Annotated in this window: 38 protein-coding genes; 20 read left to right on the plus strand and 18 right to left on the minus strand. The window is 64.0% G+C overall.

From position 1 onward, the window contains the following. Positions 1–44: 44 nt before the first annotated feature. A complete protein-coding gene (locus LB536_RS20500; protein WP_224595778.1) occupies positions 45–1,643 on the minus strand; it encodes a DUF2778 domain-containing protein in 1,599 nt (532 codons plus the stop codon). Positions 1,644–2,170: 527 nt separating this feature from the next. Between LB536_RS20500 and LB536_RS20505 the strand changes: the two genes are divergently transcribed. From LB536_RS20505 to LB536_RS20520, 4 genes are all read left to right on the plus strand, one after another. Continuing rightward, a complete protein-coding gene (locus LB536_RS20505) occupies positions 2,171–3,040 on the plus strand; it encodes a protein-L-isoaspartate O-methyltransferase family protein (protein ID WP_224595781.1) in 870 nt (289 codons plus the stop codon). A 51-nt stretch (positions 3,041–3,091) separates the two neighbouring features. Further along, the gene (locus LB536_RS20510; RefSeq protein WP_224595785.1) at positions 3,092–5,794 is read left to right on the plus strand and encodes a hypothetical protein; all 2,703 of its coding nucleotides are present in this window, start codon (positions 3,092–3,094) and stop codon (positions 5,792–5,794) included. Beyond that, a complete protein-coding gene (locus tag LB536_RS20515; protein WP_224595788.1) occupies positions 5,794–6,726 on the plus strand; it encodes a hypothetical protein in 933 nt (310 codons plus the stop codon). Before LB536_RS20510 ends, LB536_RS20515 begins: the two co-directional genes overlap by 1 nt. Positions 6,727–6,810: 84 nt before the next feature. After that, complete coding sequence (locus tag LB536_RS20520; RefSeq protein ID WP_140759403.1) at positions 6,811–7,089, plus strand: hypothetical protein; 279 nt, start codon at positions 6,811–6,813, stop codon at positions 7,087–7,089. 70 nt (positions 7,090–7,159) lie between these two features. Here LB536_RS20520 and LB536_RS20525 read toward each other — a convergent pair whose 3' ends face one another. Further along, positions 7,160–8,416: a hypothetical protein gene (locus tag LB536_RS20525; protein ID WP_224595790.1), complete on the minus strand. Its 1,257-nt coding sequence runs from the start codon at positions 8,414–8,416 to the stop codon at positions 7,160–7,162. Positions 8,417–8,563: 147 nt separating this feature from the next. Here LB536_RS20525 and LB536_RS20530 point away from each other — a divergent pair, with 147 nt between their 5' ends. Continuing rightward, on the plus strand, positions 8,564–9,634 hold the full coding sequence (locus tag LB536_RS20530) for a CapA family protein (RefSeq protein ID WP_224595792.1): 1,071 nt from the start codon (positions 8,564–8,566) through the stop codon (positions 9,632–9,634). Between the two features lie 230 nt (positions 9,635–9,864). Beyond that, positions 9,865–10,836: a hypothetical protein gene (locus LB536_RS20535; protein WP_224595794.1), complete on the plus strand. Its 972-nt coding sequence runs from the start codon at positions 9,865–9,867 to the stop codon at positions 10,834–10,836. Positions 10,837–10,851: 15 nt separating this feature from the next. Here LB536_RS20535 and LB536_RS20540 read toward each other — a convergent pair whose 3' ends face one another. Beyond that, on the minus strand, positions 10,852–11,346 hold the full coding sequence (locus LB536_RS20540; protein WP_140759411.1) for a YegJ family protein: 495 nt from the start codon (positions 11,344–11,346) through the stop codon (positions 10,852–10,854). 435 nt (positions 11,347–11,781) lie between these two features. On the opposite strand from LB536_RS20540, the gene LB536_RS20545 reads away from it, so the two are divergent. From LB536_RS20545 to LB536_RS20555, 3 genes are all read left to right on the plus strand, one after another. Further along, a complete protein-coding gene (locus tag LB536_RS20545) occupies positions 11,782–12,024 on the plus strand; it encodes a DUF1344 domain-containing protein (RefSeq protein WP_015316128.1) in 243 nt (80 codons plus the stop codon). Between the two features lie 181 nt (positions 12,025–12,205). Further along, the gene (locus tag LB536_RS20550) at positions 12,206–13,828 is read left to right on the plus strand and encodes an FAD-binding oxidoreductase (RefSeq protein ID WP_224595796.1); all 1,623 of its coding nucleotides are present in this window, start codon (positions 12,206–12,208) and stop codon (positions 13,826–13,828) included. Between the two features lie 18 nt (positions 13,829–13,846). Continuing rightward, a complete protein-coding gene (locus tag LB536_RS20555; RefSeq protein ID WP_224595800.1) occupies positions 13,847–14,473 on the plus strand; it encodes a hypothetical protein in 627 nt (208 codons plus the stop codon). A 7-nt stretch (positions 14,474–14,480) separates the two neighbouring features. On the opposite strand, the gene LB536_RS20560 is transcribed toward LB536_RS20555, so the two are convergent. From LB536_RS20560 to LB536_RS20570, 3 genes are all read right to left on the minus strand, one after another. Then, complete coding sequence (locus tag LB536_RS20560) at positions 14,481–15,002, minus strand: hypothetical protein (RefSeq protein ID WP_224595802.1); 522 nt, start codon at positions 15,000–15,002, stop codon at positions 14,481–14,483. Positions 15,003–15,162: 160 nt separating this feature from the next. Beyond that, positions 15,163–16,293 carry a hypothetical protein gene (locus LB536_RS20565; protein ID WP_224595804.1) on the minus strand — a complete coding sequence of 377 codons (1,131 nt, stop codon included), beginning with the start codon at positions 16,291–16,293 and terminating at the stop codon, positions 15,163–15,165. Positions 16,294–16,299: 6 nt separating this feature from the next. Then, positions 16,300–16,734 (minus strand): DUF4383 domain-containing protein, encoded by a 435-nt coding sequence (locus tag LB536_RS20570; RefSeq protein ID WP_140810348.1) that lies wholly within the window; start codon positions 16,732–16,734, stop codon positions 16,300–16,302. Between the two features lie 718 nt (positions 16,735–17,452). Between LB536_RS20570 and LB536_RS20575 the strand changes: the two genes are divergently transcribed. Then, positions 17,453–18,391: a diacylglycerol/lipid kinase family protein gene (locus tag LB536_RS20575; RefSeq protein WP_224595807.1), complete on the plus strand. Its 939-nt coding sequence runs from the start codon at positions 17,453–17,455 to the stop codon at positions 18,389–18,391. A gap of 330 nt (positions 18,392–18,721) precedes the next feature. On the opposite strand, the gene LB536_RS20580 is transcribed toward LB536_RS20575, so the two are convergent. From LB536_RS20580 to LB536_RS20590, 3 genes are read right to left on the minus strand one after another with little or no spacing between them, the layout of a single operon-like run. Beyond that, on the minus strand, positions 18,722–19,639 hold the full coding sequence (locus LB536_RS20580; protein ID WP_224595809.1) for an NAD(P)-dependent oxidoreductase: 918 nt from the start codon (positions 19,637–19,639) through the stop codon (positions 18,722–18,724). Then, the gene (locus LB536_RS20585) at positions 19,636–20,850 is read right to left on the minus strand and encodes a mandelate racemase/muconate lactonizing enzyme family protein (protein WP_140810344.1); all 1,215 of its coding nucleotides are present in this window, start codon (positions 20,848–20,850) and stop codon (positions 19,636–19,638) included. Before LB536_RS20585 ends, LB536_RS20580 begins: the two co-directional genes overlap by 4 nt. Further along, complete coding sequence (locus tag LB536_RS20590; protein WP_224595811.1) at positions 20,847–22,463, minus strand: GMC family oxidoreductase; 1,617 nt, start codon at positions 22,461–22,463, stop codon at positions 20,847–20,849. The genes LB536_RS20585 and LB536_RS20590 overlap by 4 nt, the downstream gene beginning before the upstream one ends. A gap of 204 nt (positions 22,464–22,667) precedes the next feature. On the opposite strand from LB536_RS20590, the gene LB536_RS20595 reads away from it, so the two are divergent. Together LB536_RS20595 and LB536_RS20600 are read left to right on the plus strand one after the other, a co-directional pair. Further along, positions 22,668–23,609: a phosphoribosylaminoimidazolesuccinocarboxamide synthase gene (locus tag LB536_RS20595; RefSeq protein WP_224595814.1), complete on the plus strand. Its 942-nt coding sequence runs from the start codon at positions 22,668–22,670 to the stop codon at positions 23,607–23,609. Between the two features lie 351 nt (positions 23,610–23,960). Then, complete coding sequence (locus tag LB536_RS20600) at positions 23,961–24,356, plus strand: acyl-CoA thioesterase (protein WP_027143305.1); 396 nt, start codon at positions 23,961–23,963, stop codon at positions 24,354–24,356. A gap of 480 nt (positions 24,357–24,836) precedes the next feature. Here the strand turns inward: LB536_RS20600 and LB536_RS20605 are convergent, their stop codons facing one another. Next, a complete protein-coding gene (locus LB536_RS20605) occupies positions 24,837–25,205 on the minus strand; it encodes a winged helix-turn-helix transcriptional regulator (RefSeq protein WP_224595817.1) in 369 nt (122 codons plus the stop codon). A 90-nt stretch (positions 25,206–25,295) separates the two neighbouring features. On the opposite strand from LB536_RS20605, the gene LB536_RS20610 reads away from it, so the two are divergent. After that, positions 25,296–25,901: an NADPH-dependent FMN reductase gene (locus tag LB536_RS20610; RefSeq protein ID WP_224595820.1), complete on the plus strand. Its 606-nt coding sequence runs from the start codon at positions 25,296–25,298 to the stop codon at positions 25,899–25,901. 153 nt (positions 25,902–26,054) lie between these two features. Here the strand turns inward: LB536_RS20610 and LB536_RS20615 are convergent, their stop codons facing one another. Both LB536_RS20615 and LB536_RS20620 read right to left on the minus strand, forming a co-directional pair. Next, entirely contained in the window at positions 26,055–27,314 is a 1,260-nt protein-coding gene (locus LB536_RS20615; protein ID WP_224595823.1) for an RNA polymerase sigma factor, read from the minus strand. Next, positions 27,311–27,715 carry a YciI family protein gene (locus LB536_RS20620; RefSeq protein WP_140759451.1) on the minus strand — a complete coding sequence of 135 codons (405 nt, stop codon included), beginning with the start codon at positions 27,713–27,715 and terminating at the stop codon, positions 27,311–27,313. The genes LB536_RS20615 and LB536_RS20620 overlap by 4 nt, the downstream gene beginning before the upstream one ends. A gap of 226 nt (positions 27,716–27,941) precedes the next feature. Here LB536_RS20620 and LB536_RS20625 point away from each other — a divergent pair, with 226 nt between their 5' ends. The 4 genes from LB536_RS20625 (at position 27,942) to LB536_RS20640 (ending at position 33,831) form a co-directional block, all read left to right on the plus strand. Beyond that, entirely contained in the window at positions 27,942–28,820 is an 879-nt protein-coding gene (locus LB536_RS20625; RefSeq protein WP_224595840.1) for a DMT family transporter, read from the plus strand. A gap of 438 nt (positions 28,821–29,258) precedes the next feature. Continuing rightward, positions 29,259–30,740, plus strand: coding sequence for a family 16 glycosylhydrolase (locus tag LB536_RS20630; protein WP_224595826.1), 1,482 nt, complete (start codon positions 29,259–29,261; stop codon positions 30,738–30,740). Between the two features lie 35 nt (positions 30,741–30,775). After that, positions 30,776–32,509, plus strand: coding sequence for a type I secretion system permease/ATPase (locus LB536_RS20635; RefSeq protein ID WP_224595829.1), 1,734 nt, complete (start codon positions 30,776–30,778; stop codon positions 32,507–32,509). A gap of 2 nt (positions 32,510–32,511) precedes the next feature. Continuing rightward, positions 32,512–33,831, plus strand: coding sequence for an HlyD family type I secretion periplasmic adaptor subunit (locus LB536_RS20640; RefSeq protein WP_224595831.1), 1,320 nt, complete (start codon positions 32,512–32,514; stop codon positions 33,829–33,831). A gap of 22 nt (positions 33,832–33,853) precedes the next feature. On the opposite strand, the gene LB536_RS20645 is transcribed toward LB536_RS20640, so the two are convergent. Both LB536_RS20645 and LB536_RS20650 read right to left on the minus strand, forming a co-directional pair. Then, the gene (locus LB536_RS20645) at positions 33,854–35,164 is read right to left on the minus strand and encodes a hemolysin family protein (protein ID WP_140759465.1); all 1,311 of its coding nucleotides are present in this window, start codon (positions 35,162–35,164) and stop codon (positions 33,854–33,856) included. Positions 35,165–35,244: 80 nt separating this feature from the next. Then, positions 35,245–36,159 (minus strand): LysR family transcriptional regulator, encoded by a 915-nt coding sequence (locus LB536_RS20650; protein WP_224595833.1) that lies wholly within the window; start codon positions 36,157–36,159, stop codon positions 35,245–35,247. 125 nt (positions 36,160–36,284) lie between these two features. On the opposite strand from LB536_RS20650, the gene LB536_RS20655 reads away from it, so the two are divergent. Beyond that, complete coding sequence (locus LB536_RS20655) at positions 36,285–37,307, plus strand: zinc-dependent alcohol dehydrogenase family protein (RefSeq protein ID WP_224595835.1); 1,023 nt, start codon at positions 36,285–36,287, stop codon at positions 37,305–37,307. A gap of 7 nt (positions 37,308–37,314) precedes the next feature. Here the strand turns inward: LB536_RS20655 and LB536_RS20660 are convergent, their stop codons facing one another. From LB536_RS20660 to LB536_RS20675, 4 genes are all read right to left on the minus strand, one after another. Continuing rightward, positions 37,315–38,022 (minus strand): LssY C-terminal domain-containing protein, encoded by a 708-nt coding sequence (locus tag LB536_RS20660; RefSeq protein ID WP_224595836.1) that lies wholly within the window; start codon positions 38,020–38,022, stop codon positions 37,315–37,317. 153 nt (positions 38,023–38,175) lie between these two features. Beyond that, positions 38,176–38,982 (minus strand): extensin family protein, encoded by an 807-nt coding sequence (locus tag LB536_RS20665; protein ID WP_224595837.1) that lies wholly within the window; start codon positions 38,980–38,982, stop codon positions 38,176–38,178. 192 nt (positions 38,983–39,174) lie between these two features. Next, positions 39,175–40,200, minus strand: a complete 1,026-nt coding sequence (locus LB536_RS20670) for an extensin family protein (RefSeq protein ID WP_224595841.1) — start codon at positions 40,198–40,200, stop codon at positions 39,175–39,177. Positions 40,201–40,403: 203 nt separating this feature from the next. After that, positions 40,404–40,829 carry a DUF3775 domain-containing protein gene (locus tag LB536_RS20675; protein WP_140759477.1) on the minus strand — a complete coding sequence of 142 codons (426 nt, stop codon included), beginning with the start codon at positions 40,827–40,829 and terminating at the stop codon, positions 40,404–40,406. A 151-nt stretch (positions 40,830–40,980) separates the two neighbouring features. On the opposite strand from LB536_RS20675, the gene LB536_RS20680 reads away from it, so the two are divergent. Together LB536_RS20680 and greA are read left to right on the plus strand one after the other, a co-directional pair. Next, positions 40,981–41,517 (plus strand): tetratricopeptide repeat protein, encoded by a 537-nt coding sequence (locus LB536_RS20680; protein WP_224595838.1) that lies wholly within the window; start codon positions 40,981–40,983, stop codon positions 41,515–41,517. A gap of 259 nt (positions 41,518–41,776) precedes the next feature. Beyond that, positions 41,777–42,250 carry a transcription elongation factor GreA gene (greA, locus tag LB536_RS20685; RefSeq protein ID WP_023671981.1) on the plus strand — a complete coding sequence of 158 codons (474 nt, stop codon included), beginning with the start codon at positions 41,777–41,779 and terminating at the stop codon, positions 42,248–42,250. Positions 42,251–42,404: the final 154 nt, after the last annotated feature.

Genomic DNA, 42,404 nt, shown 5'->3' on the forward strand with positions numbered 1-42,404 from the left:
CAGGCTGTCAGGAGCCGGTACCGCGCGCTTCCCGCTCGCAGGGCTCAGGCGCCGCGCGCGTTGTCGGCCACGCGGGTCGGCGATCCGTTCAGGCGCGGCACCACGACGAGGCGGGTGACCTTGCCCTTCTTGAAGGCGGCGAGGAAGCGGGAATAATCCCTGAAGACGACACAGCCATTGGATTCGGCGCGGCCGCCGCGCAGCATGTAGGTATGCGCGAGCAGGCCGGTGCGGTTGTATTTGTTGCCGCCGCTCGTCGGTGTCAGGCGGATGGCCTCGACGCCGTGGAAGCGCGATTCACGTAGCGACAGATTGTAGGTGTTGGGTGGTGTCGGGCCGCGATCCTTCACATCGACATAGCGCGGCTGGTCGACCATGGCGCCGAGGCCGGAATGCGCCTCGAGCCGCTGGCCGTCGGGCATGTAGACGGTCTTGGCGCTGATGTCGTAGACGGCGACGCCATGGCCGGCGCCGCTTCCGGCGCTCGGCCCGTTGAACAGATTCCTGAACGCCTGGCCGAGGCCGCCCGAAGGCGTGTCCGGCTTGGCATAGGCCAGCACGTCGCCACCATCGCGGGTCCGGCCTTGCCGGGCCGGCTGCCTGGCTTGCTGGACGGGCTTCGGCTGAGGCGCCGGCTTCTCCTGCAAAGTCTTGGGCTGTGCGGCCGGCTTGTCCTCTTCCACGACGCTGCGCTGCTGCGGCGCGTCATATTGCGGGCGGCGGGTCGGCAGTGGGACATCGTCGGTGAGCGCATCCGGCAGCGAGGCGGCGTCGCCGGGCTTTTCCTGCTGGGTCTCGACCGGCGCAACCGCGACATCGGGCGAGGATTCGGTCATCGGCAGCGGCGAGGCGAAGGCTTCGTCCTCGATAGGCATCGACTCGACCAGGGCAAGCGCCAGCTGCGCGTTATCGGGCGTTTCCGGCTGGGCAAAGCCCATCGGCGCCGGTGCGGTCTGCACGACCGAACCCATATCGGCGCGGGCGAAGCGTTCCGCCGCCGGAGCCGGCATGTCGTTGGACAGGCTGGCCATGACCTGGACGGACGGCACGAGAGACGCCTCGGTGACCTGGGGCGCGGCGCTGGAAATCACGGGACGGGTGCTGGCGGCGGTCGCCGGCTTTCCCGCGCCGGCAAAGGCAGCGGCGAGCTTTGTCGGCGACAGCGACGCTTCCATCAGTTCGAAGCGCTGCTGCGATTTCGACTTCGCCGGCGTTGGCTTGGTCTGTGCCACCAGGCGCCCGGATTTCTCCGCCTTGGAGGTTACCGCCGCCAGCCTGAAGCAACTGGCGCCGCACTGTACGGCATGGTCGTGCAGCGCTTGCGCGCCGCCATGGGCATTGGCCATGACGAAGGGCGCGGAAGAGCTGAGGAAATGCTGTTTCAGCGGATCGGCGAGAGCGAGCGTGCCCGGCATCGACAGCGTCTGCGGCAGGCCGATCGACGTCGCCGAGAGCGAGGCGCCGACGGAGGTGAGGCCGGCGATGGTGCCGATCAGCCATAGGCCGACGGCAGCGCTGACGCCCGGCACCGCGATCCAGCGGACAACCCGTTCAGGGGTGAAGGATGAGGCGCGTGGCGCTTCGACAGCGGTCTCGCCGCTCCAACGCCTGTCCCCGACAATTTTACGACTCAAAAACGCCATGCAACCAATCTTGCTCCAATCGGCTCCCACGTCCGCGGCTGTGATAGCCGCGACGACCATTCTGTGAGTGATCCCAGGTGGTCCCCGACGCGTTTGCCGCGCCTGTCGTTAGTTGCCGATTGCTTCAAAATATGGACAAAGTTGGTTAACCAATCCCTCTCAAAACCAATGGAGAGACGTGGACTTTGTGCCGAAAAAGGCTCGTCCACGACCATGCACGCGGTATTGCAGCCCTTCCAAGGCTGTTTTGCTGCCTGTTTTTGCCTGCCGAGTCAAGCAAAACAGCCTTTGCTAATCTTCGCAAAAAGACGCCTAAGCGCTTCCCGCGGCAATGAGGCACGCCAATGCGCGTCGGCCGCGCCGCTGCGAACGCCACCGGGTGCCTGCAAATACTGTTGCCGTCCTGCCACAATTCTTCGGCCTGAAGGATCGCCTCCCGGCGGCCGGTTGACTCGTTTTGGGAGGCGGTGCACTCCGGTCAAGTGCTTGGTTTTAAGGTGGCAAAAGCCACTTTTGGAGGCTTTTCCATGAAGCGTCGGGACTTCTTGGCGCTGTCGGCGGGAGCTACGGCGTTTTCCATTCTCCCGGCCGCCGTCAAGGCCGCCGTGCCGGTTCCCTATGACCGCAATGCAGAGGTGCCGTTCAAGGACAAGAAATCGTTCATCGACTGGATGGTGGCCAATCGCGGCGAGGATCCGAAGTTGCTGGCGGAACGGTTCGACCGCTTCCAGATCATGGTCTACAACAAGGACGTGCTGGACGACCGCAACAAGCGCGCCTTCCTACTGACGCCGCGCGAGGAGTTCGTGCTGCCGCAGAATCTGGGCCGCGCCTATGATCATGCCTTCCTCGACATCGGTTATGGCGTGACGATTTCAGGCCCGCATCTGGTTGGGCGCATGACGACCTCCATCGACGTGCAGTTCGGCGAAACCGTGCTCGAGATCGGCACCGGATCGGGCTACCAGTCGGCCTACCTCGCCAACCTCACCGACAAGGTGCACACGATCGAGATCATCAATCCTCTGGCGCAGCGCACCCGCCGCACCTATGACGGGCTGATCGATCGCGGCTACAGCGAATTCGGCTCGGTCACCAGCCGCAATGCCGATGGCTATTATGGCTGGGAGAGCGTCGGCCCGTTCGACAAGATCATCGTCACCTGCGGCATCGACCATATTCCGCCATCGCTGCTGCAGCAGCTCAAGCCCAATGGCGTGATGGTCATTCCGGTCGGTCCGCCGGGGGCTCAGCATGTGCTCAAGGTGATCAAGCAGCAGCTTGCGGATGGCACGTTCAACATCGTCCGCTCCGACATCTACAACGGCAAGGTGGTGCCTTTCGTGCCCTTCACCAAGCTGGAAGGCGACCAGATCGTCGGTACGCATAACGGCTGAGTTGCCGCGCGGCGGCACCGGCCTTGCTGAATTTCGCATCAAGGGGCCTGAATGGCAGCCGTCGCATCGATCTCTCGACCAGGCATCGCGCCGCTGGAGGCGCCACGGCTTGCGCACTATCTCGCGGTCGGGCTGATCGCCGGCGCCATCATCGCCCTGCAGATCGCCGTCATGCGCGTGTTCGCCGTGGGCAGCTGGTCGCATTTCGGCTCGCTGGTGGTGAGCCTCGCCATGCTTGGTTTCTCCTTGTCCAGCGTCGTGATCTTCGCCGGCAAGGATTGGTTCGACCGCCACTGGCAAGGCGCGGCGACGGTGGCCCTGCTGCTGATCGGCCCGCTCGCCGTCGGCGCCAACCTCGCCGCCCAGACGGTGCCGTTCAATGCCATCTTCCTGGTCTCCGACCCCCAGCAGAAGTGGCGGCTGCTCGCCAATTTCCTGCTCTATCTCCTGCCGTTCCTGGCCGGCGCCTTCTTCCTCGGCATCGTCTTCCTGAAGAGCCGCACCGCCTTCGGCCGCGTCTATTTCGCCGACCTGACCGGCTCGGGACTTGCCGGCCTCGTCGTGCTGGTGTCGCTGTATCTGTTCGCGCCTGAAACCATCATCGTCGTGCCGCTGCTTTTGTGGGCCGCCGGCTCGCTCTTGTGGTTCGCTGCGTTCGGCGCCTGGAAGAGTTTTGTCGCGGGCGTGGCCGTCGCGGCGCTGTCGATATCAGGCTACCTCATGCTGCCCGGGCTCACGGGCATACCCGACATCGCCGTCTCGCAATACAAGGGCGTCGCCTATGCCCGCAACTTCCCGGACGGCGAGCGCATCTACCGCAGCGTCTCGCCGTTCGGCGACCTGCAGGTCTATGCCAGCTCCTACATGCACTTCGCGCCGGGCCTGAGCGACAACGCCGCCTTCGGCATGCCGGAGGTTCCAGTCAACACCTATGTCGGCATGTATCGCGACGGCGATGGTCCGGAAGGCATCATGCGCAACCTGGCGCCGGCCGAGCAGGTCTATTTCCGCTATCTGCCGATGCACTACCCCTATGTCATCAAGGAGAAGCCCAAGACGTTCGTCGTGCAGTTCGGCGGCGGCATCTCCACGCAGGCCGCGCTCAATGCCGGTTCGACGTCGGTGACGGTCGCCGAGAGCAACCCGATGACGTTGCGGGCCTTCCGCGATCCGATCCTCAGGGATGTGACCGGCGACATACTGGCCGAGCCGCGGCTCAAGGTGATCGATTATGACGGGCGCCTGTTCCTCGCCAACACGGCCGAGCGCTACGACGTCATCGATCTCAGCCTCGCCGACAGCGTCGGCCTGTCCAATCCCGGCGGCTTCGCCATTTCGGAGAAATATGCCTACACGCGCGAGGCAATGCTGAGCTATATGCGCGCGCTTGCCGATGGCGGCGTGCTGTCGATCACCTTGTGGAACAAGGAAGAGCCGCCGAAATCGGTGCTCAAGCTTTATTCGACCGTCGCCGAAGCGGCGAAAACATTCGACCGCGAAGGTGCGGCCAACGACATCTTCGCGGTGTCGAGCTATCTCTCCACCACGACCGTGCTGTTCAAGCGCGGCGGCTTCACCGAGGCCGAAACCAAGACGCTGCGCGGCTACACCAAATCGATGTCCTGGGAAGAGGTCTATTATCCAGGAATAGTATATGACGGCTCGGGGGCGCAAAAAGTACTCGATGATTACCGCGCCTCGATCTTCGGCAGCGGAGAGGACGCGACGCTGACTCAGCCCGCCGATGCGTCGGCGCCAGCCGACCCCATCGCGCCTGCAAATCCTGACTGCGACCCGACGGCGCCGGCCGATCCGACGCTCGACGCCTGCGCCGGTGTTGGCGGCGATGCCGGCCCGCAGGTGTTGCCGGCGACGGAACTGCAGCGCATGACCTGGCACGCGCTTCTGACCGGCGGCTGGGAAAAGCTCGCCAGCGATTATGTCTTCGACGCGCGTGCACTGAGCAACGACCAACCCTATTTCGCGGCCTATGTGAAGGTCGCCGACCTGCCGCGCACGCTCGACCGGCTCGACCTGTTCCAGGACGACTGGGGCTATCTCCTGATCTGGGCGACGCTCGGCATCGCCTGCATCACGGCGGCGTCGCTGGTGCTGCTGCCGGTGATCTTCGGCTGGCGCATCGTGTTCTCGCGCTCGCGCGGCAAGCTCGGCACCATCCTCTATTTCGCCTGTCTCGGCCTCGGCTACATCATGGTCGAGGTCGGGCTGATCAGCCGCTTCACCGTGGCGCTGGCCAATCCGACCGTTTCGGCCTCGGTGCTGATCTCCTCGATGCTGGTGTTCTCCGGTCTCGGCAGCCTGTTCGCCGAGCGCATCTTCGACCGCGCCAGGACGCTGCTGCCGGTAGTGCTGCTGGCGGTCTGCGTGCTGCTGCTGGTCTACGGATTCTATCTGTCGCCGGTGCTCGACCGGATCGGCGCCTATCCCTATGCCGTGCGGCTGCTGCTGTGCTTTCTGCTGGTGTCGCCGCCGGCCTTCCTGATGGGCATGCCGATGGCCACTGCCATGACCTGGCTGGCGCGGCTCGGCAAGGAGCATCTGTTCGTCTGGGCCTGGGGCATCAATGGCTGTTTCTCGGTGATCGGCTCCGCCGCCGTGCCGATCGTCGCCACCAGCTTCGGGCTCAGCGCCGTGCTGCAATGGTCGGCAATCGCCTATCTCATCGCCATTCCGGCGTTCTTTGCCGTGCTCCTGCCATCGAAGGCGCCGGCTCTCCGAGTGGTGGCCGCCTGATGCCGGACCGGCGCGCCATCGTCGCCGGACTGCTGGCCACGGCGGCGTTTCCGGTGGCAAGTCAGGGCGCGCGCTTGCACAAGACTATCTCGACCATCGTGCCGTTCAAGGCGTCGCCCTTTCCGTATCGGGGCAAGCTGCCCGACGGCTCCGCGGCGTTTCTCGACGTCGACGCGAACGGCCGCCACGGCCACACGTCGCCGCGCGGGGGAATCTATTGGGAAGACGAGACCTATTGTGACCGCTCGACGCTGCTCGCGATTCCCAAAGGGTTCGATGCCGCCAAGCCCGCTGTCATCGTGGTGTTCTTCCACGGCAATGGCGCGACCTTGCAGCGCGACGTGGTCGGGCGCCAGCGGGTCGTCGCGCAGGTCGAGGCTTCAGGCCTCGACGCTGTGCTGGTGGCGCCGCAGTTTGCCCGCGATGCGCAGGATTCCAGCGCCGGCAATTTCTGGACGCCGGGCTATTTTGCCAAGTTCATGGCCGAGGCGGCGCAAGGCCTGGCCAGGCTGACCGGCGCCAAGGCGGCAAAATTCGAGGCCATGCCGGTGGTGTTGGTCGCCTACAGCGGCGGCTATAATCCGGCCGCTTCCGTGCTCAAGAACGGCGACATTGGCGGACGCCTACTCGGCGTCGTCCTGCTCGACGCCGTTTTCGATGAAGCCGACATCTTCGCCGACTGGATCGCGCATCACAGGAAGAGTTTCTTCGTCAGCGCCTATGGCAAATCATCGGCCTCCGGCAATGCCGAGATAAGCCAGGCGCTGGCAGACAAGGGCATCAACGCTAGCGCCGACCCGCCGCGGCGGCTGGAAGCCGGCACTGTCGCCCTGCTCGCCTCGGACGCCGCCCACGACAGGTTCGTCACCAAGGCATTCGTGAACAATCCGCTGCAATGGCTGCTGGCCCGGCTGCACGGGTTCGCGCGTTAGGACCTGTCGATGTCAGGCCCGCCCCGCGCTGATTCCGTGAGCTTGGCCCTTGAAAGGTCTGGTTTTGAAGCTTAGTGCCCGGCCATGCTTCTGACTGTTATCGTCATTGCCCAGATACTGGACCCGCTCAGGATCGTGCTGGTCGCGATCGCCTACTTCCTCAGCCGGTTGGCCGGTCGGCCGGGCGCGGGTTGGCTTGGATTGGTGGCGGCGATTGTCGTGATCGCTATCGGCTATCCCTCGGCGATCCTTGGCCAGTCCGGCGATATCGCCTGGATGAGTGGTGCGGTCGGCGTGATATCGAACGCGCTCATAGCAGCAGTCATGGCCGGGCTCCTGCGGCTCCAACGCCGGTTCTTCTGATCGTCGGCGCTAGGATCTGCGCCTCGTCGCTTCGCTCCTTGCTACGCCCTGGGATGGCGACGGCGCGGTCTCAGTTGAACCACAGCGCGAACGTCAAAAACCCGCCGCCGCCGAACTCGCGCTGGATCTGATCGAAATCCTCGCTGGTCAGGATCTTGCCGGTTTCGAGGTAAGGCGCGATGCCGGGGCCGGTGATCGACAGCACGAGGTCGAAGGGCTTTGGCTCGTCGAAGAAGCGCTTCATGTTGATGCCCTTGCCGGTGATGCGGAAGTGCGGCAGCAGCGCCCGGCCTTCCAGGAGGTCCTCGGCCATGGTCAGGGTGGCGAGCCATGCCTGGACCTGCTCCTCGCCGACTTCGAGGCCGGTGAGCGGGTTTTCGCCCTTCTGCTGCGGACCGGGCAGCCATTCGCGGTCATTGTCGGTCTCGGCGCGGATCGCCTTCCAGTCCTCGCGCGACAGCCGGATCATTTCGAGCAGCTCCTGGCGCGCCGCCTTGCGGCGCTCCGGCTCGACCACCGGCCAGTTGATGAGGTGCACCATCGAGATGAAATCGGCGATGCGCCATTCCGAGGAGAAGATGCTCGAGCCCATCTCGCTTGGCGGCGGCACGAGGATGTCCTGCAATGGCAGCTTGGCGCGCGGAAAAAGCATGTGGAACGAGCCGTCGAACGTGCCTTTGAAATCATGCGCAAGCCAGAAATCGGCCTGCGCCATCAGGAAGTCGGCATAGCCCTGCAGCCAATAGCCGTCGGCGCGGTCGAAGCGGAAGGTGAGCGCGGGCGCGGTGCCGTCCGGCGCCATGCCGCCGCGCGACAGCGCGGCCATGATCGCCGCCATGCTTTCATCCGGCGCGATCGTGCCGTCCTCGTTGAGGTCGATGCCAACATGGGTGAGGTCGATGACCATGCCGATATCGGCATCGGCAGGCACCGAACCCAGTGTCGCGGCGGATTTTCCCAGCCGGTCGCGGAAGGCGACCAGTATGGCGCGGAACTCTTCGTAGGTCAGCGGCTCGGGTTTGGGATTGGGCGGCACCGGCAGCTGCATCAGCGGCAGCATGAAGGATTGCGGGCTCTCGAAACCATGGCGGTGCAGGCCGCCGGCCAGCAATTCCAGCGCGGTGAAGAATTCGCCGGCGCCGGCGGCATAGGCGGACGCCGGATCTTTCGGCGCGGCTGCTTCCAGTGTCGACAGGGCGCTGTCGCGCGCGGCCACGGTCTTTGCCTCGAACAAAGCGGTTGCCGCTTCCGGCATGGCGGCCGATGCGGACGACAGTGGGACGAGCAGAATGAAAGCCGATGCCAGCAGGCTTGCTATTCGCGTCATCTTTTGCCTCCCATTTGTTGGCAGCGACCATACACGGATTTACGACGTCGCGCCTGCCAGCGCCGAAGCGCTCTCCACATCGCTGATTGCCGGCGGCTTCAACCTGCCCGCTGGACAGTCTAAACAAGGCAAACGATTGGGCGTGCCGTGTCGAACTATCCGCTCTCCTACAAGCTGTCCTGGCTGCCGCGCTTCCTCAAACCGTCGCTCGCCGGTGATGCAACAGGGTTTGCGCCGGCATCGGGGACGCTGATGGATACGCCACCAGGACAGACGGTGCGGCTGGCCTTCATCGGCGACATCTCGGCGGTGGCCAACCGGAGCGCGCCCGACTGCGATCCGGCGATCAAGGCGCTGCTGGGCACGGCCGATCTGGTGATCGGCAATTGTGAAAGCCCTGTTGTCGGCAGGCCGAGCGCCGTCCTGGGAACCAAGCTCGGCACGCATCATGCGATGAGCGAACGCTTTCTGGCGGAGGCGCTGGCGGCGGTCGGGATACGGCGCGAAAAACTGGTGCTGTCACTGGCCAACAATCATGTGCTCGACCAGGGCGTCGCCGGTTTTGACGCGACGGTGGCGGCGCTGAAGCGGCTCGATATCGGCACCATCGGCCTGGCCGACAATGGTCCGGTCGAACGCTTCGCGGCCGGGCCGCTCGCCATCGGCTTCGCCGCTTTCACGCTCTGGCGCAACGCCGACGAAAGCCTGTTTGCCGGGCGCGTCTCGATGGACAGCGATCCGACGGACTGGCCGCGCGAGGCGAGTGCTGGGGTCGACCTGCTTTGTGCCGTGCCACATTGGGATTGGGAATTCCGCCATTTTCCGCGCGCCGGAACACGGGCGCTGGCTCAGCGGCTGGCCGGGCAGGGCGTTCGGCTGATCGCCGGCCACCATGCCCATGTCGTGCAGCCGGTGGAGCGGATTGGGGGGACAGTCGTCGCCTATGGTCTCGGCGATTTCCTCGGCACCGCTTTCGCCCGCCAGCCATGGCCGGGGCGGATCGGCGGGATATTCGTGGTCGATGTGAGTGCAGATGCCGATACGCGGGGAGCTGTTGCGTCTTACCGGTTCTGTCCGTTTGTCCGCCTGCGTGCGGGAGACCACGAGCGCCTGGTGCCGGTGGAAGCATTGGACGTGTCGATGCGGCAAAAAATCGAGGGCCGGCTGGGAGCGGTTTTCCCTTCTCCCCTTGTGGGAGAAGGTGGATCGGCGCGATAGCGCCGAGACGGATGAGGGGTGCGTGACGGAATGAGACGTTGGCGATCTTTCCACTAGGCAGGCAAAATCGGAAATCGGGTGTTGCCAAGCTGGAACACCCCTCAACCGTCTCGGCGCTATCGCGCCGATCCACCTTCTCCCACAAGGGGAGAAGGAGGTCGCGCTTGCTGTCTCCGGCTAGCGTCATTCCGACAAAACTGGCTATCATGCGGCAACACTGGCGGCGGGGGATGGCGATGGAAAATTTCATGCCGGGCGCGGATGCCGTCGCAGCCATCAAGAAGGACATCGAGACCTACGAAGCGACAAGGGCCTCGGTGGCACGCGGGGTCAAGTGGCGCGTGCCGTTGTTCGTTGGCCTTGTGGTCGTGTTCGTCGCTCTCATTGCCTGGCTGTTCAACAAGGTCGCCGATCCCAACGAGCAATGGTTCTCGACGCCGCACGTATTTCTCTATGTCATCGGTTTTGTGGTGGCGATCGTGCTCTATTTCAGGGCAATCAGGCCGGCGGCGAGGCTGCGGCAATCGTTTCGCCAGACGCTGATGCCGATCATCTTCGGCTTCATTGGAGATATGCGCTACCAGCACGACGTGACGCCGCATTCCTTCGACCGATTGCCGCGCGAGACGGTCGGCGGTTTCACTATGAGCCGCTTCGACGACATCATCTCCGGACACTATGACGGATTTGCCTTCGAACTCTACGAAGCCGATCTTTGGGACGGAGGCGCCACCAAGAACAAGGCCACCACGTTCAAGGGTGTCGTCGTCGCTTTCGAGGCCATCGAGCCGTTTCCTGGAATATTGGTGGCGGCGCGACGTGCCAGTGGCGTCATCGGCTTTTTCCGCGGCATGTTCGCGGCCAAGATGCAGGAACTGCCGTCCGGCGTGCCTGAGCTTGACGCCGCCTACGAGTTCCGCACCGACAATGTCGAGGCGGCACGGCCGCTGGTGACCGGCCGGCTGGCGCAGGCGCTGAAATGGCTCGGCGAAACCTGGCCGGACGAGCCGGCGCGTGTCGCGCTCAACGGCGGCGACGGTTTTCTGCTCCTGCCGCAACCGAAGAACTTCTTCGAACTGCCTGATATTTCGGTGCCGCTGGACTACCAGACCCATGTCGCGCCGATGATCTCGGACATGGGCGCCATGCTGGCGACGGCGGCCTTGGTGAGGAAGATCGGCGCGAGGGATGGGGCGATTTGACAGGCCGAAGCAGGCTCAGCAGTCGAAGCCGTATTTGCCACGCATATAGTCCGCCTCTTCCTTGGACGTTCTCTTGAACATCACACAGACGGTGAAGCTGCCGACCTGGTGGCCGTCCCTGGTGTACCCCCAGTCGGAAATATCGTCGCGCGTGAATTCGATATTCTGGCCGAGCACGACGTTGTGCACTTCCTCCGGTTCGTTCGCCAATATGCCGACAAATCCTGTCTCCGTGCGACGGAAGGGAATGACCCAGAAGTGTTCGGTGACGTTGCCGTCCCGCACCTTGACCTTCAGCTTGAACCTGTCCGTGCCGGACGGAGGTGTTTCGGACAAGGCCAGGAATTCATCCAGGCTGGCGAGCGCCCGCGCGGTCGCCGCCGCCATGTCGGGATCATCAGGAGCAAAGATCATCGTCTTGTCGTCACCCGGATCGGCGCCTTGCGCGCCAGCCAGGCCGGGCAAAAACGCCAGCATCAGGGATAGTGTGGTCCGGACGGCGATTCTCATGAAGTCCCCCCTTACTACAAGGCGACACCATCCGGCATTCGCTTCGATTTTGCAACCTGAGCGCGAAATTCATCTCTGCGGCTGGCAGGCTAGAGCCGGCGCACGACATAAAACGTGTATCGATGAAAAAATCGAAGTCCTGTTTCGTGATACGGCCGGGAAGGGATTGCGGCGGCCGCGTGATCGCCGACGGCGCGAGCCGCAATCCGTCAAACGACTCATTTCGCGCGCAGAAAGCCTTACATGAGGGTAGGGCAAGCGGTCGCTATCGGGGGCTTAGAGGCTATTATGTCGGAATTAAGCCGATGATTTCCTTTGCGAAAATACACCCAACGTGATTTGCGGCCAGTGCGCTTTCCGCCCCAGTCTCGGGCCGTTCGGTGCTGCTCTCTCCCAAGCGGTACCGGAAAACCGAAACAGCACGGAGTGCTATCCATGAAGAAGACCCTCGCAACCACCGCCGCTCTGCTCGCCTTTCTCGGCACGGCCTATGCCGCGACCGTTCAGGGCACCATCCAGGCGGTTGATCCGACAACCAAGTCGGTCACACTCGACGACGGCAAGATCTACCAGCTGTCGCCCGATGCGTCGGTCGGGAAACTGAAGGTCGGCGCCAAGGTGGCGGTGACGGTCGACGACAAGACCGGCATGGTGACGTCGATCAAGAAGGCCTCGTAGAGACCGCCGACCGGACTTTTGAGACCCTGCTCCAATCTGGCCGGTTCCTTCGGGGATCGGCCATTTTCATTAGCTTGGACACTCCCCGTCAGGCGACGACGGTGGCGAAACGCCGTTCCGGCAGCGTCGCCATGGTTTTTGCCAAAAGGCCGCGCTATTCCTTGGCTGACCGGGGATCCGCATGGCCGAGGAACAAAAGGGGTTTCGCCTGTCGCGGCGGCTGCTGCTGGGCGCGGCTGTCTTCGGCGGAGCCGTGCTCTGGGGCGGCACCACCGTGGCGCGGCTGGCGCGAGGCCCGTCAGGGCCGAAGAACACCGGGCGCATCGCCGATATAGACGGCATCGCACTGCCGATGAAGCCGATCGCCAGCCCGCCGGCCTTCGATCCGTCGCTGCCCTGGCTGGCAAAAGGCGGCGACATCAACGATGCCAGCGGCCTGTCGAGGACGCCGGTCTATGGCGTGGTCGAGGTCAGCGAGGAAGAGCACATCGCCAGGGCGCTGGCTTTCGCGCGCGCCACCGGGCTGAAAGTGTCGCTGGCGGCGATCCGCCATTCGATGGGCGGGCATGCCTTCGACGACAATGCGCTGGTTCTCGACCTCAGAAAGTTCAACAAGATCACGGTCGACGCCGCGGCCAAGACAATGACCTTGCAGCCGGGCGCGTGCTGGCACGACATCCAGAACATGCTGCACCCGCGTTTCGCGGTGAAGGCGATGCAATCAACCGACATTTTTTCGGTCGGCGGTTCGCTGTCGGTGAACGCGCATGGCATGGACCATCAGGCGGGCTCGGTGGCCGGCTCGATCCGCTCCATGCGCGTGATGCTGGCCGACGGGTCGGTGACCACCTGCTCGCCAGCCGACAATAGCGAGCTGTTCCGCCATGTCGTCGGCGGCTACGGCCTGTTCGGCGTGGTGCTGGAGGCGACGCTCGATATCGTCGACAATGCCGTCTACCGCACCTCGCGCGAGATCATCAAATCCGACGATTTCCCGAAATTCTTTGCCGGGGTGCTGGAGCCGAACAAGGACATCGGCCTGTTCTACGGCCATCTGTCGACGGCGCCGGGCAATTTCCTCGAGGACATGATCGTCTACCGCTACGACAAGGTCGCCGAACAGCCGCCGGCCGACCAGCCGGCGCTCGGTGAACCCGATGGCGTCGGCCTGAAGCGGGTGATCATGAACATGGCCAAATGGGGCAGCGCGTTCCAGGAACTGAAATGGTTCACCGAAAAGACGCTGGAGCCGAAATTCGAGAGCTGTACGGTGCCGCGTACCTCGGCGCTGGCCGAAGGCGAGGCCTGTCTCGTCACCCGCAACAACCCGATGCACGATTCGGTGCCGTATCTGTTCAACGACCTCATGAACGAGACCGACATACTGCACGAATATTTTATTCCTCGCGCCGCCTATGTCGAGTTCATCGCCGAAGCGCGCGAGATCCTGCGCAACCAGGATCTGCCGGTGCTCAACGCTTCGGTGCGCATCGTCCACAAGGAGGACGTGGCGCTGACCTACGCGCCGGAGCCGGCCTATTCGCTGGTGCTCTATATCAACCAGCCGGCCGATGCCGATGGCAACGCCGGGATGCGGGCGCTGACCCGGGCGCTGATCGACGCGACGATCAAGCATGGCGGCCGCTTCTTCCTGCCCTACCAGCTGCACTACACGGCCAAGGAGTTGCTGGCATCCTATCCTGAACTGCCTGCCTTCCTGGCGGCAAAGCGGCGCTATGACCCGACGGAACTGTTTTCCTCGACCTTCTACCGTGCCATCAAGGCGCTGAGCGGGACGGCTTAGCAGTTGGAGGATAATTCGATGCGGATGGGATCAGCGGCGGCGGTGCTCGCCTTCGTCGCACTTTGCCCCGGACCGGCCGGCGCCGAAGACCTGAAAGCCTTCAAGCTGACGATCGACGGCAAGGCGGTCGACATCGACGCCGGCGAGAGCGCCCATGTGACGTTGCCGGACGGCAAACAGGTCGAAGTGAAGCTCGACAAGAACGATTTCGCGACCTTTTCCGGCGGCAGTTTCTCCTTCAACCATCCGAGCGGCATTTCGGTGACCAAGACCGATCTCGGCGAGAACATCACGCAATATCTGATGGCCTCGGCGCTGGGCACGATCGTCGTGGTGCAGGAATACGGCAAGATGAACCCGGTGTCGCTGAACCAGCTGATGCTGCAGGAGATGACCAAGGAATCGGTCAAGGCGGGTGCCGAGCTGACGCAGCAGCCGACAACGCGCAAGCTCGCGGACGGCAAGGCGCTGACCGGCATCACCGCCGAGGTGAAGACCCGCACCGACACTGCTTATTTCGAGATCGTCGGCTACGGTCGCGCCGACCAGGGGCTGCTGTTCATCACGCGCGTCGCGGGCGAGGATGCGGCGAACGAGAAGCCGCTGATCGACAAGTTCTGGCAGAGCCTGAAGCTGAAGATGTAGACGAGACCTACAGCTTGCTCGGCACCAGGCCGGCCAGCCAGTTCACCGAGCGCTTTGCCGCGTCGGCGGTTGCCGAGACGGCGCGGCCGAGATCGGTCTTGACGACGGCGTAGCCGTTCTTCGTGCGATAGAGCACGCCGGTGCCGCCATCCACCACCTGTTCATAGGCGACGGGCCGGGCAGCGGCCGCGTCCAGGGCCGTCGTCGGCGATCCGACCGGGACGCTCGGCCGATGGCTGAGTTCAGGCGGCAGCGGGCTTTCCGTTCTGACGGTTCGGCTGGCGGGCTTCAGTTCCGGACCCGACGCGATCGCGGCCAGGTGCGAGGAGGACGCCGAGCCCTTCGCGCGGCAGATGCCGGACACGAGCGGATAATTGAAGTTGCGCTCGTGCAGGATCTGGCTTTTCATCGCCGCTTCGCAATCGGCGATGGTCGACCACTTGGCCGGTGTCTCGCCGATATATTCGCAGAGCTTGGCGTCGCAGTCGCAGCCGACGATGGTCATGGCGACAAGGGCGGTCTTGATCACGGTCTCGTCCCTTCGAGATGCCCCCCGGCAGCCCAGTCAGGCGCATGTCGCGCTTAGGCGACATGCAATTCTCCATTGCGTGTGAACAAGGCGGGAATTTGGCTTCGACCATGGAATGTGCGTGGCGGCGCGTGTTTCCTCCGGGCGTGACCGAAATGCCTCAATAATCGTAGACATGTTCGAGCCTGGCGCCGGCCTTCATCAGCGACGGCAGCACCAGATGCAGCTTGCGCACGGCCACGACCATTCCGGTGCGGCGCGTCGAGGGATCCGCGGGGAGCGGATAGCTGAACAGGATGCGCATGCCCTCGGGGACGGCGATCGAATCGGTCGACAGCACCGTGACCATGATCTCGTCATTGCCGCCGATCTCGACGAAGGAGACGCCCTTGTCGATCAGGCGCGGGATCATGTCGGTGAAGACCTGGTAGCGCTTCGTGACGAAGACGGTGCCGTCAGTGCCGTAGTCGCGTTCCAGCAAGGTATCGGGCTCGTTGCGGGTGGCCTCGCCGACCGGCCCCTTGGCCCAGACATGGACATCGAGGAAGGCGGGGTCGGAGGTCGCGGCAAGCGCCTTTTTGATCAGGTCCGCATAGCCTTGCTTGATGGTGTCGGCGAGACCGAAGGCGAGCTTGCGTTCGCTGGTGCGGACGGAGCTGTCACCAGGCGCCGGCTGCACGGCAAACAGCCCGGCGCGCTTTTGCGCATAGGGGAACTGATACCACGGCACCTGGTCGAGGAAGCCGGCATAATCCGCCGCCACCTTGGCCTGGTAGATGTCGGCGGCGGTGCGCTTGCCCGATGCCGCCTCGGTGATGCGGCCGACCGTGTTTTCATAGGCCCATTGCAATATATGCTCGATCGAATGGCTGGTGCCGATGATGACCAGCATCTGGTGGTTGGCATAGTTGAACTTGTAGGCGGAACTGGCGCGGATCACCGTGGCGTAATCCTGCCAGAAGCGGCCGACATAGGACCAATAGGGGAAGCCGCTCGGCTGGTCCTTGGCGACGAAACCGGCATATTCGCGCGCGGCGTAGACGATCGCCCATTCCGGATAGGTGAGGAAGGTCGATTCCTCCGGCCGCTGGTAGCCGGGGATCTCGGCGCGCACCTTGTCGGCCAGCGCCTTGGGCGGCGCGCCGTCGGCAATGCCGGGCAAAGGCGACTTGTCGAGCGACGGCGTGGTCAGGAAGCCATAGGCGAGCCCGGCGATCGGGATCAGGATGACGATGACGATCAGCCAGAGGATCGCCTTGATGATGCGCTTTATCAAGCGGAACAGGAACATGGCCGCTCAGGCCGTGGCGAAGTGGTCGTATATGCGCTTCGACAGCCAGAACCCGATATAGACGGCGATGCCGCCGATGACGATGTGCGGCAGGTTGGCGAAGAATCGGGTGGGGAATTCGATGTCGCTGAGAGAGCGGAAGCCGTTGATGAAGATGCCGGCATCGAGACAGCCGGAGCCGGTGATCAGCCCGAGCACGCCGTCGAACAGATAGACCGAGCCGAACAGCTTGAAATAGAACACCGCCTGGCGATGCGAGATGAAGGCTGCGGCCAGCGCCCAGACGCCGGAAAAGGCATGCAGCAGGTCGTCATACCATTGCAGCGAGAACAGGCCGAACAGATTGCCGTCGGCATCGTTGAAGGCCGGAATGTAGCCGATGGCGACGACCGCGAAGAACAGGAACGCATAAGCGACGGCAAGCTTCTGGATCAGCGTCATGAAGTATCCCCCTTCAATTGACGCCGAACGTTAGCTGATTTTGCCGCCGGTTGCAGCCCTAACCAGAAACACCGTAACAATTGTGTTGGAGAGCCCAAAGACAGTCGGCGCCGGGATTTCTCCCAGCGCCTCCCTGTCAGATCAGGACACGGTCGCGGCAGCAACTTCCGTAAAGTCGTCGCGCCATGCCGGCCTTGATTTTGACGGTCCTGCCAGAGGCCGCCCGAAGGCAGCATCCGTTCCAGACCACGCCGGTCTTGGCCCTTGCGGGCTTTGCCCTGCGCGCCATCGAAGGTTTTTGCCGTCCTTCATGGCAGCATCGGTCCGCCGTCGGCGTTGGCACGCTTTCCGCGGCCCCGTAGGTCTCGGCTTCCGTCCCTCGAACAGGCAAGCCTGCTTTCGCTCCGGGCCGTACGGGCCTCAGGAAATCCGCCTTTCACTTCGCCTTTCGGCTTGATGATCGGTAGCCGCCTGAGATGGGTTGAACTTACGCCGGGTAAGGGGTTTGGTGAATGGCCGCGCCCCTGTGGATAGCGGGATTATCGGGGACCGATGCCAGAAGCCAAGGAAATTCAGGCGCGAACGCGTTACACAGCCTGCCCCGCTTTTTCGGCGAACGAACCGACGGTGCCCCTTGCCCTGCCGATAGGCGCGGGTTTCAATACCGGCAAAAGATTTGGGCGCGGCATGTCCGGCGCCTTCCGGGGGAGGATGCATAGTGAAGGTCGGGGTGGTGCTCAATCCGATTGCCGGTGGCGGCCGGCTGAAACGGCATTGGCCCGATGTCGCCGCAGCGCTGAAAAAGCACTTCGGCGATTTCGAACTGCGCGAGACACAGGCCGAGGGCGACGCCGAGCGGCTGGCGCTCGATCTCGCGGCAAACGGTTTCGACCTGGTGATCGCGGCCGGTGGCGACGGCACGGCGAGCGAAGTGGCCGACGGCTTGCTGCAGGCTCGCGAGGAGGGCGGCAGGACGACCGAACTCGGCCTGCTGCCTTGCGGCGCCGGCATCGATTTCGCGCGCGGCCTCGGCCTGCCGACGGCGATCGACGCGACGCTGAAACGGATGGCCGAAGCCAAGGCAAGGGCGGTCGATGCCGGCCGTATCTGCTACATCGACGAGCATGGCGCGCTGGCCAGCCGCCACTTCATCAATATCGCCAGCCTTGGCCTGTCGGGCGCCACCGACCGCGCCGTCAATGCCGACAAGCGCAAGGGCAGGATGTCGGCCAAGGCGCTGTTCCTGTGGCGCACCGTGGTCGAGTTCATCCGCTACCGGTTCCAGCACGTGCGGATCACCGTCGACGACGGCGACCCGGTCGAGGCGCGCATGGCGCTGGTGGCGGTGGCCAACGGCAAATTCTTCGGCGGCGGCATGATGATCGCGCCCGATGCGGAACTGACCGACGGACAGTTCGACATCGTCATCCTGCGCGCGGCCGGCAAGCTGAAGCTGATCTGGGATATCAGGCTGCTCTATGGCGGCAGGCACCGCGACCATCCCGCCATCACCATCCTGCGCGGCAGGAAAGTGGTGGTCGAACCGCTCGGCGATGTGGAGAAGAACGGCGCGCTGGTCGACATAGACGGCGAGTCGCCGGGACGCATACCGGCGACCTTCGAGATCCTGCCCGGGGCATTGACGCTGAGATATTGAAGCGAGATGTTGCCGGGGACAGCGTCCCACAACGTCGTCATCCCTGCGCGAAGCAGGAGCGAAGCTCCGTCGCGCAGACCCTGGGATCCATGCCGCGACCTTGGCCGGAACAGCACCATTGCAACGCCTTGATGTTACGGCATGGATCCTCGAGTCAAGCCCGAGGATGACGAAGGGAAGGGTGTTTCCGTCAATCGCCGAGGTATGCGATCCGATCGAAACTCTCGTTCAGGAAACCAGTCGTGATGTTGCAGCTCTGATTCAAGTTATTGCGGCTATGAGTCTAGATTCTTGCCCAACGCGTTGATTTCATGTGCTGGCTCATGATGCTCAGATTTCCAACTTGGCCGGAAAGCCCGGCGCGCGCAGATCGGTGCCGACTGTATCCTCCAGCAGCTTGACGATCTGGGTCGACCAGGCGCCGCCGCCATACGCGGCCTTGCCCTGCTCGAAGATAGCGTTGACGCGCGATGCCAGATCGAGCGGGACGCCGGATTGTTCGGCCATGGCGAGTGCGAAGCCTAGGTCCTTCAATGCCAGGTCCATGGTGAAGCCGATGTCGTAGGAGCCGTTCAGCACCAACTGGCTTTCGGTCTCGTGGACGAAGCTGTTGCCGGAAGAAGCAACGATGGCGTGGTAGCTCTGCGCAAGGTCGAGGCCACCTTGCTTGGCCAGCATCAGCGCCTCGCCGGCGGCGACGAGATGGATGAAGGCCAACATGTTGGTGATGACCTTGATCACCGCCGCCGAGCCGATCGGACCCATCAGGAACGACTTCGCGCACATCGCGTCGATCGCCGGGCGGTGGCGCTCGTAGAGGGCCGCATCGCCGCCGACCAACGCGGTGATTTTGCCAACCGCCGCCAGATGCACGCCGCCGGTGACCGGGCATTCCAATGTCTCGATGCCTTGGACCGAGGCGAGGGCGGCAAGCCGCAAAATCTCGTCGCGGCCGTTGGTCGACATCTCGATCCAGGTGCCGCCCTTGGAGAGACCTTCCAGCAGCCCGCCCGGGCCAGCCAGCACCGCTTCGCTGACTTTTGGTGAGGGCAGGCAGCTTATGGCATTGCCGGCGCGGGCGGCTGCCTCGGCCGGGCTGTTGGCGGCCGTGGCGCCGAGCGCGACGAGGCGCTCGACGGCGGCGGGGTCGCGGTCGACAACGGTGACGGCAAAGCCGTTGCGGATCAGGCTGGCGGCAAGGTTGCCGCCGAGATGGCCAAGGCCGATGAAGGCGTAGCTTTCGCTCACGGCATCAGCGGCGTCTGCATCATTTGCAGATGCAGGTCCTTGCCGGTGTAGGGGTGCGCGTCGCAGACAGCCTCGTTGAGCTCGACGCCGAGACCCGGCTCCTTCGACGGGATGACATTGCCGTCCTGCCATTCGATCTTCTTCTTCAGGAGCGTGGCGTGGAAACCGTCCCACTGCTTCAGCGATTCCAGGATGAGGAAGTTCGGCAGCGTCACCGCGAGCTGGATATTGGCGGCACCGACGATCGGCCCGCAATAGCAATGCGGCGCGACCTGGATGTGATAGGCCTCGGCCATGGCGGCGATCTTCTTGGTCTCCAGAATGCCGCCGGAGCGGCCGAGGTCCGGCTGCAGTATGGTCGCGGCGCGGTTCTCGATGACGCGGGCGAATTCGGATTTCGTCGTCAGCCGCTCTCCGGTGGCGATCGGGATCGAAGTCGCACGCGCCACCTGCGCCATCACTTCGGGCATGTCAGGCGGCACCGGCTCCTCGAACCACAGGGGATCATAGGGTTCGATGGCGCGCGCCAGGCGCAGCGCGCCCGATGCGGTGAACTGGCCGTGCGTGCCGAAGAGGATGTCGGCGCGGGTGCCGACCGCCTCGCGGATTGCCTTGATCATGCGGGTCGAGACATCGATGTCGACGAGGCGGGGCTGGTGGCCGTCGAAGGCGGTGTAGGGGCCGGCCGGGTCGAGCTTGACGGCGTTGAACCCCTGCTCGACATATTCGAGCGCGCAGGCCGCGGCCATCTCCGGATCGTTGTAGACGTTCCTTCCGTCCGGCGCGTCCTCCGAATGGACACTGCCGGTGTGCGGATAAAGATAGGTGTAGGAGCGCAGCGTCTCGTGCACCTGGCCGCCGAGCAGTTTGTAGACCGGCTTGTTGGCCTCCTTGCCGACGATGTCCCAGCAGGCCATTTCGAGTGCGGAAAAACAACCCATGCCGGAAACGTCGGGGCGCTGGGTGAAGCCGGAAGAATAGGCGCGGCGGAAGAAATTTTCGATGTCATGCGGATCGCGGCCGACGAGGTATCGCTCGGCCATGTCCTCGATCATCTTCGCCGTGATGTGGGCGGAGAAGGTAGCGTTGTAGGCCTCGCCATAACCGACCACACCGCCATCGGTGGTGAGCTTGACGAAGATGAAATACTTGCCGCCGATGCCGGGCGGCGGATTGCCGACAACCCAGGTCTTGACGTCGGTGATCTTCATTTATGGTCCTCCAGAACCAGTTCGGCGCCCTTCCACCCGGTCATGACCGAGGCGGCGTTGGTGTTGCCGGTGATGTTGTCGGGAAAGATCGAGGCGTCGATGACGCGCAAGCCTTCGAGCCCGTGGACCTTGAGACGCGGATCGACGACGGAACGCGAGGGATCGGGGCCCATGCGGCAGGTCGAAACCGGGTGATAGACGGTACCGGAGCGCTTCCTGAAATCGGTGATCAGGTCGGCGTCGGATTGGATCGACGGGCCAGGCAACACCTCTTCGGCGATGATCTCGGCCATGGCCGGCATCGAGGCGATCTTGCGCACGAATTTCACCGCCGCCAGCATCTCGTCGACATCGGCGTTGGTCGAGTAGGCGTTGGCGACGATCTTGGGATAATCCAGCGGATTGCTGGAGCGGATCATGATCTCGCCGCGGCTCGATGGCCGGCAGTTGGAGAGGCCGATGGAGAAACCGGGCCACGGATCCGGCGTCAGGATCGGACGCTCGCCATTCTTCGGGATGAGGGTCGAGAAGGCCTGGAAATAAAGCTGCATGTTGGGCCGCGAGAAGGCCGGGTCGGTGCGGAAGAAGCCGCCTCCATGGTTCATCGACAGCGACAGCGGGCCGGAGCGGGTCAGGATATACTGCATGCCGACCAAAAGCTTGCCCCACCACGGGCGCAGGATCTGGTTGAGCGTCGGCAGCTTGCCCTTGAAGGTGTAGTTGATGCCGACGTGGTCCTGCAGATTGGCGCCGACATTCTCGTTGGCATGAGCCACCGGGATGCCCAATCCTTTGAGCAATGCAGCAGGGCCGACGCCGGAGAGCTGCATGAGCTGCGGCGAGTTGATCGAGCCCGAGGACAGGATCACCTCGCGGCCGGCGCGGGCCGTTTTCGTCTGACCGTTCTGCAGATACTCGACGCCGACCGCGCGCTTGCCTTCGAACAGGATGCGGCTGGCCAGCGCGTTGGTCTCGACGCGGACATTGGCGCGCTTCATCGCCGGGCGCAGGAAGGCGCGTGCCGTCGACATGCGACGGCCGTTTTTGGTCGAGATCTGGTAGATGCCGACGCCCTGCTGGGCAGCGCCGTTGAAATCGGGATTGAGCGGCAGCCCGGCCTGCTGGCCGGCGGCGAGATAGCGTTTGGTCAGCGGGTGGACTGCATCAGTTGTGTCGCTGATGTGCAGCGGGCCGCCGGTGCCGCGCCATTGGTCGGCGCCGGCCTCATTATCCTCGAGTGCCTTGAAGGCCGGCAGCAGGTCGTCATAGCCCCAGCCGGGATTGCCGGCGGCGCGCCAGTCGTCGAAATCCTCGCGCGCGCCTCTGATCCAGACCATGGCGTTGATCGAACTCGACCCGCCGAGCAGCTTGCCGCGCGGCCAGTGGTCGACATTGCCGCCGAGGCCGGGGTCCGGCTCGGTCTTGTAGTTCCAATTGACGGTGGGATCGAAGAAGGTCTTGCCGTAGCCGAGCGGCATCTGCACGTAAAAGCGGCGGTCGCTGCCCCCTGCCTCCAGCACCAGGACCGAGAAGCGGCCCGAGGCCGACAATTTGTCGGCCAGAACCGAGCCGGCCGAGCCGGAGCCGACAATGATGAAATCGTAGGTCTGCATGGTGGACGTCGGTGGCTCCTGAATGTGGCACCAACCTAGGCGCGGCGGGCCCGCCGCGTCGCCGCGCCTTCCGGCATCGGTTGTGAAAAAAGCGACTGGTATATCCAGCTACGTCGCGGGGAATACCGACAATCGCGCTTGATATGCATGGGGTCGACGGACTATGCGAGGGCATCGCCACTCTGCGCAAAGGCAGGAGAGCCCATGCGTGTCCTGTCGGATGCTTTCATTCCCGAACTGCCGGGCTATTACAAAGGCAAGGTCCGCGAGAATTACGACCTGGCCGACGGCAGGCGCATCATCATCGCGACCGACCGTCTCAGCGCCTTCGACATCATCTTGACCTCGATCCCGTTCAAGGGAGAAATCCTGACCCAGACGGCGCGGTACTGGTTCGAGGAAACGGCCGATATCTGTCCGAACCATGTGCGGGAATATCCCGATCCCAACGTCGTCGTCGGCACGAGGCTCGACATCCTGCCGGTCGAGATCGTCGTGCGCGGCTATCTGGCCGGGACCACCAGCACCTCGATCCTGACCCGCTACCGGCGCGGAGAGCGGGAGATGTACGGGATGCGCGTGCCGGACGGGCTGCGCGACAACGAGAAGCTGGCCGAGCCGGTCATCACGCCGACCAGCAAGGCCGCGGAGGGCGGCCATGACGAGCCGCTGTCCAGGGCCGAGATCCTGGAGCAGGGCCTGCTTACGCCGGCGCAATGGGAGACCGTCTCCGATTACGCCCTGCGGCTCTTCGCCCGCGGCCAGGCGCGCGCCGCAGAGCGCGGCCTGATCCTCGCCGATACGAAATACGAATTCGGCACCGACAAGGACGGGACGATCATTCTAGCCGATGAAATCCACACGCCCGACAGCAGCCGCTACTGGATCGCGGCGAGCTACGAACAGGCGCTGGCTGATGGTACGCGGCCGGAGAGCTTCGACAAGGATTTCATCCGCTCATGGGTGACGGCGCGCTGCGATCCCTACAAGGACCCGATCCCGAGGATTCCGGACGAGATCGTCGAACAGGCCTCGCGCGTCTATGCCCAGGCTTACGAGGCGATCACCGGCAAGGTATTTGTGCCGGACCTTGCCGGGGAGACCGTTCTCGACCGCATCCGTTCGAACCTTGCAGGTTATTTTTGAGAGGTGCGCCTCTCGGCTAGCGCCTGGTCTTACGTCGTGCGGTCGACCCCCACTCCGTCGCCGCTTCGCAGCGCCACCTCTCCCCCGTTCGACGGGGGAGAGGAAGGGCGCTAGCCTTGCCCTGCCTGGCTCCCTTCCTCTCCCTCCGGAGGGGGGAGAGGTGGCGCTGCGAAGCAGCGACGGAGTGGGGGAAGCCCGTTCCAAACCCGAAGCCGCTGAAAATCACGCGCAACTCGGCGAATGCCAAGGTTAGCCAATGACCCCATGGACGCGAGGAAACTGCGGCGCGTTGACCTGTTCCTGCAGCGGCGATACGGGATCTATGATCATCACCTCACAAGGATTCGGCCCATGGTGCAATACGCGGACGGACGGCCGATCGGAGACCTGACGCTGCGCACGCTGGCCATGCCTTCGGACGCCAATGCCGCCGGCGACATTTTCGGCGGCTGGGTGATGGCGCAGATGGACCTTGCCTGCGGCATCCGCGCCGCGGAGCGCGCCAGGGGCAGGGTGGTGACGGCGGCGGTCAAGGAGATGTCCTTCGCCAAGCCGATGAAGATCGGCGACACGCTGTGCATCTACACCCATGTCGAACGCGTCGGCCGCACCTCAATGACGCTCAAGGTCGAGGCCTGGGCACAACGTTATCTCTCCGACCTGATGGAAAAGGTCACGCACGCCGATTTCATCATGGTGGCGCTGGACGGTGAGGGCAAGCCGAAGGCCGTTCCGGCCGAGAGCTGATTCCGCCAACCCCGGACATTTGTAACATCGCCCGAGCGGGGTGATGCGTTCAGCGACATCCTGCCGTTGCCTCCACGGCCAATTCTGCGGGCGTCGGAGGAAGACAATGCGTCAACACCTATTGAACGGCTGGCTTGCGGCGGCTCTCGCCGCGCTCGCCTGCCTGCTCGCATAACCGCTTATGCCGAAGTCAAACAGGACCTTGGGCGCACCGCCTGTGTGCATGACACGGCTGGTGTGAAGGAGCCGACACCGACGTGCACGATCGGCAGCCCGACGCCTTGCGGGGCCATGGCGCGAAGAGCCTGACCTGCTGCCTTTGGAACGCGGTCACCGTAGCGGCGGGGTGAGCTCACCTCGAGCGCCATGCACAAGATTCCCAGATCTCTTCGGCGAACCAAGACCTCTCGTTCATGACTTCGCCTGCAAACATGAAGCGCCGCTCAGCGCGACTTCCGAAGCCCTTGCCGCGCAAGGGCTTCAGGCTTGCATCTCGTCAAATCTGGCGCGCGCCGACTGGACGCGCTGGGTGTTCTTGCGTGCCCAATCCCCAAGCGCGCCGACCGGGACCAGCAACTCGTGGCCGAGCTCGGTCAGCTCGTAATCGACGCGTGGCGGGATGGTTGGAAACACCTTGCGGGTGACGAAACCGTCGCGCTCCAGGCCGCGCAAGGTGGTGGTCAGCATCTTCTGCGAGATGCCGCCGACAGCCGCGCGCAGCTCGTTGAAACGCAGCGGTCCACCGCCAAGCTTGCCGACCACGAGCACGGTCCATTTGTCGCCGACGCGCTGCAGGATCTCCGACACGGCCCGGCAGTCCTCGGTGTTGTGCGGGTGACTCAGTAACAAAAACGTGCCTCCTTGCGTGCCAGTTTGTCAGTATCACATATAGCGCCGGTATCCAAACGATACCAAAAATTCCCGCAAGGAGAGCCCCTTATGTCCAAGCCCAAAATCGCCATTGTCATCGGTTCGACGCGCGCCGCCCGCTTCGCCGACGTGCCGACGCAGTGGATCGCCAAGATCGCCAAGGCACATGCCGATATCGATGTCGAAATCGTCGACCTGCGCGACTTTCCGCTGCCCTTCTTCGATGAGGTCGCGTCTTCCGCCTGGGCGCCGTCGCAGAACGAAGTCGCACAGCGCTGGCAGAAGAAGGTCGCCGGATTCGACGGCTTCATCTTCACCGCCGCCGAATACAATCACGGCCCGACGGCGGTGCTGAAGAACGCCATCGACTACGCCGCCAATGAGTGGAACAAGAAGCCGGCCGGCTTCGTCGGCTATGGCAGTGTCGGTGGCTCGCGCGCCGTCGAACAGCTTCGTCTCCACGCCGTCGAATTGCAGATGGCGCCGGTCAAGTCCGCCGTCCATATCGCCTGGGGCGATTTCCTCGCCGTCCGTCAGGGCGAGAAGAAGCTCGAGGAGCTCGAGCATCTGAACCAGGCCGCCACCGCGCTGGTCAACGACGTCGCCTGGTGGGCCAAGGTCCTGAAGGCCGCTCGTGCCGCCGATGCCGTCGCCGGGGAAGCCCAGGCGGCCTGATCCGCCGGATCGGATTGTCCTCCCATGGATACGGGGCGGCGCTTGCGCCGCCCTTTTTTCGTCGGGGTTCTTGCGAAGAAGTTGCGGCGCGCCTGAAAGTTAGCTTGAAACGCCACGCCTACCAAACCGCTTGGCGCGGCGGCGAACGGCCAGCTAAAGGTCGCGATCGGCGGCTGCCGTGGCGCGGGCGAGCAGCAGGGCGCGTTCCCTGTCATTGCCGGTCAATTGGGCGGCCTGGCGGAACGCGGCGCTGGCTTCCGCCCGATGGCCGAGCTTCTCCAGGAGATCGCCGCGCACCGTGGGCAGGAGATGCGAGTCCTTCAGGCGCGGCTCGTCCTTCAGCGCCTCGACGATGGCGAGGCCTTGCGCCGGGCCGAACGCCATGCCGACCGCGACGGCGCGGTTGATCTCGACGATCGGCGAGGGGGCCGAGAGCGCAAGCGCCTGATAGTAGGCCGATATCGCGATCCAGTCAGTGTCGGCGGCGGTGACCGCGCGGGCATGGCAGGCCGCGATCATCGCCTGCAGCAGATAGGGGCCGGGCGCTGATGTCAGGGCCATGGCGCGATTCAGGCCGTCGAGGCCGCTCCGGATGAGCGACCAGTTCCACCGGCCGCGGTCCTGGTCGAGCAGCAGGATCGGGTCGCCCGTTGCGCCGGTGCGGGCCGCGAAGCGCGAGGCGTTGAACTCCATCAGCGACACCAGCCCCCGCACCTCGGGCTCGTCAGGCATCAGCGCCGCCAATGAGCGGCCGAGGCGCAGCGCCTCGGCGCATAGATCGGTGCGCAACCAGTCCGGTCCAGTGGTGGCCACATAGCCCTCGTTGAAGATGAGGTAAACCACCTCCAGCACGGCGGCGAGGCGGTCGCGCCGCTCTTCCGCGCGTGGCGTCTCGCACGGGATGGCGGCATCGCGAAGGGTTCGCTTGGCGCGCACGATGCGCTGGGCCGCTGTGGCTTCGGGCACCAGGAAGGCGCGGGCGATCTGCGGCGTCGACAGCCCGCCCAAGAGCCGCAAGGCCAGTGCGGCGCGCTGCTCGGCGGGCAAGACGGGATGGCAAGCGGTGAAGATCAGCCGCAGGAGGTCGTCGTCGATATCCTCGTCGCGCGCCGCCCCGATGTCGGGCATCTCGCGCTCCAGTTCGGCGAGGTCGATGGCGAGTTCGCGATGCTTGCCGTCGATCATGGTGGTGCGGCGCAGCCGGTCGAGCGCGCGGTTCCTGGCGACCTGCGTCAACCAGGCGGCCGGGTTGCGCGGGATGCCGTCGCGAGGCCAGCGCTCCAGCGCCAGCAGGAAGGCGTCCTGCGCGATTTCCTCGGCCAGCCCGACATCCCTGAGGGTGCGCGCCAATCTGGCGGTGAGCTTCGGCTGCTCGATCCGCCAGACGGCCTCGATGGTTGCGTTGGCGGTCAACCCTTCAGCTCGCCAAAACCTTCCGCCACCTTCTGAACGTCCTCGGGAAATTCGCTCATTTCAAAGACTTGGCGGATTTCGATCACGTCGTTCTCGCCGGCGGGGCAGCGACGGGCCCATTCGATGGCCTCATCGCGCGAGCGCACGTCGATCACCCAATAGCCGCCCAGCACTTCCTTGACCTCGGCGAAGGGGCCGTCGACGACCACAGGCTTGCCGCCCTTGTAGCTGACCCGCGCCCCGGCGGACGGCGGATGCAGGCCGTCGAGCGCCAGAAGCACGCCGGCTTTCTTCAGTTCGTGATTGTACTTCATCATCCCTTCCACCGCCTCCGCGCTGGGCATGACATCGGGTGCGGCGTCCGCGTAGCCGCCGGGGATCATCAGCATCATGAACCGCATGGTCTTCTCCTTGGTTGGGTTGGTTCAATCATATGACGAACGGGCAATGGCGGAATCGACAGGCGTGGCAAAAAAGTTCAGGTCCCAGATCACAGCAGCAATGTGGACCGCCATATCGGCTGGGCTGCCATCTGGCCCCGCCGATTGGTCCTGATATATCCGGCTGCGATCCACCACATGAGGGGGCCTCGTGAAGTCATCCAGCCTGGCAGGCGTCGTTTCTCCCATGGTCCCGGTGCTTGTCTGCGCGCTCGGCATCTTCCTGCTGTCGGGGATGGACGCGGCCATGAAGGTGCTGGTCATCGCGGTCGGCGTCTACAACACGGTGCTGTGGCGCAGCATGCTGGCGACCGTGGTCGCGGCTACTGGCTGGTCGATTGGGCCACGCAGGCTGCCCACGCCTTCCGTGCTCAGGCTGCATGCGCTGCGCGCCGCGGTCGTCGGCGTCGTCTTGCTGTCCTTCTTCTGGGGGCTCGCCAGGCTGCCGCTGGCCGAGGCGATCGGGCTCAGCTTCGTCGCGCCGCTGTTTGCCCTGCTGCTGGCCGCGCTGCTGCTCGGCGAAAGAATACAGCGGCGGGCGATCTGGGCTTCATTGGCCGGCATAGCGGGCGTCGCAATCATCGTGGGCGGCCAGTTCGGGCAGGCGAACCATGCCAGGGATGCCTTGCTCGGCACAGCGGCGGTGCTGGTATCGACGGTGTTCTACGCCTACAATCTGATCCTTGCGCGGCAGCAGGCACTGGTGGCCAAGCCGATCGAGATCATGCTGTTCCAGAATCTTTGCGTGGCGGCCATCGTCGGTCTCGCGGCACCTTGGCTCGCCGTTGCCCTGCCTCGAGAACTCTGGCTTCCGCTCGCCGGGGTGACGGCGCTGTCGCTCGCCGGCCAGTTCCTGATGAGCTGGGCTTACGCGCGGGCCGAAGCGCAATATCTGATCCCGACGGAGTACTCGGCCTTCATCTGGGCGATCACGCTTGGCTTCCTCTTTTTCGACGAGGCGGTGACCTGGACCACGCTGGCGGGAGCCGGCCTTATCGTGGCCAGTTGCCTGATCGCGGCGCGTTCAAATCCCAGGCTTGCCGAGCCGATCGAGGCCGCTGTCTGAGGGCAGGTCGCACACTACGACAGTCAGCGCATCACTTCGCGGTGGCCGCTGGGCTGGCGGGTGGCGATCAGTTTGTCGAGGTCGACCATCTCAATCGTCAGCCGGTGCGGCAACGCGTTATTTCCCGGAGCGGCAATTGCACGGCCTAGCCAGACAGCAGAGAGCGCTCCGGGTGACCTGAAACAGGCATGACCGCAAGTAGATCGGCCGGTATCGTGAAATTTTTATTAAATATTTCGCCCGCCTGATTACGATCTATCGACCAATTGTTGGTCTGTTGTGCTATCCGCTCAGAGAATGTCACCGAATGATCGATGCAATGGCAGACTATATGGCAAGTTCCTGGAACGATATCTCGCATGGCAACGTTGGTCCGGGTGCGGTCGCCTGGAATCGAACGACACAAGCTGGCCAGGCATCACGAGGAGGATTTGTCCGATGAGCTTCTTCGTCAACGCCGTGGGTGTTCCTCTTCCCTATAGCGGCGCCTCCAACCATTGGTTCTCGGCGCCAGGGGCCGGCCCGGACTTGTACGGCAGTGCGGGAAACGACTCGCTCTACGGAGCAGGCAATGTCAACGTCACGATGCATGGTGGCACGGGCGATGACATCTATTACCTCTATGGGGCGGGCAACAAGGTTGCCGAGGCCGCCGGGGCAGGCATCGACACGATCAGCACATGGATGAACTACAAGCTCCCCGACAATGTCGAGAACCTCATCGTCACAAACCCCAATAACTACGCCTTCGGAAATGGGTTTGACAACATCATCACCGCCAAGGCCGGGCACCAGACGCTGGACGGCGGCGCGGGAAACGATGTGCTGATCGACGGCGGTGGCGGTTACGACACGTTCATCGTCTCGAAAGGCGACGGAAGCGATCTGATCGCGAATTTTGCCGCCACCGATACCGTACGCCTCAATGGCTATGGGTTCACTTCGTTCGACGCCATCCACTCGAACATGGTCCAGGCGGGATCGAACGTGTTGTTGAACCTGGGATCCGGCGAGATCCTCGAGTTCAAGGACACGACCGTCGACAAGCTGCAGCCCGGCCAGTTCGAATTGCCGATCGACATGTCCGCAATGAAGCTGTCCTTCAGCGACGATTTCAACACGCTCAATCTTCACAATGCCCAGGGCGGCACGTGGGACACCAATTTCTCATGGGGAGCGCCGAACGGCAGCACTTTGAGCGACAATGCCGAATTGCAGTGGTACATCAACGCCAATTACGCACCGACGAGTTCGGTCCACCCGTTCAGCGTCGATAACGGCGTGCTCACCATCACCGCGGCTCAGGCGCCGGCAGACATCAAGCCTCTCATCAACAATTACGAATACACGTCCGGCGTCCTGACGACGCATGACTCGTTCTCGCAGACCTATGGCTATTTCGAAATGCGGGCCGACCTGCCCGAGAACGCCGGCGCCTGGCCAGCCTTCTGGCTGCTGCCGGAAGACGGCTCGTGGCCGCCGGAACTGGATGTGGTGGAGACGCGCGGACAGGACCCGAACTCGTTGATCATGACGGCGCACTCAAATGAAACGGGAACGCACACCAAGGTGACGTCGACGGTGAATACCATGGACACCGCCGGCTTCCACACCTATGGCGTGCTGTGGACGCCGGAGAAGCTCGTCTGGACTTATGATGGTGTTCAGGTCGCGGAAGCGGCGACGCCATCCGACATGAACAAGCCCATGTACATGCTGGTCAATCTCGCGGTCGGCGGTTTCGCCGGCTCTCCGCCCGATCATCTGGCGACGCCAGCCGAGATGAAGATCGACTACATCCGCGCCTATACGTTGGACAACGCGCCGGCGAGCGCTCTGCACATCACCAGCAGCAGCGCCACGCACAGCATCGCCAGCAGCACGCTGCACAACGGCTCGGAATTCGGAGGCCACGCGTAAGGTCCCGGGGTCATGCAGCGGTGGGGAAAGCGGAAATGACTGGACCGTCGGGCCTGCGTCCGGTCTTCATGCGCGCCATCGCCGATGTCGGCGTCTTCTCGTTGCTGATCAACATCCTGCTGCTGGTGATCCCGCTCTACCTGCTGCAGGTCTATGACCGTGTGCTGCCGTCCTCCAGCGTCGAGACGCTCGTCTATCTTTCGGGCATCGCGGTTCTCGCGCTCGCCTTCCTCGGGCTGCTGGATGCGATCCGCGCCGTCTACACGCAGCGCGTCGCGGCGACGGTCGACCGCAAGCTGGGTGCCAGCACCTTCGCCATTTCGCTCGGCGCAAAATATGCCGGTCTGTCGCCGCTGCGCGACCTCGCCTCGGTCTGCGCCTTCATCAGGTCGCGCGGCGTGGCGGTGCTGTTCGACCTGCCCTTCGCGCCTGTCTTCCTCGCCTTGCTCTATCTCATCCATCCGCTGCTGTTCTGGGTGACGGTCGCCGGCGCGGTGGTTCTGCTTTTCCTGGTCGTGGCCAACCAGCTTGCCATCGGCAGGAACGACGCCTTGTCCACGGAGTGGTCGGCCTTGGCCAGCCAGGCGGAACAGGCCTTCGCCCGCAATGCGGAGACGCTGCGCGCCATGGGCATGGTGGAGAACGCCGCGCAGGTCTGGGGACGGCACGTAGCGGCTGCGCTCACCTTCCATGACCGTTCCTCGAGCGCCAATGCGATCTTCAGCGGCGCCTCGCGGGCGTTGCGCATGATGCTGCAGCTGGCGATCCTCGGCGCCGGCGCATGGCTGGTGCTTCAGGGGCAGATGACGGCCGGCATGATCTTCGCCTCGTCGCTGGTGTCGTCGCGCGCGCTGCAGCCGCTCGACCAGCTGATCGGCGCCTGGCGCCAGATCGCCGACGCCCAGCGGGCGTGGACACGGCTGGAAAAGGCGCTTGCGGCACGTCCGGCTGAGGCGCGAAAACTTGTCCTGCCCGATCCGGCAGGTGCGATTTCCGCGCAGGACGTTTTCTTCATGGCGCCGAATGCCCGACCCGGCACGGAGCCCATTCTCAAGCGGCTTACCTTTGCCATCGGCGCCGGCGAAGCGTTGGCCATCGTCGGCCCGAGCGGCGCCGGCAAATCGACGCTGGCGCGGTTGCTCGTGGGGGCTGCACAGCCGACCGGCGGCTCAATCAGGATCGACGGCGCCGACATCGGGACATGGGACGAGAGCCAGCTCGGAAAGCATGTCGGATACCTAGCGCAGGAGGTCGAGCTCTTTCCAGGATCGATCGCGCAAAACGTCGCCCGCTTCGACCCGGAGGCGGATGACGGAGCGATCGTCGATGCGGCAAGGCGCGCCCAGGTGCATGAGTTGATCCTGGCGCAGCGCGATGGCTACCAGACCATGATCGGCCCGTCGGACAGGGCGCTGTCGGGCGGCGAGCGCCAGCGTATCGGGCTGGCGCGCGCCTTCTACGGCAATCCGCGGATCCTGGTGCTCGACGAGCCCAGTTCCCATCTCGACGGCAGCGGCGAGGCCGCGCTCGAGGCGGTGCTTTCGGCGGCGCGGACGGCCGGCGTCACGGTCGTCGTGATCACCCATCAGCCTTCGATCGCGGCTGCTTGCGACCGCGTGATGCTCTTGCGCGGCGGCATGATCGAAGCCTTCGGCCCAAGCAGCGAGATGCTGCGGCGGTCGGTCGTCGGCAAGGGCGTCCAGCAGAGCACGGTGGTGACCGGGTCGTTCGCCCCGACGATCCGCGCGCATGGCAGCTTCGGATCCTGAAGATGACGACACAGAGCATCGCCTGGGACAGCCAGCCTCGCACCGACATAGGACGCGTGGCACTCACCGGCTATGCCGCCGTAGCGCTGCTGGTGGGCGGCTTCGGCTATTGGGCCGTCAGCGCGCCCTTGTCGGGAGCGGTGATCACGCAAGGCACGATCTCGGCAACCGGCGGCAATATCCAGATCCAGCATCGCGAGGGCGGTATCGTCCAGGCGTTGCTGGTCCATGAAGGCGATCGCGTGCAACTGGGCCAGGATCTGATCGTGCTGGATCCAACGGCCGCGCAGGCCGAGCTCAACCGGCTGACGAGACAGTCGATCGCGCTCAGGGCAAGCGCGGCGCGGCTGGAGGCGGAACGCGATGGGTTGGACAGGCTGGCGCCAATCGCCGAAGCGGCGCCCGCACCTTTCCAGCACGATTTCGAAATCCTTATTCGAGAGCAGCAGAAGGAATTCGACGCCAGGCTCGCCCGGTTCCGGTCGGAAAAATCGATCCTGGCACAACGGGTCGCCATGCACCGGCAGTCGGTAACGGGATTGCAGGCCCAGAAACAGGCCATTCAGCAACAAGCCGAAGTCGTCAAGAAAGAGCTCGGCATCAAGACCAGCTTGTTGGACAGGGGCCTCACCAACCGGACCGAATACTCCCAGCTACTGCGCAGTGAGGCCGATCTCGTCGGACAGGCCGGGGCGCTGGAGGCCAATCTCGCGACGGCCAACACCCAGATCGTCGAAGCCCAGGAGCAGACCGAGCGCCTGACCACGCAACGCGTCGAGGAGGCGCTGACGAAACTCGACGACGTTCGCTCCAATCTGGCCGACGTCGAGGAACAGACCAGGGCGGCGGAGGCGGTGGTGCGGCGAACCACCATCAAGGCGCCGGCAGCGGGCATCGTGGTGTCGTCGACCTACAATTCCAAGGGCAGTGTGATTGCCCCCGGCGAAAAGATCATGGAGATCCTGCCCACCGAGTCGGGCCTTGTCGTCGACGCGAGACTGCGGCCGAAGGACATCGATCAGGTCCGCGTCGGTCAGCCGGCGAAACTGCGATTGTCCGCCTTGAATTCGCGGCTCACGCCAGAGGTTTCAGCCACCGTGACACGGATTTCGGCGGATCGGCTCATCGACCAGACCTCGCGTGAACCCTATTTCCGCGCCAAGCTGACGATTGCCGCCGACCTGCCGCCCGGCGTGAGGCGCGATCAACTTTATCCCGGGACGCCGGTCGAGGCGTTCATCAGCACCGGCGACCGGACTTTCCTGGAGTATCTCGCGCGGCCGATGCTCGATTCATTCGCGCGCGCTTTCGCGGAGCAGTAGATCTCCTTGGACATTTGAACCGTCAGCGCGCCACCTCGCGGTGGCCGCTGGGCAGGCGGGTGGCGATCAGCTTGTCGATGCGGCGACCGTCGAGGTCGACCACCTCGAAGCGCCAGCCCTGCGCATCGACGCATTCGCCGGTCGCCGGCAGATGGTGCATGTGCGACAGCACATAGCCGGCGACGGTCTCGTAGTCGCGGTTCTCGGGCAGGTCGATGCCCAGTACCTCGGCCATCTCGTCGGCCTGCATGTAGCCGGCGAGCAGCCATGAGCCGTCGTCGCGCTGAACGGCGTTTTCTTCCTCGCCGGCCTCGAGGTCCGAGCGGAAGACGCCGGTGATGGCTTCCAGGATGTCGGCGGGGGTGACGATGCCCTCGAAGTGGCCGTATTCGTCATGCACCAGCGCCATCGGCACGTCGCTCTCCTTCAGCTTCTGCAGCACATCGAGCGCATCGGCCTGGTCGTGCACGATGGGAGCCGCGCGCACATACTTGCGCGGGTCGAGTGCGCGGCCACCGAGCAGCGCGGCCAGCACGTCGCGCGTCTGGATGACGCCGATCATGGCGTCCACCCCGCCGTCGCCAGCGGGCAGGCGCGAATGCTGGGTGTCCATCAGAAGCTTGCGGATCGTGGTTTCATCGGACTGCAGGTTGATCCAGTCGACATCGGTGCGCGGCGACATGACGGCGCGCACGGCGCGGTCGCCAAGCCGCATGACGCCGGCGATCATGCGCCGCTCGTCGGATTCGATGGTACCGTGATGCTCGGCCTCGGCGACCAGCATCCTGATCTCCTCGTCGGTGACCTTTTCCTCGCTTTCGCCGTGCTGGCCGAGCAGCCAGAGCAGGGCACGGCCCGAAATATCGAGCAGGAAGACTAGAGGGGCCGAGACGGTGGCGAGGATGGTCATTGCCGGCGCCGCGCGCACCGCGACCCGCTCGGGATCGCGCAGCGCGATCTGCTTGGGCACCAGTTCGCCGATGATCAGCGAGGCATAGGTGATGATGGCCACGACGATGCCGACGCCGAGCGGATCGGCGATGTTCTCGCGGACGCCTGTCGAAGCCAGGGATTGCGCCAGCCTCTGGCCGAGCGTGGCGCCGGAAAAGGCGCCCGAGAGCACGCCGACCAGCGTGATGCCGATCTGCACGGAGGACAGGAATTTGCCGGGATTGGAGCCAAGCGCCAAAGCGCGGCCGGCGCCTTTGACGTTGCGGTCGATCATCGCCTTCAGGCGAGCCGGCCGCGATGAGACGATGGCGAGTTCGGACATCGACAGAAGGCCGTTCACGCAGATGAGGACGACCACGGTGGCGATTTCAACGTATAGCATGAGGGCTCAATAGCATTGCCGCACGGCTTTCGAAAATAGTCGGCGACCATTTTAGAAAGATGACGGCAAATGCGGGTCGATCAGGCGGCATCCCAGGGCGGCGACGAGAAATGCGCGACCAGCGCGTCGACGACGACCCGCACCTTGGGCGTCAAGGCGCGTGTCACCGGCCAGATGGCATGGACGGAAATGTTTTCGACCAGCGTGTCCATGAGCACCATTTCCAGCGCGCCGCTCTCGAGACTGTCCGCCACCAGCCAGGTCGGCAGGAAGGTGATGCCGCAACCGGCAAGGACCGCGCCCAGCATCGGCTCGGCATTGTCGAGCACCAGCCTTGCCCGCGGCGTGAACTTCGCGACATGGCCATCGGCCTGCCTGATGCTCCAGGCATGGGCGATGCCGTTGCGGGTGTAGCCGATCAGGTCGTGGCCGGCGAGATCCTCGATCGTTCGCGGCCTGCCGTTTCTGTCGAGATAGGCGGGGGCGGCGCATATGGCAGAGCGTTGGGTATAGAGCCGGCGTGCGGCGAGCGACAGGCTGTCGTCGAGGTCGCCCATGCGGATCGCAAGGTCGATGCCTTCCTCGATGAGGTCGACGCGGCGGTCGTTGAAGGAAATCTCCATGGCCAGATCGGGAAATCGCCTGGAGATGTCGAACAGCACGGGAGCCACGCAGCGGTGGCCGAAGGCCGACGGCAGGTCGACCCGAAGCCGGCCCGAGGGCACCTGCCGGCGCGAGGCGAGCAGCGCCTGGGCGGCTTCGATCTCGGACAGCGCCCTGACGCAGGCTTCATAGTAGCACACGCCTTCGTTCGTCGGGCTGAGGCTGCGCGTGGTGCGGTTGAGCAAGCGGATGCCAAGCCGCTGTTCAAGCTGCGCGACCGATTTGCCGACCGCCGATTTCGTCACCCGCAGCCGCTCTCCGGCGCCGGTGAAGCTTCCTGCCTCGATCGTTTGAACGAAGGCGACGACGCCTTGCAGATCCGCGGATTCCATCGATCTATTTCCTATTGTAGAAATCTGCTCACCAATTCGTTTCCGATTATGGATCACGGAAGCGCTTTTTTCCATAGTGAAACAGCGTAAATATCCCGCCAGCCATGCAATCGGGAGCAGACGCAATGAGCAGCGACATCAACAGATCCTGGCGGATGACCGGCTTTGGCCTGCCCAGGCTGGAATTGGCCGAAGGGAGGATTCCCGAGCCCGGGCCGCATGACCTGCTGGTGCGGATCAAGGCCATATCGCTGAACTACAAGGACAGGATGATCGTCGATGGCGTGCTGATCCCCGATCTAGCCTTTCCGTTCGTCCCGACATCGGATGCCGTGGGCGAAGTGGTGGCAGTCGGCGGCGCTGTCAGCCGCTTCAAGACCGGCCAGCGCGTGCTGGGGCAGGTGATTGCCGATTGGCCCGATGGCGATGCGCCGCCGGTGCTGCACCAGCACACGCTGGGATCGTCGCTGCCCGGCACTTTGAGCGACTACCTGCTCCTGCATGAGGACGCCGCCGTGCTGGCGCCGCCGTCGCTCAGCGATGCCGAGGCTTCCACGCTGCCGATCGCGGCGCTGACGGCCTGGTTCGCGATGGCCGAGGCGACAAGACCGGTGCCTGGCCAGACCATTCTGATCCAGGGCACGGGCGGCGTCTCCCTGTTTGCGCTGCAATTCGCCCACGCCTTCGGCCTGCGCGCCATCGTCACGTCAAGCAGCGACGGCAAGCTCGAGCGGGCAAGGACGCTCGGCGCCTGGCAAGTGATCAACTATCGCACAAGGCCGGCATGGGACGAAGCGGCGCGCGAGCTGACAGGGGGCGCCGGCGTCAACCATGTCCTCGAAATGGTCGGCGGCGACAATGCGCGGCGCTCGCTTGACGCGCTGGCCGCCGACGGCAGGCTGTCGGTCATCGGCCTGTTGGGCAGCATGGAACTCTGCTTTCCGATCGTGCCCTTCCTGCGCAACCGGATTGTCGTGCAAGGCATTTCGGTCGGCCACCGCCGCGCCTTCGAGCGGATGAACCAAGCGATCGAGGCGCTGGAGATCAAGCCGGTCATCGACAAGGTCTTTGGTTTCGACGAGGTGCCGCGCGCCTTCGAGCATCTGGAGAAGGGGCCGTTCGGCAAGATCGTCATCGCCACGACCTGATCTCCGGTCATGGCAATTGCTTCAGCACGCCGACGATCGCCTTGCCATCGGTGAAATAAGGGTCGCCGCCACCATTGCGGCCGGTCTTGGTGGGGCCAATGCCCGCCAGGTCGCTGGTCGAGAGCAGCAGGCCGGAGGCACTCAGATCGCCGATCATGAAGTCGCGTTCGGCATCGATGTCGGGACCGATATGATGGGTGATGGCGCCCGTGTCATGGCTCAGGCCGACGCCGCGATCGAAGCTGGCAGCACCCAGCCAGAGCGGCCTGCCATCGTCGCCGACCGTATCCGTCTGCCAGAAGCGGACGTGGTGGCGCCGGTCGGCGCTGTCGCCGACCGGCTTTTCGAAAGCGAGTTCCTGGGCATGGCCCTCGAACAGCAGGCGGCTCATCGGTGCGTCGGGATAAGGGCGGGAAAACAGGACACTTTCGCCGATATCGATGGCGGTCCTCAAGGTGACGGCGTCGGCGGTGTCCCAGCCGGCGACAGCGAAAGCGTGCACCAACTCCTTCTCCGTACCGACCAGGCCGACATTGATGGGGTCGCCGGGAATGCCTTGCCGCGTGTGGGTGACCATCTCGAAGCGCTGGTCGCGAAAGCCGCGGTCACGGAATGTCCAGAATTCCGGCGCGGCGACATAGGCGAGCACCACATAGGCGGCCAATAGCGCGGCAAGCCATATCGTCAGGCGTCGTCGAAGGCTTCGTTGGCTCATTTGCTCCCCATGTCGTCAGGGTCTAAGCGCCGGTGGGGCCAGAGTCCTATGGGTAGAGCCAGGTGTCTTTCTTATGACCGGTGACCATGTCTTCGTCATCACGCAGCGAAGCGACGGGGCGAAGACCTGTGATGACGAAGTTCGGCTGCGCGATCAGCGGCAGGCGCGATAACCACTCTTGCGGTTCTTGATGTCGAAGTGGAAATGGTTGCGGTGATCGTAATTGTAGCCGGGGCCGAGCACGGTGGTGAAATACTGGCAGCCGTCGGCGCGCACATTGTTGAGGAAGCCTCGCGTGCGGAAGGCGAACAGGCCGGGCTTGCGCACGTCGATGTCGTCGCCATTGTTGAGTTCGATGCTCATGACGTCGAGGGCGTTGCCCTTGCCGTGCTCGGATAGCACGCCTTCACCGGCGATGTTGCGGCAGGAGTAACTCGAGCCTTGGTGGATGGTCCTGACGCCGGAGAAGTAACGCCAGCGGGCTGAGGGAACGAGTTCGTTCTTCGTCCAGGCGGCGAAGGTGGCGGCCATGTCGCAGGTCAGCGTCGCTGCGGGTTTCATCTGGACGCTGCCGATGGCCGAGACCTTGACCGGATAGTCGATGCCGCACTGGCCCTCATGGATCGGCGCCAGGTCGGTGTAGGCGACATCGAGGCGCTTCAGCTGTTGGCGGCAATCGGTTTCGCTGGCCGGCATCTGCTCGAGCGGCGACATCGGCTCATCCATGCGCGGATAGGCGGCCTGCGTCATATAGGGATTGGATGGAACTAGTCTCTGCAAGCCCGTATACTGCGGCACGGCCGCGGTCTGCGAGCCGACATCGACGGCAGGCTGCAACGACAGCACGCTGCCGGTGTTGCAGGCCGAAACCGCGGCCAGTGCAAGGCTGGCGGCCAGCAATGCAGCAGGTTTCAATTGGCACGCGGCGGCGAGAAAAACGGCGCGAAATGTGCCGGCCATTGGCGGAAATCCTGTCCCGAACCTGATCACGATCAGGTTCTATCCTTGCCTGACCATGATCTTTCGCGAAAACCGGTTTCCACTTTTCGGGGTCATGGTCCGGATATCCGGCATTTTAACGATCAAGGGTAAAGGAAAACTCAGCGCCCGCGTTCACGCCTGCGGCTGAAATGTGGCTAGCGATCAGTCCGCTCACTGGCAGAACGTGCCGCCATGCCGGCGAGCCTCCAGGTCGAGATGAAAATGCATCGCGTGGTCGGCGTCGGCGCCGGGGCCGAGCACGGTCTTGAACGGGCCGCAGGCCGCCTTGCGCACGGCATCGAGGAATTTGGCGTCCTCTTCCGGCGGCACAGGGCCGACCTCGATCGTCTTGCCGTCGGATAGCGTAAAGCTGGCAATGTCGAGCGCGTTGCCGAAAGCATGTTCCGACAGCTTGCGCGTGCCGTTGCGCGGCCGGCAGACGAAGGCCGACGCCTGGCCGATCGACTTCAGGTCGGCGCCGAATTCGGCCTTTGCCGCCGGCTGGATCACGTCTGCGGCAAAACGCGCCGCCGTCTCGGCCATCGGGCAGTTGAGCTCGGCGCCGGGGGAAATCGCGATCGACTTGCCAAGCGACTTCAGCACGATGGGATAGGGGATCGAGCAGCCGATTTCGGGGTTGCTTTCGGCTTTGTGCTCCTCGAATTCGACCCCGAGCGTCTTCAGGCGCTCGCGGCAGGCGACTTCCTCCTCCGGCATCTTATCTGCGGGAAGAGCGGCCGAGCGTGGATCGGGCAGCATCTTCTCCTCGTCGCCCGCGTCCGCCGGCTTTGGCGTCGGCTGCGGGGCGACGGCCGGCGGCTGAGGCTCGGGCGTCGTGGTGCCGGGCTTTGGCGTCGGTATTGGCACCACGGCTGGCGGCTCCGGCTCGCTTTCCGTTTCGGCTGGTGGTTCGGGTGGTGTCAGGCTTTTCCGATGGGCCTCTTCTTCCTTGGGCAGATCGGGCGCTCCGCCGCTCTTTGGGCCTTCAGTGTTCTGATCTTGCGGCTTTGGAGCGTCTACCTTTGGGGTGGCCGCCGGACGTGGCTCGGGCACCGGAACATCGGCGGATGGCAGGGCATCCTGCGTTTTCCGCGGTGCCGGATTTGGCGCCGGATGCTGTCTTGCCCGCGCCCTCAACTGCCGCTTGCCTCGCGGTTTCAGCGGCTGATCGGCCCGCTGTGTCAGCGGCTGCTCCACGCGCGGGCTTAGCGGCCTGTGATGTTTATATCGATGCTTGGCCTCGACCGGCATGACCAGCAGAGCCGTGACGGCCATCGCCAATCCTATCATCCTGCATCTACGGGAAGAGCTCAGCTTTGCCATCACCCACAAAACGGCGCCGGTCGGCTGAAGTTGCCTGGACCGGCGCTTCGACCCGATCACAATCGGTTACCTCTGCGTTACGCGCCGATCGCTTCCAGTCCCTCTTCCAGCAGGTCGGCGAGCAGCGGCATGCCGAGCAGGTATTTAGCCGTGCGCTTGTTGGCCCGCTCGCGCGCCGCGGTCACCGCCTCGGCCCATTCCGAAGCGTCGTAGTCGCCGCGGCCGACCCAGGCCAGCGCGATCAGCTCCGCGGCCTCGTCGACATTGAGGTCGTTGATCAGCTCGCGCAGCTCTTCCTCGGTGAGGTTTTCCGAGCTTTCCTCGGCAAGGCCGTCATGGTGGTGGTTGTCATGCCCGTCGCCGTCGAACTCGACCTCGTGTTCGGCGCCGTCGGCATAGTCCTCGTTGACGGCCGCACTCAGCGCCTTGGCCTTGAGAATGAACAGCCGCACGGTGTCGGGGCCGATCGTGAGATCCCAGTCCTTTTCAAGCCGCCGCTGCACGGGCCCTCTCCGTGGCTCAGTCTCATTCGAGGGCGATGATACCGGATTTGCGGCATCCGTCACCTCATGTTCTCCAGACGGGCTTTTTCCGGGATGAAACGCGGACCGCTCGGCGTTATTGTTGCATTGTCACACCCTCAGGAGGTTTTCCATGCATAAAAGAGTGCTGATCCAGGCGGCGAGCGCGCTTGTCGCCCTGCAGTTCCTTGTCGCTCCGGCATTTGCCGCCGGCAGCAGCGGTGGCAGCGACCAGACTGTCACCCAGTGCAAAAAGGGCGAGGTCTGGGATAAGAAGAAGCAGAAATGCGTGCCGCCCAAGGAAGGCATGCTGGACGACGACAGTATCTATGATGCGGGCCATGCGCTGGCGATGGCCGGCCGCTATGACGAGGCGATCTCGGTTCTCGTTCTTGCCGCCAACAAGCAGGATCCGCGCATCCTCAACTATCTCGGCTACTCGCACCGCCATTCCGGCCGCGTCACCGTCGGCCTCGGCTATTACGAGGAAGCGCTGCGCATCGACCCGAATTACACGCTGGTGCGCGAATATCTCGGCGAGGCGCATCTGCAGATCGGCGACCTGGCAGGCGCCCAGCAGCAGCTGACCGAGATCGAAAAGCGCGCCGGCAAGGGTTCGCGCGAATACGGCATGCTGTCCGAGCAGATCGAACATTTCATGAGAAGCTGATCGGGCCTCCATGGTTTCTCGAAGCGGCCGCGAGCGATCGCGGCCGTTTTTTGTTCGCCAGCCACTTGGCTGACAAAAGAAGGGATGATTTTAACAAAACCGATTTTTGAGCGTGAAAAGCCCGCAAAGGTTGCTATATTCAGGGAAATTGCGGTGAAACGGTTCCGTTAGCCCGAGGCTGCCGGACCGTTTTCTTTTTGTACCCAACGACAAGGCTTCCCCCGAAACGCGGGGGCGGCGGCAGGAAAGGTCAGGCACTATGAACAAGGTCCCGATGACAGGCGAGGGGTTCGCGTCATTGAAGGAAGAACTGCGCTGGCGCCAGCAGGAAGAGCGGCCGCGCATCATCGAGGCGATCTCCGAGGCGCGCTCGCATGGCGACCTGTCCGAGAATGCCGAATATCATGCAGCGAAAGAGGCGCAGAGCCTCAATGAGGGCCGCGTCAACGAACTCGAAGATTATATCGCGCGCGCCGAGGTGATCGACGTCACCAAGCTCAGCGGCGACAAGGTCAAGTTCGGCGCCACCGTGGTGCTGGTCGACGAGGACACCGAGGAAAAGAAGACCTACCAGATCGTCGGCGACCAGGAAGCCGACGTGAAATCCGGCCGCATCTCGATTTCTTCGCCGATCGCGCGTGCGCTGATCGGCAAGGAAGTCGGCGACGCCATCGAGGTCAACGCGCCTGGCGGCGCCAGGGGTTACGAGATCGTCCAGGTGCAGTTCATCTGAGGGCTTCGGCTGGGCGCGGCTCCGCGCTGACAGGCGCTATTCGCGCGAGGTTTGCGCCGCCCCTCATTGCCCTGCCGGTGTCCAGCGGATAGATGGGTAACAGAATGAACCGGATACATAGGTAACAGTTTTCTCCCCCTAAGATGCGGTTGCC

The sequence above is a fragment of the Mesorhizobium sp. ES1-3 genome (genome assembly GCF_020164795.1).
Lineage (GTDB): Bacteria > Pseudomonadota > Alphaproteobacteria > Rhizobiales > Rhizobiaceae > Mesorhizobium.

Coding starts and splice junctions, on each gene's coding strand:
- LB536_RS20500 (WP_224595778.1), bottom strand. CDS start 1,643: ATGGCGTTTTTGAGTCGTAAAATTGTCGGGGACAGGCGTTGGAGCGGC.
- LB536_RS20505 (WP_224595781.1), top strand. CDS start 2,171: ATGAAGCGTCGGGACTTCTTGGCGCTGTCGGCGGGAGCTACGGCGTTT.
- LB536_RS20510 (WP_224595785.1), top strand. CDS start 3,092: ATGGCAGCCGTCGCATCGATCTCTCGACCAGGCATCGCGCCGCTGGAG.
- LB536_RS20515 (WP_224595788.1), top strand. CDS start 5,794: ATGCCGGACCGGCGCGCCATCGTCGCCGGACTGCTGGCCACGGCGGCG.
- LB536_RS20520 (WP_140759403.1), top strand. CDS start 6,811: ATGCTTCTGACTGTTATCGTCATTGCCCAGATACTGGACCCGCTCAGG.
- LB536_RS20525 (WP_224595790.1), bottom strand. CDS start 8,416: ATGACGCGAATAGCAAGCCTGCTGGCATCGGCTTTCATTCTGCTCGTC.
- LB536_RS20535 (WP_224595794.1), top strand. CDS start 9,865: ATGGCGATGGAAAATTTCATGCCGGGCGCGGATGCCGTCGCAGCCATC.
- LB536_RS20540 (WP_140759411.1), bottom strand. CDS start 11,346: ATGAGAATCGCCGTCCGGACCACACTATCCCTGATGCTGGCGTTTTTG.
- LB536_RS20545 (WP_015316128.1), top strand. CDS start 11,782: ATGAAGAAGACCCTCGCAACCACCGCCGCTCTGCTCGCCTTTCTCGGC.
- LB536_RS20550 (WP_224595796.1), top strand. CDS start 12,206: ATGGCCGAGGAACAAAAGGGGTTTCGCCTGTCGCGGCGGCTGCTGCTG.
- LB536_RS20555 (WP_224595800.1), top strand. CDS start 13,847: ATGCGGATGGGATCAGCGGCGGCGGTGCTCGCCTTCGTCGCACTTTGC.
- LB536_RS20565 (WP_224595804.1), bottom strand. CDS start 16,293: ATGTTCCTGTTCCGCTTGATAAAGCGCATCATCAAGGCGATCCTCTGG.
- LB536_RS20570 (WP_140810348.1), bottom strand. CDS start 16,734: ATGACGCTGATCCAGAAGCTTGCCGTCGCTTATGCGTTCCTGTTCTTC.
- LB536_RS20585 (WP_140810344.1), bottom strand. CDS start 20,850: ATGAAGATCACCGACGTCAAGACCTGGGTTGTCGGCAATCCGCCGCCC.
- LB536_RS20590 (WP_224595811.1), bottom strand. CDS start 22,463: ATGCAGACCTACGATTTCATCATTGTCGGCTCCGGCTCGGCCGGCTCG.
- LB536_RS20595 (WP_224595814.1), top strand. CDS start 22,668: ATGCGTGTCCTGTCGGATGCTTTCATTCCCGAACTGCCGGGCTATTAC.
- LB536_RS20600 (WP_027143305.1), top strand. CDS start 23,961: ATGGTGCAATACGCGGACGGACGGCCGATCGGAGACCTGACGCTGCGC.
- LB536_RS20610 (WP_224595820.1), top strand. CDS start 25,296: ATGTCCAAGCCCAAAATCGCCATTGTCATCGGTTCGACGCGCGCCGCC.
- LB536_RS20620 (WP_140759451.1), bottom strand. CDS start 27,715: ATGCGGTTCATGATGCTGATGATCCCCGGCGGCTACGCGGACGCCGCA.
- LB536_RS20625 (WP_224595840.1), top strand. CDS start 27,942: ATGGTCCCGGTGCTTGTCTGCGCGCTCGGCATCTTCCTGCTGTCGGGG.
- LB536_RS20630 (WP_224595826.1), top strand. CDS start 29,259: ATGAGCTTCTTCGTCAACGCCGTGGGTGTTCCTCTTCCCTATAGCGGC.
- LB536_RS20635 (WP_224595829.1), top strand. CDS start 30,776: ATGACTGGACCGTCGGGCCTGCGTCCGGTCTTCATGCGCGCCATCGCC.
- LB536_RS20640 (WP_224595831.1), top strand. CDS start 32,512: ATGACGACACAGAGCATCGCCTGGGACAGCCAGCCTCGCACCGACATA.
- LB536_RS20645 (WP_140759465.1), bottom strand. CDS start 35,164: ATGCTATACGTTGAAATCGCCACCGTGGTCGTCCTCATCTGCGTGAAC.
- LB536_RS20650 (WP_224595833.1), bottom strand. CDS start 36,159: ATGGAATCCGCGGATCTGCAAGGCGTCGTCGCCTTCGTTCAAACGATC.
- LB536_RS20655 (WP_224595835.1), top strand. CDS start 36,285: ATGAGCAGCGACATCAACAGATCCTGGCGGATGACCGGCTTTGGCCTG.
- LB536_RS20660 (WP_224595836.1), bottom strand. CDS start 38,022: ATGAGCCAACGAAGCCTTCGACGACGCCTGACGATATGGCTTGCCGCG.
- LB536_RS20665 (WP_224595837.1), bottom strand. CDS start 38,982: ATGGCCGGCACATTTCGCGCCGTTTTTCTCGCCGCCGCGTGCCAATTG.
- LB536_RS20680 (WP_224595838.1), top strand. CDS start 40,981: ATGCATAAAAGAGTGCTGATCCAGGCGGCGAGCGCGCTTGTCGCCCTG.
- greA (WP_023671981.1), top strand. CDS start 41,777: ATGAACAAGGTCCCGATGACAGGCGAGGGGTTCGCGTCATTGAAGGAA.